The following is a 57671-nucleotide window of genomic DNA, read 5'->3' as shown; positions in this document are numbered from 1 at the left end:
CTCCAGGTGAGCCCGGCGTCCGTCTCCAAAGCGATCGCGTTCCTCGACGAGCAGGCCTTCGTCCGCCGGGAACGCGACGAACGCCGCCGCGAGCGCTATGTCGTCGACGACGACATCTGGTACCAGTCGACGGCGGCCAGCGCCCGTTCCATCGCCCAGGTCGTCGAGACCGCACGGCAGGGCGTAGGCGTCCTCGGCTCCGGCACTCCGGCCGGCACCCGCCTGGAGAACGTCGCCCGCTTCCTCGACTTCGTCAGCGAGAGCACCGCCCGCGCCGCCGAGCGGGCCCGCGAGGTCCTCCACACGAAAGCCAAGACGCCCGGGCCCGTGGCGCCGGACGCGGAGACGACGCGGTAGGGAGCCGGGACAGCGTGTTCAGGCGCCGCGTCGACTCCCCACCCCGCCCTCCGGCGCCCTACAGCCAGCTCGCGAACTCCAGCAGCAGTTCCGCGTCCTGCTCCCGGCCCACCCGGCGGGCCCGTACGCCCGACTCGACAGCGCGGAACAGCGTCCAGCCGCGCAGCCGTTCCTGGTCGACCTCCAGCGACTCCGCGAGCCGCTTGACCCGCCGCCGGGTCGTCGAGGCGCCCGAAGGCTGGGCGATGAGGTCCTCCACCCGGTCCCGCACCAACCGCGCGAGGTCGAAGGCGCTCTCGCCGACCACCGGGTCCGGGCCCACGGCGAGCCAAGGCATCCGGTCCCCGGCGAGCACCTTGCTCTGCCGGAACGTGCCGTGCAGAAGCCGCGCTCCGGGTGGCGCGGCCAGCAGTTCCTCGCGGGCCGCGAGCGCCGCGTCGACCAGCGGCGCCACCTCGGGGCCGGCCACCGCGCCCGCCCGCATGGCCTCGGCCTGCCGCCCGGTCCGCTCGGCCACGGTCTCGAAGGGGTGACCGGCGGGCGGCTCGACCCACAGCCGCCGCAGCGTCCCCGCGGCCTCCAGCAACGCCTTCGCCTCGGGCAGCGACCGTACCGACACGTCGGGATGCAGCCGCTCCAGCAGCAGTACGCCCTCCGCGGTCTCCGCTTCGAGCAGCTGTACGGCGCCCAGTCCGCCCCAGTGGGAGAGCGCGGCCCGCTCGCTCTCCGGGCGCGCCCGGCGCGGGGCCAGCTTCAGCACCGCGGGCGTTCCGCCGGCCGTCCGCACCAGGACCACCAGGCTGCTGCGCCCGCCGGGCACCTGCACCCGCTCCGCGGTCAACTCGCGCAGCGTCACGGCCCGCTCCGCCGCTTCGGGCAGCTTCTCCAACCAGTCGTCACCGTCCGGTGCCGTCTCACCGAGCGCCCTGACCAGACGCCGCGGCGGTTCGAAAGCCATGCGCGAGCCGTTCCCTTCCCGTACGGGCAGCCGTACGTGTTACGCGGTCGGTGTCCCCGAAGCCGAGGCAGGAGCCGGGTCCGGGGCCGGGCCCTGGTCCGACGCCGCGTCCGGGGTCGACGGGCCGCCGGCCCGCTCGGCGAGCCCAGGGAAGGCTACGCTCCCGCCCCGCCAGCGCACCGCCCGGACCGCCGCCTCCCGCAGCGCCCCGGCCGCCGCGGCCCGGCGTTCTCCCTCGGCCGCCCGCACCAGGTCCGAATAGACACCGGCCACGCGCTCCTCCAGCTCTGCCGCCAGCCGCGCCGCCGCCGCCGAGTCCGGCACCTCGAAGGGCAGCGCGTACCCGGCCGAGGCGGCGACCGGCTTGCCGCCGAGGTCGCGCACCTTGCGCGCCAGCGCGTCCCGCCGCGCCCGGTGCGCGTCGTAGGCCGTCCGCGCCTCGGTGCGCCGTTCCTCGCCGACCCGGCCGCCGACGACGCCGTAGCCGTACACGGCCGCGTGCTCCGCGGCCAGCGCCGCCTGGACGGCGTCCAGTTCCCGGTCCTCCGCCTCGCTCACCCGTCACCCTCCGTCAGCAGATACACGTGCGCGGATCCGGCCGCCGCCACCGAGGCCAGCAACCGGGCGAGCTCGCCCGGCACCTCCAGCAGCGCCCCGGCCCGCCGGTCGGCCAGCTCCCGCTCGGCGGCGGCGAGCAGGGCCAGGGCGTCCTTCCCGGCCGCCGGTACGGCAGCGGAGCCGTCCTGCGGCCCGGCGGCCCGCGCGGAGACCGAGGGCGACGCCTTCGGCGAGGCCGCACGCACGGCACCGAACGCCTCCGCGTGCCGCACCACCTCCGTGTGCAGGGGCCCCAGCCGCTCCGCCAGCCCCGGATGTGCGGTGATCACCGCCGCGTACCGCCCGGCCAGTTCTTCGCTGTCCCGGGCCGCACGCGCGCGTGCCCGGTCGGCGGCCGACGGAGTGCCCTCCGTGCCGCCGTCGCCCGGCCCGCCGGAACAGCCGACGAGCAGGGCGGCCCCGGCGGCCGAGGCGAGCAGGGTCCTTCTGCGCGGCCCCGAGGGCAGGCGCGGCGATGAGGAAAACGACACGGCAGACGTCCTCGACAGGCTCGTACGGAAGCGACGGCAAAGCGACGGGCGAGCGGCGGGAAACCCGCGATGCGGCCTGCCCGTGATCACGGTACCCGGGCCCCGGCCGGGCACCGGTCATCGGCGCCGCCGGTCCCGGGTGGACGGCAACACCCCCTGGGACCGGATACCCTTTGACCAGACACGCGCCCCATCCCACAACAGCACACGCGGCCGAGGAGTCACCCGGATGAGCACCACCCAGAGCGAGAGGCTGCGAGAGCTGCTGGAGCCGCTCGTAGCCTCCCAGGGCCTGGACCTCGAAGAGATCGCGGTGGACTCGGTCGGCCGCAAGCGTGTGCTGCGTGTCGTCGTCGACTCCGACACCGGTGCGGACCTGGACCGGATCGCCGATGTGAGCCGCGCGCTCTCGGCGAAGCTCGACGAGAGCGACGCGATGGGCGAGGCCGAGTACACCCTCGAGGTCGGCACCCCGGGCGCGGAGCGCTCCCTGACCGAGCACCGCCACTATGTGCGCGCCACGGACCGCCTGGTGCGGTTCCAGCTCCACGAGGGCGGCGAACTGGTCGCACGCATTCTCGGCGTGGACGACGACGGACTCGACCTCGAAGTGCCCGGAGTGAAGGGCCGCAAGGCCACCACCCGCAGACTCGCCTTCGCCGACATCGACAAGGCCCGCGTCCAGGTGGAGTTCAACCGCAAGGACGACAGCGGCGACAAGAACGACAAGAACACGACGGAAGAGGAGGAGGCGTAGCCGTGGACATCGACATGAGCGCCCTGCGGGGCTTGGTGCGGGAGAAGGAGATCTCCTTCGACCTGCTGGTCGAAGCGATCGAGTCGGCCCTCCTCATCGCCTACCACCGCACCGAGGGAAGCCGCCGACACGCGCGCGTGGAGCTCAGCCGGGACACCGGGCATGTGACCGTGTGGGCGAAGGAGGACCCCGACGACCTCGAAGAGGGCCAGGCGGCCCGGGAGTTCGACGACACCCCGTCCGACTTCGGCCGTATCGCCGCCAGCACCGCGAAGCAGGTCATCCTGCAGCGGCTGCGCGACGCCGAGGACGACGCGACGCTCGGTGAGTACGCCGGCCGTGAGGGCGACATCGTCACCGGCGTGGTCCAGCAGGGCCGCGACCCGAAGAACGTGCTCGTCGACATCGGCAAGCTGGAGGCCATCCTGCCGGTGCAGGAGCAGGTGCCGGGCGAGACCTACCCGCACGGCATGCGGCTGCGTTCGTACGTCGTCCGGGTGGCCAAGGGCGTGCGCGGCCCCTCCGTGACGCTGTCCCGCACGCACCCCAACCTGGTGAAGAAGCTCTTCGCCCTGGAGGTGCCGGAGATCGCCGACGGGTCCGTCGAGATCTCGGCGATCGCCCGCGAGGCCGGCCACCGCACCAAGATCGCCGTACGCTCCACCCGCTCCGGCCTGAACGCCAAGGGCGCCTGCATCGGCCCCATGGGCGGCCGGGTGCGCAACGTCATGGGCGAGCTGAACGGCGAGAAGATCGACATCGTCGACTGGTCGGACGACCCGGCCGAGATGGTGGCGAACGCGCTCTCCCCGGCCCGCGTCTCCAAGGTGGAGGTCGTGGACCTGGCGGCCCGCTCCGCACGCGTGATCGTGCCCGACTACCAGCTGTCGCTGGCGATCGGCAAGGAGGGCCAGAACGCCCGCCTCGCGGCCCGGCTGACCGGCTGGCGGATCGACATCCGGCCGGACACCGAGCAGCCGTCCGAGCAGTCGTCCGACCGCCCGTCGGCGGGGCGCGGGGAATAGATCCAAGCCGCACGGCGCTGAGATCACGACAGTTTTGCGTGCGGTATGTGTTCGATACTTGCCCCGAAGGGGTGAGGTCGGTCCGGGGAGGTAGACTTAGCTGTGTCTGGCCGGACACGTACCCGAGCATGCCCCGAGCGCACCTGCGTGGGGTGTCGGGAGCGAGCGGTCAAGAGCGAGCTGCTGCGCACTGTGGCGGTCGAGGGTGATTGCACCCCCGATCCACGCGGTACGCTGCCCGGCCGGGGTGCCTATGTGCACCCCGCACCGGTCTGTGTCGACCAGGCAGTGCGCCGCAAGGCGTTCCCGCGGGCGCTCCGCGTCCCGGGGCCGCTCGACGTAAAGGCGTTGCGCCGCTACGTCGAGCAGGCACAGGGTTGCCGACAGCAGCTGTAGGCAACGTGCCAATGAAGACGAGCCGTACGGAACCCCGTGCGGCCTGGTACCTCGCGAAGTGAAAGCAGGTCGAGATTGCGATGAGCACTCGATGAGTACGCGATGAGTACGCCCATGAACTAGCGACGGTCCGGACGCAACCCGGACCTCAGAGGAGCGAAGTGGCTAAGGTCCGGGTCTACGAACTCGCCAAGGAGTTCGGTGTCGAGAGCAAGGTCGTCATGGCCAAGCTCCAGGAACTCGGTGAGTTCGTCCGTTCGGCGTCTTCGACGATCGAGGCGCCCGTAGTACGCAAGCTGACAGACGCGTTCCAGCAGGGCAGTGGCAACGGCCGGTCCGCCGGTCGCCCCGCGGCCCCCAAGAAGGCGGCCCCCAGGCCCGCCGCGCCGTCCCCGGCGCAGGCTGGGAGCCCCTCCGCCAAGGCAGTGGGGGACCGTCCGGCCGCCCCGCGGCCGCCGGCCGCCCCCAAGCCCGCGGCTGCCCAGCAGCCCGAGGCTCCGTCGGCCCCCGCGCCGGCGCCGTCCCAGGGCCAGTCCCAGGGCCAGCGTCCGACGCCGGGCCCGAAGCCCGCGCCGCGTCCGGCTCCCGCTGCCCCGGAGTTCACCGCTCCGCCGGCCGCTCCGGCCGCGCCGGCCGCCTCGACTCCGGCTCCGGCCGGACCGAAGCCCGGTGGCGCCCGTCCCGGTGCTCCCAAGCCCGGCGGCAGCCGTCCGTCCGGTCCGGGTCAGGACCGCGGTCAGCAGGGCGGCCAGGGCCGTCCCGGTGGCCAGCGCCCCGGCGCTCCGGCGCAGCGTCCCGGAGGCCGCCCCGGCGGTCCGCGTCCGGGTAACAACCCCTTCACCTCCGGCGGCAACGCCGGCATGGCGCGCCCGCAGGCGCCCCGTCCGCAGGGCGGCCCGCGCCCGGGTGGTCCCGGTGCCCCCGGTGCCGGTCCCCGTCCGCAGGCTTCCGGCGGCCAGGGCGGCGGTCCTCGTCCCCAGGCTCCGGGCGGCAACCGTCCGAGCCCGGGCTCGATGCCGCGTCCGCAGGGCGGCGGCGCAGGTCCCCGTCCCGGCGGCGGCCCGCGTCCGAACCCCGGCATGATGCCGCAGCGTCCCGCTGCCGGCCCGCGTCCCGGCCCCGGTGGCGGCGGTCGCGGTCCCGGCGGTGCCGGTCGTCCCGGTGGCGGTGGCGGCGGCGGTCGTCCCGGTGGCGGCGGCGGCTTCGCCGGTCGTCCCGGTGGCGGTGGCGGCGGCGGTCGTCCCGGTGGCGGCGGCGGCTTCGCCGGTCGTCCCGGTGGCGGTGGCGGCTTCGGCGGCGGCGGTGGCCGTCCCGGCTTCGGCGGTCGTCCCGGTGGTCCGGGTGGCCGTGGTGGCACGCAGGGCGCCTTCGGTCGCCCCGGCGGTCCCGCGCGTCGCGGTCGCAAGTCGAAGCGGCAGAGGCGCCAGGAGTACGAGGCCATGCAGGCCCCGTCGGTCGGCGGCGTGATGCTGCCTCGCGGCAACGGCGAAGCCATTCGCCTGTCGCGCGGTGCCTCGCTCACCGACTTCGCGGAGAAGATCAACGCCAACCCGGCGTCGCTCGTCGCGGTCATGATGAACCTCGGCGAGATGGTCACCGCGACCCAGTCCGTCTCCGACGAGACGCTCCAACTCCTCGCCGGCGAGATGAACTACACGGTTCAGATCGTCAGCCCGGAGGAGGAGGACCGCGAGCTGCTCGAGTCCTTCGACCTGGAGTTCGGAGAGGACGAGGGCTCCGAGGAGGACCTGGTCGTCCGTCCGCCGGTCGTGACCGTCATGGGTCACGTCGACCACGGTAAGACCCGACTGCTCGACGCCATCCGCAAGACGAACGTCATCGCGGGCGAGGCCGGCGGCATCACCCAGCACATCGGTGCCTACCAGGTCGCGACCGAGGTCAACGAAGAAGAGCGCAAGATCACCTTCATCGACACCCCGGGTCACGAGGCGTTCACCGCCATGCGTGCCCGTGGTGCGCGGTCGACCGACATCGCGATCCTGGTCGTCGCGGCCAACGACGGCGTCATGCCGCAGACGGTCGAGGCGCTCAACCACGCCCAGGCGGCCGACGTCCCGATCGTCGTCGCGGTCAACAAGATCGACGTCGAGGGTGCCGACCCGACGAAGGTGCGCGGTCAGCTGACCGAGTACGGCCTGGTGGCCGAGGAGTTCGGCGGCGACACCATGTTCGTCGACATCTCCGCCAAGCAGGGTCTGAACATCGACTCGCTGCTGGAGGCCGTGGTCCTCACGGCCGACGCCTCGCTCGACCTGCGTGCCAACCCCACGCAGGACGCTCAGGGCATCTCGATCGAGTCCCGTCTCGACCGCGGCCGCGGTGCCGTGGCGACGGTCCTCGTGCAGCGAGGCACCCTGCGGGTCGGCGACACGATGGTGGTGGGCGACGCCTACGGCCGCGTGCGCGCCATGCTCGACGACAACGGCAACAACGTCGCCGAGGCCGGCCCGTCGACTCCGGTCCAGGTCCTGGGCCTGACCAACGTCCCGGGTGCGGGCGACAACTTCATCGTCGTCGACGAGGACCGTACGGCCCGTCAGATCGCCGAGAAGCGCGCCGCCCGTGAGCGCAACGCCGCGTTCGCCAAGCGCACGCGCCGCGTGTCGCTGGAGGACCTGGACAAGGTGCTCAAGGCCGGCGAGATCCAGCAGCTGAACCTGATCATCAAGGGCGACGCTTCCGGATCCGTCGAGGCCCTCGAGTCCTCGCTGCTCCAGCTGGACGTCGGCGAAGAGGTCGACATCCGCGTCCTGCACCGCGGCGTCGGTGCGGTCACGGAGTCCGACATCGACCTGGCGATGGGCTCCGACGCCATCGTGATCGGCTTCAACGTGCGCGCCGCAGGGCGTGCCGCGCAGATGGCCGAGCGCGAGGGTGTGGACGTCCGGTACTACTCGGTCATCTACCAGGCGATCGAGGAGATCGAGGCGGCCCTCAAGGGCATGCTCAAGCCGGAGTACGAAGAGGTCGAGCTCGGTACGGCGGAGATCCGCGAGGTCTTCCGCTCGTCCAAGCTGGGCAACATCGCGGGTGTGCTCATCCGCTCCGGCGAGGTCAAGCGCAACACCAAGGCGCGCCTGCTGCGCGATGGCAAGGTCATCGCGGAGAGCCTCAACATCGTGGGCCTGCGTCGCTTCAAGGACGACGTCACCGAGATCCGCGAAGGCTTCGAGGGCGGTATCAACCTCGGAAACTTCAACGACATCAAGGTCGACGACGTCATCGCGACGTACGAGATGCGCGAGAAGCCGCGGGTGTAACAGCCCCGACTTCCGAGACGGTGCGGTCCGGGGCCGGTCGGCGGAGCACAATATCCGTCGATCGGCCCCGGCCGTTCGTTGTACGGTTCTGATGTCCCCGCCACATGGATGGCGGGGCCATCGATCCCGAACCGGCGGGTGAACCGGTTGCACACATGTATGTGGGGACGCTGTCCTTCGACCTCCTCCTCGGCGACGTACATTCGCTGAAGGAGAAGCGCTCCGTCGTCCGCCCGATCGTCGCCGAACTCCAGCGGAAGTACGCGGTGAGCGCGGCCGAGGTGGAGCACATGGATCTGCACCGGCGGGCGGTCGTCGGCCTGGCCCTGGTGTCCGGTGACGCGGGGCACCTGTCCGACGTACTCGACCGGTGCGAGCGGCTGGTGGCCGGCCACCCCGAGGTGGAGCTGCTGTCCGTCAGACGGCGCTTCCACGGCGACGACGACTGACCAGAAAACGCTGAAGAAGCGCAGACGAGAAAGAGAACGGGAGACGGACCAGTGGCCGACAACGCGCGGGCGAAAAGGCTGGCGGACCTCATCCGAGAGGTGGTGGCCCAGAAGCTGCAGCGCGGGATCAAGGACCCGCGGCTCGGCTCGCACGTCACCATCACGGACACCCGGGTCACGGGTGACCTGCGGGAGGCGACCGTCTTCTACACGGTGTACGGGGACGACGAGGAGCGCGCGGCCGCGAGCGCCGGCCTGGAGAGCGCCAAGGGCATCCTGCGCTCCGAGGTCGGCAAGGCGGCGGGCGTGAAGTTCACGCCGACCCTGACCTTCGTCATGGACGCCCTCCCGGACACCGCCCGGAACATCGAGGACCTCCTCGACAAGGCGCGGCAGTCCGACGAGAAGGTGCGCGAGGCGTCCGCGGGCGCCGCGTACGCCGGTGAGGCGGACCCGTACCGCAAGCCGGACGAGGACGAGGACGAGGCCGGGGCCGCCGGGGCCGACGAGACGGACGACACCGCTAAATGACCGACAAGCTCCCCACGCCCGACGGCCTTGTCATCGTCGACAAGCCGTCGGGCTTCACTTCGCACGACGTCGTCGCCAAGATGCGGGGTATCGCCCGCACCCGGCGCGTCGGGCACGCCGGCACGCTCGACCCGATGGCGACGGGCGTCCTGGTCCTCGGTGTGGAGCGGGCGACGAAGCTCCTCGGGCACCTCGCCCTCACCGAGAAGGAGTACCTGGGCACGATCAGGCTCGGGCAGACGACACTGACCGACGACGCCGAGGGCGAGATCACGGGGTCGCAGGACGCCTCGAAGGTCACCCGCGACGCCGTCGACGCCGCCGTCGCCAAGCTGACCGGCCGCATCATGCAGGTGCCGTCCAAGGTCAGCGCCATCAAGATCAAGGGCGTGCGCTCCTACAAGCGGGCGCGCGAGGGCGAGGAGTTCGAGATCCCCGCCCGCCCCGTCACCGTCTCCTCCTTCGCGGTGTACGACGTCCGGGACGCCGTCGCCGAGGACGGCACCCCGGTACTGGACCTGGTGGTCTCGGTGGTCTGCTCCTCCGGCACCTACATCCGCGCCCTCGCCCGCGACCTGGGCGCCGATCTGGGCGTGGGCGGCCACCTCACGGCCCTGCGCCGCACCCGTGTCGGCCCGTACAAGCTGGACGCGGCCAAGACGCTGGACCAGCTCCAGCAGGATCTCACCGTCATGCCGATCGCGGACGCGGCCACCGCCGCCTTCCCGCGCTGGGACGTGGACGCCAAGCGGGCGCGGCTGCTCACCAACGGTGTACGGCTGGAGATGCCCGACTCCTACGCGGGGGCCGGTGCCGTAGCCGTCTTCGACCCCGAGGGCGGCTTCCTCGCGCTCGTGGAGGAGCACAAGGGCAAGGCGAAGAGCCTGGCCGTATTCGGCTGAGCCGGCCTGCCGTCGGGCTCCGCCCGTGGAGCGGCGATCACGGGGACTTCCACCGTCGCCGCTCCACGGTCCCCCCTCGGTTCCCCCACCACATAGGGTCTATCCAACTCCCCCTTCCTGTTCACCCGTCCGGGCAGGCGCTCGGAGTGAACCGGGGGTGTGGAGGGGGGCGCGTTCGCCACGGGATCTGTCCCATTGATCATCACGCGCCTACCGTCGAACACACAGCACGGGTGTACGGCGGGGAGGTTCGACGATGGCGTCGCGGAACCGGTCCCGGGAGGCGGCGGGCGGCAGGGCAGGACTGCGGTCCCGGGACGGCTTCCCGGAGGCGCGCGGCGGGCCGCCGGCCCCGCCGACCGAAGCGCCACGGATCGCGCCAGACGACGCGCTGATCCGTGTCCACGACCTCGCCGGCCGCCCCCGAGGCACCGGTTTCCTCGCCGACCACCACGGCACGCTGATCACCAGCCATGAAGCGGTCGACGGTCTGTCCCGACTGGTGCTGAGCGGCGCCGGGGACCGCCGCCGTGTCGTGGCCGCCGCCGACGTGACCCCGCTGCCCGGCCTCGGCCTGGCCCTCGTACGCACCGAGGGCCTCGGTGCCGAGCCGCTGCCCGTCGCGGCGCGCGGCAGGGTCGAGGCCGGGACGTACGTCCGGATCGCCGCCGGCGGCTGGCGCGAGGCCCGGGTCCTCGGCGCCACCGACGTCACCTACGCGGCCACCGACCGCTTCCATCGCCTCGGCGACGCCCTGGAGCTCGCGCTCGGCACGTCGGGGCGGGACGCGCTGCGGCTGGGCGGCGGCGCGGCCGGCGGACCGGTGCTCGACATCGCGACCGGCGCGGTCGTCGGCGTCCTGGGCACCGCCCTGAGTTCCGGACACAGCGACGTCGGCTTCGCCGTGCCGTTGCTTCCCGTCCCCGGCCCTCTCGCCGACCTGCTCGCCGAGAACGCGGCGACGGTCCCGGCCTACGGCGCCGACCTCAATCTGGCCGGTGTACTCGCACTCACGGCGACCTCGGTGGGGCAGGACGGCCCGCCGGGGGCGGCAGCAGGAGGTGGGCGCGGGGGTGTGGGCGAGGGTGTGGGTCACGGGTCAGGGTCCGGGTCCGGGTTCGGGTCCGGGTTCGGCCTCGGGTCCGGGGCAGGGTCCGGCTTCGGGGCAGGGTCCGGCTCCGGCCTCGGGTCAGGGTCCGGGTCAGGGTCCGGCTTCGGGTCAGGGTCCGGCTTCGGCGCCCGGAGCGGTCCGGGTGTCGGGGAGGGGGGCGGGCCGGGCACCGGCTGTCCCGCTGATCCGGTCGAACGCGCGGCTGTGGTACGGGAGTTGGCCGACTTCGCCGCGAGCCGCGCCAGTGTGCTCGGCCTGGTCGGCGCACCCGGCAGCGGCCGTACGACCGAGCTGGCGGCCCTCGCCTCCCGTCGCGCCCTGGGCGCGGAACCGGCGCCCACACTGTGGCTGCGCGGCGCCGATCTGCGGGACGACGACATGTCGCTGGCGGACGCGGCACGCAGGACGCTGGCCCGGGCGGCCCGCATCATCGCGGCCTCGGACCGGTCCCGCCCCGCCGGCCTCGGCGACATCACCCCGGACCGCCTCGCCCACCTCGCCCGCGCCGCCGGACGCCCCCTCCTGTTGCTGCTCGACGGCCCCGAGGAGATGCCGCCCGTCCTGGCCCACCGCCTCCCCGAGTGGACGGAGGGCACGGTGACGTGGCTGCGGGACACGGGAACGCGGCTCGTGGTGGCATGCCGGGCGGAGTACTGGGAGCGGGCGGGGGCGGAGTTCCCGCGGGAGCTGTTGTACGGGGCGGTGGCGGGGGCGCCGGCGTCCGGCTCGGTCGCCGGAGTGTCGGGGCCGCCCGGCTCGGCTGCGGGGGAGTGGCCGTCCGGGCAGGTCGCGGGCGTGCCGTCGCCTCGGCCGATCGCTGCCGGGGAGCCGTGGCCCGGGTCGGCGGGCGGTGGCGGGCGCCTCGGGGCGGGCGGTGGTGTGCCGCTGTCCGGAGCGGCCGGTGGAGAGCCGTGTTCCGCGCCGGCCAGTGGTACGTCGTGTTCCGCGCCGGCCAGTGGTGCGTCGTTGCCGGCGCCGGGCGGTGCAGTGCCCTCGCTCGGGACGCCCCTCGACGAGGCGCTGAGGGAGCCGACGGCAGGGCCGGCAGGCAGAGCGCCCACGTCGAAGTCCGCCGATCGCGAAGCGGAACCGCCGTTCGGAGCGGTCGGCGCAGCGCCGAGGCAGACGGCGCCGACCTCCGGGGGGACGAGCTCCGGCAGCGCCTCCGGCAGGACGTCCTCCGGCAGGACGACCTCCGGCAGGACGTCCTCCTGGACAGCGGCCGCTCCGGTTCGGTCGGAGTCCGCCGGGCCCCGGCCCGGAGCCCCCGGCGCTGGGCTCCCGCCCTGCGTCCGTCTCGGCGATCTGCGCGGCGACGAGGCCCGGGAGGCCCGCGCACGCTACCGCCTGCCGGAGGGCGTCCTCGCGGACCCGGACGGCCGGCACCCCCTCACCCTCCGCCTGCTCGCGGAGGTCCACGACGCCCTCCCCGGCTCCCCGCCCACCGTCGGCGTCGAGCGGCACGCGGTCTTCGCGGCGTACCTGGACCTGACGTGCCTGCGCGTCGCCAACCGCCTGGCCGCGGAGAACGGCCTGCACGGCACCGCCGTACGACGACTCGCGGCAAAGGTCTCCGGACAGGTCCACGAGGCGGCCCGGCGCAGTCTCGGCCCGGGCCAGGGCGAGCTGGACCGGGAGTCGTTCGAGGCGCTGTTCCCGTGGGGGCCGGCCCCCGCCCGGCTCGGCGGCGGCACCGGCTGGGCAACGGCCGTACTCGGCGAGGCCCTCCTCGTACCCGCGGGCAGCGGCTACCGCTTCGCCCACGAGGAACTCGCCGACTGGATCCAGGGCACGCACCTCGACCTGGACGAAGCCCTGCGTGCCCTCGTCCACCACCGCGGCACCCCGCCCCACGCCCACACCCTCCCCGTGCCGCACCACCGCATCGGCCCCGTCGTCGAGGCCCTGCTGCTCCTCGCCCGCCAGTACGGCGTCCCCCAACTCGCGCTGACTCTCGAAGAGCTGGTGAACGCGCTGGACACCGACCCGCACTCCTGGTGGGCCGCCCGGCTGCTCGCCGAGGTGCTGACGCGCGTGCCCGACGCCACGCCGTACACGGAGGTGCTGCGGCTGCTCGCCGACGGCATCGTGGAGCGGAGCGGCGAAGGGCGGGCCGCGCCGGGGGAGTTCGGGCCCGCCTTCTGGACGGCCGTGCGACTGCCGGAGGCCACGCGCCTGGACCTGCTGCGCCGCCTCGTCCTCGCCGACGGCCCCCCGCACGAGCCGGGCCCCCGCCACCTCGACACCGTCGCCGGACGGCTCGCCGCCGACCCTACGGCCGTGCGACCGCTCCTCGTCCGCTGGTTCGACGACGAACGGCCGCTGCCCGCAACCCCGCACGCCACCGTCGCGACGGCCGCACAGGCGCTGCTGCACACGCACCGCCACCGCGGCCCGGGCGGCCTGGACGGCCTCACCGAGGTACTCGTGGAGAGTGCCCACCGACGAGCCGACGAACTGCTCGCCGTCCTGGCCGAGGAGGAGCCGTCCGCCCTCTGCCGCGCCGTCGAGCGGTGGGCGCGCGACGAGCGGCCCGCCCGGCGGACGGCGGCGGTGACCCATGGCCTGCGCACCGCACCGCACGCACGCACCGGCGCCGACCGCACCCTGCTCCGCCACGCCGCCCTGGTCCTGCTCGCCGACCCCGCCGACAGCGCCCTGCGCGGCGGCGCGCTCGCCCTGCTCGTCCAGGACCCGGGCAGCCGGGACCGTCACCTCCCGCGGGCCCTGAGCCACTTCGCGGCGGGCGACCCGTACCTCCCGCCGAGCGCGGTGGCCGCCGCCCTGCCGACCCACCCGGAGCCCGTCCTCGACGCCTTCCGGGCCAGGCTGCGCGGGCCGGACGCCGGGGAGGCGCTGCGCAGGCTCGCCGACGCCACCACGCCCGCGCTCGCCCGCCGGGTGGCCGTACTCGTCGGGGAGGCGGTGGTGGAACGCCCGGAGACCGCCGGGCACGTGGCCGCGTACGTCGACCGGCGCCTCGACCGGGACCCCGCGGCCCGCGCCGTACTCCACCCCCTGGTCACCGGCCTGCTCGACGACGGTCCCGAGCCGGTGCGCGCCGCGCTCGCCGGTGTCCTCGCCGGCGACGGTGCCCCCGGCAGCGGCGCTCCCGGCGACGGCGCTCCCGGCAGTGGCATCCCCGGCAGCGGTCCGCTCCGCCGCGAGTTGCGCGAACACCTCCTGGCGCACGAGCAGGACCCCGCCGTCCTGGACGCGCTGCTGCACGCGGCCGCCCGGTGCGGCGGCGACGACCTGCCCGCCCTCGTCCAGCGCACCGGTCTCCTCCTGGTCCGCACCCCGGACGGCGCCACCCGCTTCGACCGCGGCCTGGTCGACCTGGCCCGTCACCTCCCGGGGTTCGCCGCCAGGGTCACCGGCTGGCTGGCCGACGAGCCCCAGGACTGGGCGGCGCTGGTGGGCCCCAGCGCACGCCGCACGATCGAGAACCTGGCGGGCGCCCGGGTCCCGGCGTGAGCCGGATCCGGCGCACCGGGCGTGCACCCGGTCACAGCGCGGATGCCGATGCGGGCGGGAGCCGGACGGCATGGCACCCTTAGACCTGCGTAAGAGGCACCACGGAAACCACCAAGGAGCAGACACAGTGCAGCGCTGGCGTGGCTTGGAGGACATCCCCGAGGACTGGGGACGCAGCGTCGTCACCATCGGCTCCTACGACGGCGTTCACCGCGGACACCAGCTGATCATCAAGCACGCGGTGGGCCGCGCCCGCGAGCTGGGCGTCCCCGCCGTCGTCGTCACCTTCGACCCGCACCCCAGCGAGGTCGTCCGCCCCGGCAGCCACCCGCCGCTGCTCGCCCCGCACCACCGCCGCGCCGAACTGATGGCGGAACTGGGCGTGGACGCGGTGCTGATCCTCCCCTTCACCAAGGAGTTCTCGAAGCTGTCCGCGGCCGACTTCGTGGTCAAGGTCCTGGTCGACCGGCTGCGCGCCAAGGCGGTCGTCGAGGGCCCCAACTTCCGCTTCGGCCACAAAGCCGCGGGCAACGTCGAGTTCCTCATCGAGCAGGGCAAGGTCTACGACTTCGAGGTCGAGGTCGTCGACCTGTACGTGACCGGTGACGCGGGTGGCGGCGAACCCTTCTCCTCGACCCTGACCCGCCGCCTGGTCGCCGAGGGCGACGTCGCCGGCGCCGCGGAGATCCTGGGCCGCCCGCACCGCGTCGAGGGAATCGTCGTCCGGGGCGCCCAGCGCGGCCGTGAGATGGGCTTCCCCACGGCCAACGTCGAGACCCTCCCGCACACCGCCTTCCCGGCCGACGGCGTCTACGCCGGCCGGCTGCACGCCCAGGGCGAGGCGATGCCGGCCGCGATCTCCGTCGGCACCAACCCGCAGTTCGAGGGTACCGAGCGCACGGTGGAGGCGTACGCCATCGACCGCGTCGGCCTCGACCTGTACGGCCTGCACGTCGCCGTGGACTTCCTGGCCTTCGTACGGGGCCAGGCGAAGTTCGAGACGCTGGAGGCGCTGCTCGTCCAGATGGGCGACGACGTCGACAAGTGCCGGGAGATCATCGCGGCGGACGACGCCCGGCAGCCCTGACGACCACGCCGACACCGTCGGCGGCCGTACCGTCGCAGCCATCCCGGGCGGCGGGCGCGTCCTTGCTCCGCCGGTGCCCGGGTGGGTCGTTTCGGCTGTACGGCGGCCGGGGCCCGGCCATGTCCCAAGGCCGCGGTGTCTCCCAGCGGTCCGGAGGCGGTAGGCGCACTCCCGCCCGGGCCGGATGGGTCGCTTGCTGCCGCATGGCAGCTGCGCCCCGCCGTCGCCGTCCGCCCGGCCGTCCAGCGGGGTGGTAGCGCGTCCCCCGGCGGACGGACCCGCCCGGGTCAGCCCGGCCGTACCGCGGCCGTGTCCCCCGCCCCCGCCGCCGACCGCTCCGTCAGGGCCCAGTGGCAGGCGACCCGGGCCGTGTCGCCGCCGGCCAAGATCTCCAAGTCCTGATGGCGGCACGCGTCGGCGACCCCGGCGCGTGCCGCCTCGCCACCGGCCAGGATCTGGCAGCGGACGTGGAAGCGGCAGCCGGCGGGGACATGCGACGGGTCGGGAGGTTCACCGGAGAGCACGACCGGGGCGCCGGGCGCCTCCGGCAGGACGGACAGCAGGGCCTGGGTGTACGGATGGCGGGGCGCCGTCAACACCTGCTCCACCGCACCCGTCTCGACGATCCGGCCCAGGTACATCACCGCGACCCGGTCCGCGATGTTCCAGGCCAGCCCCAGATCGTGGGTCACCACCAGCGCGGCCAGGCCCAGCTCGGTGCGCAGCCGCAGCAGCAGCGCGAGGATCTCGCCGCGCACCGACGCGTCGAGGGACGCCACCGGTTCGTCGGCGACGAGGAGTTCCGGTTCCAGGACCAGGGCGCCCGCGATGACGACCCGCTGGCGCTGGCCGCCGGACAGCTCGTGCGGGTAACGCAGGAAGAAGCGTTCCGGTGGCCGCAGCCCGGCACGGGACAGCGCCTCGTCGACCGCCGTCCGCTCGTTCCCCGCGTGAGCGTGGATGCGCAGGCCCTCGGCGACGATGTCGTACACCGTGTGCCGCGGGTTCAGTGAGCCGCTCGGATCCTGGAGGATCAGTTGGGCCCGCCTGCGGTACGCCTTCAGCGCGCGGCCGGAGCGGGCGAGCGGGGCGCCGTCGAAGGTGACGCGGCCGGCGGTCGGCGGGACCAGGCCGAGCAGGCAGCGGGCGAGTGTGGTCTTCCCGCAGCCCGACTCGCCGACCAGCGCGACGGTCTCGCCCCGCCCGATGTCGAGATCGACCCCGTCCACGGCCCGGGCGGCGGGCGCGCCGCGCCGACCGGGGAAGACGACCTCCAACCCCTGAACGCTCAACAGCGAAGGTGCGGTGCCCGTCGTCGGAGTGCCCGTCGCCGGAGTGCTCGTCATGGGTTGCTGCTCCTCACTCCCTCGTCCCGCGCCGGCGGTGTGCCGCCGGCCGCCGCGCCGTCGGCGGGCGGTGTGCGGGTGCTCTCGGACCCCGCGTGCACGCACGCCGCCCGCCGGTCCTCTCCCGCCGCCCGCAGTGCCTGGTCCTGTGTGGCGCACGCCTCCAACGCGACCGGGCACCTCGGATGGAACGCGCACCCGGACGGCACCGCCGCCGGGTCCGGCGGGTCACCCGGCAGCCCGCGCGGCGCGAACCGCGACGCCGGGTCGCCGATCCTCGGGAACGCCCCCGACAGCGCCCGGCCGTACGGATGCCGGGCGTCCTCGTAGACCTGCCGTGCCGGTCCTTCCTCGACCACCCGCCCCGCGTACATCACCGCCAGCCGGTCGCAGGTGCCGGCCAGTACGGCGAGGTCGTGGCTGATCATGATCAGGCCCACGTCCTGCTCACCCACCAGGGTCTCGATCAGCCGCAGGATCTGCGCCTGAATCATCACGTCGAGTGCCGTGGTGGGCTCGTCGGCGACGATCAGACGGGGATCGCAGGCCAGCGCCATCGCGATCATCACCCGCTGCCGCTGGCCACCGGACAGCTCGTGCGGGTAGGCGCTCGCGCGGGTCGCCGGCAGCCCCACCTGCTCCAGCAGCTCACCGGTCCTCTTCCGGGCGTGTGCCGGCGTGGCCCTGCGGTGCAGCAGGATGGGCTCGGCGATCTGGTCGCCGACGCGGTGCACGGCGTTCAGGGAGTGCATCGCGCCCTGGAAGACGATCGACGCCCTCGCCCAGCGGACCGCCCGCACCCGGCCCCACTTCATCGTCAGCACGTCCTCGCCGTCCAGCAGGACCTCCCCGTCGGTCCGGGCGCCGGGCGGCAGCAGCCGCAGCAGCGCCAGTGCCAGGGTGGACTTGCCGCAGCCGGACTCGCCCGCGATGCCGAGCTTCTCGCCCGCGGCGAGGCTCAGACCGGCCCCGCGCAGCGCGGCCGCACCGCCGGGATACGTCACGTGCAGGTCGCGGACCTCGAGCAGACTCAACGCGACACCCCCAGCCTGGGATTGAGAACGGCCTCCACCGCGCGCCCGCACAGGGTGAACGCCAGCGCCACCAGTGCGATCCCGACGCCCGGCGGCACCAGGTACCACCAGTCGCCCGAGCTCACGGACCCCGCCTCCCGCGCGTCCTGCAGCAGCCCGCCCCAGGAGACGACCGCCGGGTCCCCGAGCCCGAGGAAGGCCAGGGTGGCCTCGGCCAGGATCGCGGAGGAGATGATCAGGGTCGTCTGGGCGAGGACCAGCGGCATGACGTTGGGCAGCACGTGCCGGGACATGATGTGCCAGTGCCCGCCCCCGAGCGCCTTCGCGCGTTCGATGTACGGCCGCGACTCCACCGCCAGCGTCTGGGCCCGGACCAGCCGTGCCGTGGTGGGCCAGGTGGTCACGCCGATGGCCAGCACGATCGTGCCGAGCGAACGGGACAGGACCGTCGCCAGCACGATGGCGAGCACCAGCGTCGGCATCACCAGGAACCAGTCCGTGATCCGCATCATCACCGTGGCGTACCAGCCGCGGAAGTGTCCGGCCGTGATCCCGATGAGCGCCCCGATCGTCACCGACAGCGCGGCCGCGAGCAGCCCGACGAGCAGCGAGACGCGCGAGCCCCAGACCAGCAGACCCAGCAGATCACGCCCGAACTGGTCGGTGCCCAGGAGGAACCGGCCGCTCGGGCTCTCCAGCGGCTGCCCGGGCGCGTTGGTCACGCTCTCCACGTCCGACCCGACGGTGAGCGGTGCGGAGAGCGCGACGAGCACGAACAGCGACAACGCCGCCAGCCCGAACACGCCCGCGCGGTGCCTGCGGTACTCCCTCCAGAAGCGCGCGACGGTGGCCCGGCGCCGCCGCCGGGCGAGAGCGCGCGGCCCGGGTGCCGCGCCTTCCGCCGGGGACTCGGGGCTCTCGGTGCCTTCGGCACCTGTGGTGCTCTCGCTGCCTTCGGTGGTCTCGGTGGTCTCGGTGGTCTCGGCGGTCATCGGCCCACCCTCGGATCGAACAGTGGATACAGCAGGTCGGCCAGTGTGTTCATGAGGATCACCGCGGCGGCGAAGACGAAGAACAGCCCCTGCACCAATGGAAGATCGGGCACACTGAGCGCCTGGTAGAACAGCCCGCCGAGCCCCGGCCACGAGAAGACCGTCTCGACGAGGATGACGCCCGCCACCGTCCGCCCCAGGTTGACGAAGACCAGCGTGACGGTCGGCAGCAGCGCGTTGGGCACCGCGTGCCGGCGCCGTACGAGATCGTCCCTGAGCCCCTTGGCGCGCGCCGTCGTCAGGTAGTCGCCGCCCATCTCGTCCAGCAGCGCCGACCGGGTGACCAGCAGCGTCTGCCCGTACTCCACGGCGACCAAGGTCACCACCGGGAGTACGAGGTGGTGGGCGACGTCGACGACGTGGGCGAAGCCCTCCTCCCTGCCCGACTCCATGCCCCCGGTCGGGAACAGACCCGGGATCGGGTCCACGCCGACCGACAGGACGATGATGAGCAGCAGCCCCAGCCAGAAGGACGGGATGGAGTAGAGCGTCAGTGCCAGACCGGTGTGGAGACGGTCGCCGAGCCCGCCGTGCCGCCATGCCGAGCGGGTGCCGAGGAACACGCCCAGCGCGGTGTAGAGCACGAACGCCGTGCCGGTGAGCAGCAGGGTGTTCGGCAGTGCCTCGGTGATCTTGTCGACGACCGGCGCGCGGAACTGGTACGACGTGCCCAGGTCCCCGGTGAGTGCCTTGCCGCAGTAGTCCGTGAACTGTCGCCACAGCGGCAGGTCGAGACCGAACTCCCGCCGATAGACGGCGATCTGCTCCGCCGAGACCGGCCGGCGGCCGGTCATGAACTTCACCGGATCGCCGGGGATCATCCTGAAGAGGAAGAAGCTGGTGACGAGGACGGCGAGCAGGGAGACGGCCGCCCCGGCCAGCTTGCCCGCCACGTACCGCGGATACGCGCCGACGGAGAGCCCGCGGGCGCGGGGCGACGGCCGCCCCGCGCCCGCGGCCCCCGGCCCGGGCGCCGCACCAGCCTCCGCGGTCGTCGGCCTGCTCACGCTACTCACGGTCGTCCGTCGTCGCCCGGCGGCGGACCAGGAAGAGCACCCCTAGCCCGACGAGGATGACGGCGCCCGCAGCGACCCCGATCACGGCACCGGTCGACGACGAACCGCCGGAGGAGTCACCGGAGTCCGCGGGGACCGCCGACCACCAGCTCCAGTAGCCGTCCTGGCCGTAGATGTTGCCCGCCGCGGAGGGCATGGTCGTGATTGACTCGATCTGGTCCGTGCGGTAGGCCTCGACCGCGTTCGGGTAGGCCATGACGTTCATGTACCCCAGGTCGTACAGCCGCGACTGCATCTGCTTGACGATGTCCGCCCGCTTGGCCGGGTCGTACTCGGCCAACTGCCGGGCATACAGCTCGTCGTACGTCTTGTCGCAGATGAAGTTGTCCGTGGCGCCCGTGTCCTTCGGCGTGGCCGGGAGCGCGTCGCAGGTGTGGATGGAGAGCACGAAGTCCGGGTCGGGGTTGACGGACCAGCCGTCGAAGGCCAGGTCGTACTCGCCGGCCAGCCACGGGTCGGTCACGTTGTCCAGGCAATTGAGGGTGATCGAGATGCCCAGCTCGCCCCACCACTCCTCCAGGTACTTGCCGACCGCCTTGTCGTTCGGGTCGGTGGCGTGGCACAGGACGCGGTAGTTCAGCGGCTTGCCGTCCTTGCCCAGACGCTCGCCGTCGGCGTTCGTCCGGTAGCCAGCCTCGTCGAGCAGCCGGGCCGCCTCGGTGGGAGCGTATGCCAGCTTCTGGTCGGCCGGCGGCTCGAAGAAGTACTGCGGGAAGCGCGGCGGGATGTAGCCCTCGCCCTCGACCGCGTGCCCCTGGAACACCTTGTCGACGATCGCCTTGCGGTCCACCGCCATGAACAGCGCGTGCCGCACCCGCTGGTCCAGCAGGGAGGGGTGGCCGTCACCGAACTTCGTGCCGTCCTTCGCCCGTGCGCCCGGGTTGGTGGCGAGGGCGTGGAAGCGGCGGCCCGGCGCGTCGTTGACGTGGATGTTCTCCTCGTCCTCCAGCGAGGCGGACTGGGCGGGCGTCAGCGACGGCGAGCCGGACACGAACGACACCTCGCCCTTGCGCAGGGCGGCCACGGCGGCGTCCTGGTCCTTGTAGTAGCGGAAGACCAGCTCGTCGAACTTGGGCGCGCCCCGCCAGAAGTCCTTGTTGGCCTTCAGCCGTACATAGCTGTCCGGTTCGTAGTCCGTGAGGACGAACGGGCCGTTCCCGACGACCGGAAAGTCCTTGTCGTTGTTGTACTTCGAGAGGTCGTCGACCTTCTCCCAGACGTGTCTGGGCACGATCGGGACGTCGAGCGCGGTCATGGTGGCCTGCGGCTGCTTCAGCCGGATCACCAGCTGGGTCGGGCTGGGCGCGGTGACCTCCGCGAAGTTGGTGACGAAGCTGCCGTTGGCAGTGGCGGCTCCGTCGTCGGTCATCATCTTGTCGAACGTCCACGCCGCGTCCTCGGCGGTGGCCTGCTGCCCGTCCGACCACTCGGAGTCGGAGCGGATCGTGTACGTCCAGGTCAGCTTGTCCGGCGACGACTTCCACTTGGTGGCCAGCCCCGGGACGACGCGGTTGTCCTCGGGGTCGTAGTTGGTCAGGTACTCGTACGTCAGCCGGTGGATGCTCGTGCTGAGCAGCCGTACCGCCAGGAAGGGACTGAGCGAGTCGACGCTCTGCGCCACGGCGACGGTGAGCACCTTGTCGTCCTCGGCGGCCGCAGCCGACGGGGCGGCGGTCCCCGATGCGAGGAGGAGCGCGGTGGCGCCCGCGGAGGCGAGCAGCCGGATCCTCCGCGGGTGGGTGCCGGTACGTCCACTGCCGTGCTGATCGTGTGTGCTCATGACTACCTGACCTCGCGTCATCGCATGCGCGGGATGCCGTGGGCCCCCGCGTGAGGCGGGCTTGAACAGATGGGAACGGGCTGGAGCGATCCGTGAATGGCTTCGAGCGGACTCGAGCGGGCTTGTCCGGGTGGCGCAAGCGGAATGAAGTGTGTGTCTACCAGCGGCAGTCTGCGCGCGTCAACGGTGCGTCAAACCCCATATGGCCTGCGGAAACAATGAGTTGGTGAAGTATTCACTCCCATTGGCGGAGACCTCTGGCGCCTCCCTGGTGAGAGCCTGACGGCCGAGCCCCACCCGTTCTGCCTGCGAACGTGCGAAGGCCCGCGCCGTCCGGGGACGACGCGGGCCTTCACGCGGTGGTGGACCTACTGCTGCGGCGGGGGAGGCGTCTGCCCCGGCTGCGGATATCCGTAACCGGGCTGCGGGTACGGCTGCTGCCCCGGCTGTGGCGGGTACGGCTGCCCGGGCTGCTGCGGGTAGGGCTGTCCCGGCTGGTGCTGTGCGGGCTGTGCGGGCTGTGCGGGCTGTGCGGGCTGTTCCGGCTGGGCGTACTGGCCCGGCTGTGCGGGCGTACCGGGCTGACCCGGTACGGGCTGTTGTCCGGGCATGGGCTGCTGTCCGGGCATGGGCTGGCCCGGCAGCGGCGGTGCGGCCACCGGCGGCGGGTTGCCGTTGGACGTCCACAAGCCGTGCGACTGCTGGTGGCGGACGAAGTCTTCGGCGACCATCGCCGAGAGGTTGAAGTACGCCTCCCGCACCTTCGGCCGCATCATGTCGAGGTCGACCTCGGCACCGGCGGCCAGGTGCTCGTCGAACGGCACCACGACCACGCCCCGGCACCGGGTCTGGAAGTGGCCGACGATGTCGTCGACCTTGATCATTTTGCCGGTCTCGCGGACCCCCGAGATGACGGTGATGGACCGGGAGACGAGGTCCGCGTACCCGTGCGCGGACAGCCAGTCCAGCGTCGTACTGGCACTGCTCGCACCGTCCACGGACGGCGTCGAGATGATGATCAGCTGGTCGGCGAGGTCGAGCACACCGCGCATGGCGCTGTAGAGGAGACCCGTGCCCGAGTCGGTCAGGATGATCGGGTACTGCTTGCCCAGCACGTAGATCGCGCGCCGGTAGTCCTCGTCGTTGAAGGTCGTGGACACGGCCGGGTCGACGTCGTTGGCGATGATCTCCAGCCCGGACGAGGCCTGGGAGGTGAACCGCCGGATGTCCATGTACGAGTTGAGGTACGGGATCGCCTGGACGAGGTCGCGGATGGTGGCCCCGGTCTCCCGGCGCACCCGGCGGCCGAGCGTACCGGCGTCCGGGTTGGCGTCGATCGCGAGGATCTTGTCCTGCCGCTCGGTGGCGAGCGTGGAGCCGAGGGCGGTGGTGGTGGTCGTCTTGCCGACGCCGCCCTTGAGGCTGATGACGGCGATGCGGTAGCAGGAGAGCACGGGCGTGCGGATCAGCTCCAGCTTCCGCTGCCGCTCGGCCTCCTCCTTCTTCCCGCCCAGCTTGAACCGCGAACCGCCGGCCGCCGGGCGGCTGCTCTTCGCCTTCTGCCTCTTGTTGTTGAGTAGCCGGTCGGACGACAGCTCCACGGCGGCCGTGTAACCGAGCGGTGCGGCACCCGGGTTGGTGGGCTGACGCTGGTCGTGCTGCATGGGCTGCGGCCAGGCGGCGCCGAGGCGGGGATCGACGGGGTGCTGCTGAGGCTGGTGAGGCGCCTGTGCCTGGGGCTGGGCCTGCTGAGGTTGCTGGGGCTGGTCAGGCTGACCGGGCTGCATCGGCTGGGGCGCAGGGGGCGCGGCCTGGTACGGCCGCTGGGCAGACGGGACCGGCGGGGTCTGGGGAGCCTGCCCCGGCTGAGGGGCCATCGGCTGGGCGGCCATCGGCTGGGCCTGCGGATCCTGCGGTGCGAAGCCCTGCTGAGCGGCCGGCGGCGCGGTCGGCGGGGTCTGTGCGTCACCCTGCGGCTGCCTCTGCTGAGGTACACCGGGGTGCGGCTGCGGCTGCGGCTGCGGCTGCGGCTGCTGCTCCGGCGACCGACCGTGCGGCGCGGGCGCCTGCGGGAAGCCGTAACCACCGGGCTGCGCCGGGGGGTAGGGCTGCGGAGCCGGTGCACCGGGCTGAGGGAACCCATAACCGGCGGCGCCGGGCGCGGGAGCACCGCCAGGCTGCTGGACCGGAGGCTGCTGGGCCGCCGGAGGCGTGGCGCCCGGCTGCGGGAAGCCGTAGCCGGCCTGCGGAGCGGGCTGCGCGGGCACCTGGTTCGGCGGCATCGGCGCGGCGGCCGGCTGCGGGTTCCACGCGGCGGGCGCGGGCTGCGGAGCCTGCGGCTGGAACGGAGGCTGCTGGTCCGGTACGCCCTGCTGCGCCGGAGCGGCGGGGGCCGACTGCGGCTCTGCGGGCCACTGGTGCGCCGGGGCGGGTGCGACGGGAGGGTACGACGGAGGCAGGGGCGGTACTCCGCCCTGCGCCACGGGCGGTGTGTCGGCCGGCACGGAGTCCGCCGCCGCGCTGTCCGCGGGAGCGTCGGCCGGAACGGCGTCCACGGGCTCCGCGGCAGACGGCACGGCATCCGCCGGGGGCTGGGCGTCCCGAGGACGGGGCACCGCGTCCTCGGGCTCGTCCTCGGCCGGAGTGCTGTCCTCGGGGGCGGGCTCGGCCACCGGAGCGGCGGGAGCGAGCGGGGCGACCGAAGCGGGTTCATCGTCCTGAGCCGGACCGGCGAGGCGGGCCCCGTCCACGTCGTCCGTCGGGTCGGACACGTCGACGGGGGGCGTACCAACCTCGTCCGTCTCCTCGTCCCGCTCACCGTCGTCGGCGCGTTCGGGACCGCCGCCTGCGACTGCGAAACCGTCGGCGCTCTCGGGTTCCACGGCGTCGTCCGCCACGGCGGAAGGCTCGTCCGGCGCGTCCTCACCGGTCCCGTGGCTTTCGTCGGTCTCGTCGGAAACGGTCACCGCGTCGTCCACGGCGGTGACTTCGGGCTCGTCGACCGCAAGCTCCGGACGCTCGTCCGGCCCGGTGCCGTCCGCCGCGGCACGCCCGGCGATCTCCCGCTGCAGGGCGACGGCGGAGAAGCGCATGGTGGCGCCGCTCTCCAGATCACCGTTGTCCGGCTCCGCTTCCGGCTCCGGCCCCGGCTCGGGCTCGGGCTCGGACTGTGCCTTCGGCTCCTCGGCCGGCGGGGGAGCGGGGGCCTGAAGCTGGAACCCGCCGGCCGGAAACGCCGGTACGGCCGTGGGAGAAGCAGGGTCCGCGGCAGGCGCCGGGGCGGGCACGGCCTCCGGCTCGGCTCGCACCTGCGGTGCAACCTCGGGCTCGCGCGCGGGTTCCGGCCGTGCCTGCGGCTGCTGCGGCTCGAACCCGCTCCCGACCGGCAGCCTGGGCACCCCGGCCGGCCCACCGGTCGGCGGCGCGGGCGGAGTGAAGGGCGCCCCCGGACCCGGCGGCGGAGGCGGCGTGAACGCGGCCCCCGGAGCAGGCGGCGGAGGCGGCGTGAAAGGCGCCCCCGGGGCCGGGGCCGGAATGGAGGAGGAGCCGTTGGACGGAGCCGCGTGCGGCGGCGGAGTCAGCCCCGGCAGCGGCGGAACCGGACCACGGGGAGCAGGCGGAGTGGACGGAGCGGAAGAACCAGAGGCCCCGGCGCCAGAGCCCGCCCCATGCCCCTGGCCCTGCCCCTGCCCCTGCCCCTGATTCTGAGTCTGGCCCTGCCCCTGCCCCTGCCCCGAATCGCTCGACGCGTTCTGCGTGTACCAGGCGGGCGGAGCGTAGTCGATGGTGAACTCGCCCGTCGTCTCGATGGAGGACTCCGCGTCGGGTTGGTCATCGCCGGGTGTAGCCCAGCCCCCGCGGATCCCGTCCCGATCGCTGCTCACAGTTCCTCCTGGTGTGGTCGAGCACCCTCATGCCGTGCTGGGGCGACCGTTTTTGTCGTCCGACGTTGTCCGAATGAAACGAGGTCGTCCGATCGTCGGCCCTCCCCGTACGACGCCGACGCCCGGTCCACGGGTTCTGGCGTCGCGCCAGACACCAGCCTAATCACGAGTGGCCCGACATCGTCAGGCCCCTTCCCCGAGCGCACTCCAGCGCCCAACGTCACAACTCCCAGCAAAAGGCATCGCCTTTCACGCCATACATGGTGAAATCAGGCAGAAAGACCAGGGTGCCGATGTCAGTCCATCCGCCGAGGCGTGCCGAGGAGGCCGATCTCCGTATCGGTCGGCTGCGTCATCACGTACTGCCGGTCCCTGTCCGTGCACCACATGGTGACTCCGTCGGCGAGTGTCGGCAGCGCTTCGTACTCGGAACGGGACAGGCCGGTCAGACGTCCGACCTCGACCGCCTCGTCCGGCGAGATGCGCTGGACGCCCACCAGGCGTGCCTGGCGTATCAACCGCGGCGCAACCGGACTCAGATAGGGAAGCAGCGTCAGGACCGACTGCCAGGGCGTCGAGACCACTCGTCCACGTGGCGGCCGCATACCGCAGTCCCGTACGACCAGGACCGGACCCGTCGGGGTGGCGCCCTGTGGAGGCACCCGGCCGACATCGTGCACGGTAATGCCCGCCTGGCCGCCTCCGACTGTCTGCAGCACTTGGGCCCAGTGCCCCGGGCGACCGGTCTCTACCACCACTCTCGCTCCGGTCGCCGCCACCCGCAGCGCCAGGACCTGCGCTGTCCAGAGGCCCCCGATGAACAGGACATCGAACGGCGTGGGACGGTTCACCCCGAGCACGGCCGGCTGGCCCTCGCTGTTGACGCCCACCACGACACCGTCGTCCCCGGTGGGCAAGGCGAGCCTGTCGATCTGGTCCTTGGGCAGTGTGTGCCGTGAGTGACGAGGGCCCAACAGACCGAATCCGGTGCGCAGCCGCTCCCGCAGGTGCCGGGCCGACTGCCCGGAGGCAGCCGGAGCGGTAGGCGGTGACGGGGTCATCAGCGGGCACCCCCGAGCGGCAAGGTGGCGAGCATGCCGGGCAGTTGCTCGCGATCCAGACGCACGATCCCGGTCCGCGCCTGGCGCGCGACGTTCTCCAGGCCCCGCCGGGCGTCCGCCAGTTCGGTGCTGCTGCGGCCGGTGACCCGTACGTGGCCCGTAATCGTCACATCCTGGCGGCCGTGCGGGGCCAGGGTCAGGCTGAACGTGGTCGCCAGCGCAGGCACCGCCGTCAGCTGGGCCACCAGCTGCGGCAGTCCTGCTCCCGGGCCGCCCAGCTGAGGCCAGCCGCGCACCCAGTACGTGGTGTGCCGTCGGTTGTCGCATCGCCAACTGCGGCCTGACTCCTCCGTACGTCGCCGGGGAGCCGCACCCTGCCCGGTCTGGACCGTGACCATCGGGTTCGCGCACATCGAGGTGGCGAGGGCGGACGACAGCTCCTCCTCGGTCAGAAGGCTCACCCGGAACCCGGCCCCCGTCAGCCGGCTGGACAGGTGTTCCGCCGACCGCACCAGGCACCTCTGGGTCCCCGCCAGCCCGCCGCCGCGCGCGGCCACCGCGTCCGGGCACAGCTCGGGGTCGAGCTTCAGAGCGATCCACGTGATGCGGACCGCGGGAGACGCTATCTCGGACTGCAACTGGGTGTAGTTGGTCACCACCACCGACTGCCGCGGCAGATGGGGCGCGGGTGCAGTCTGCGTGTGCAGCACGATCTGTGCAGACTCCAGGTGGATGCCGTCCACGTCGAGCACATCCCGGACCAGAGCGAGGGGGAGCGGCATGCGTGCCCGGTCGGCTCGCAACGCCCCGGCGTCGGCCTCCACCTGCAGCACGGCGGTGAGAAAGCTTCCGTCGCCCACCATGCCCACCGGCCGCCGGTCACGCTCGTCGCGGTGGACGAAGCTGTACGTGCGCAGGTTCGGTTCGCATTCCACGGCCGGGGCCAGGCCAGCGTCGACGCCCTCCGGCACCGCGGTGTGCGGGGCAGTGCGGAGGCGGGCACGCAGTGCTAGGTGGCTGGCCAGCCACTCCGGTAGGGAGCGCCGCCGGCGACGTACCACCGCGAGAAGTACGAGTACCACGGCTGCAGCCATCGTCGGCACCAGCGCGACCGATCCGGCCAGCCAGCCGCACACCAACAGCGCGGCGGCCAGCTCCAGCAGCACCAACCGCTGCAGCGCGGAAGAACCGCCCAGCGCCGGACGTGCCTGCAGATGTGGTGTGATCGGGGCCTGGGCGGGGAGACCGGGCCCCTGGGCGCCAGGCGTCGCGCCGGGCCGACGAGGCTCCGATTGCGATCGTGACCGGGTCCGCGTTGCGGAAGCCATTACTCAAAATCCCCCGAACTCTCACCAAAAACACTGTGCTCAGCGCACGGCAGGCTTCGGCAGCCTACCCGTGCCCTATGCACCATCCGGCAACAGGCATAGTAGGGGCCGGGTATGACAGCCGAGGTTCCGGAGGCAACCGGAGCGGGAGAGGGATCAGCGGTCGGCCGCTGTGCTTCCCTCGACCGCCGCGCCCTCGTACGGGGAGAGAACGAAGACACATGGCATCACGGCGCGATGAACTGAACGCCTACACCTTCGCGAAGCGCCGCACTCTGGCGTCCTTCCTGCAGCCTTCTCCCGCGGGCTCGGAGGAAGGCGCCCCCAGACCACTGCGGGCGATCGTGCCCGGTGTCGTCGTCGGCATCGTCGTCCTCGCCGTTTTCGCAGCGATCGGACTGTTCAGCCCGAAAGCGCCCAAGGGCTGGGACAAGGTCGGAGAGCACGTGATCGTCGCGAGTGACTCCACGACCCGGTACGTGGTGCTGGAGACCGACGGGACGGAGCAACTCCACCCGGTCCTCAACATGGCCTCCGCCAAACTTCTCCTGGATCCCGGCAAGGACAGCGTCATCACGGTCGACGAGGGCGTCCTCGACACCGGCAAGCCACCGCATGGCGCCACCATCGGCATACCCTACGCCCCCGACCGGCTGCCCGAACCCGACGAGGCAGGGACCGCGAAGCGCTGGGCGGTCTGCGAACGCCCGGGGCCCGGCGGCCGGGCCATCCAGAAGGCGGCATTCGTACTCGCCGAGAAGGAGTGGCCGAGGACGGAGGGCAAGAACAAACTCTCCGGGGGCGACCTGATGTACGTCGTCGGACCGGACGGCACGTCCGAGTACGTAGTCGACTCGCGCGGCTACGCCTACCCCTTGGCGAACCCGGCCGACAAGGAACTCCTCAAGGCCCTGGACACCCAGGCCCGCGCTCCGCAGCGCGTATCCCAGGAATGGCTGGACACCCTCCACAAGGGGGACCCGGTCGGCATCCCGGAGATCGACGGCACGCCCGGCGCGGACGCCGGAGCATCCGACATGCTCGGGCAGTACGACAAGGTGGGCATGGTCATCAAGGCTTACGACGGCCGACACATGCAGTACTACGTCGTCCTCAGCGGCGCGGTTGCCCGTGTCTCGGAGTTCACCGCGACCCTGCTCCTCAACAGCGGTGACCTCGTGGAGGTCGGGCAGGCCGGCGAGGCACAACAGGTCAGCCCTGGCGCGGTCGTCGACAGCTCAGAGTTCGAGGGGCAGCGCAACTGGCCGTCGTACCGCCCGAAGACGGTCAACGACGGCTCCTCCGCCTCCGCCGGCCGCAACACGCTTTGCAACGTGCTGCGCTCGGTGAACGCCAAAACCGGCGAGACGACCCTGTCCACCTGGGCGAGCACCCATTTCCCCGCCCAACTGCCCACCGGATCCTCCAGCGCGTACGTCACGCCCGGCTCCGGACAGCTCTTCCGCCAGTTCCAGGGCACCGAGACCAATGCGGGCGGCATTTTCCTGGTCACCGACACCGGGCTGCGCTACGCCCTGCAGTCCAACAGCGACAGCGCTGGCGACGACAAGGGCATCGGCACCTCCGACAAGAAGCGCGAACAGGAACTGAGGGAGTCCCGGATCGCCCAGACCCGGCTCGGCTACAAGGACGTGGACCCCTCACCCGTCCCGGTGCAGTGGTCGTCGTTCCTGCCCACCGGCCCACGCCTGTCCGAGGCGGCCGCGCGCCAGCCTCAGGGCTCGTGACGACCGTGACCCCCCGGGAGGGCGAGACCATGCGACAGCGGACCGGAAGCCACTCCTGGCGGCGCGGAGGCCGCGCCCGGGTCTTGACGAGGACCGTGCTGGCCGCTTCCGTACTCGCCGCACCGACACTGAGCGCGCTCTCCGCCGCCCCCGAGGCGCGCGCGGCCGACGGCGGCCAGTGCACCTTCCCCTCCGAGAAGTACGAAGGCAGACCCTGGGCCCTGCAACGCGTCAACCTCGACGCGCTGTGGGCACGGTCGAAGGGCGAGGGCGTCCAGGTCGCGGTCATCGACACGGGCGTCGACGTGAAGCACCCGCAGCTCGCCGCCGCCGTCGACGCCTCCAGAGGCAAGAACCTGCTGCCTCCCAAGAACGACAAGGGGGAGAAGGTCGAGCGCGGCAACGCCAGCGGTACCACGGACACGGTCGGCCACGGCACGCGCGTGGCCGGCATCATCGCGGCCCGCCCCGCTGAGGGCACCGGTTTCGTCGGCCTGGCTCCGGAGGCCACGATCATCCCCATCAAGCAGAACGACGCGGAGGGCAACGGCACCGCAGACAGCCTCGCCGACGCGATCCGGTACGCAGTGGGCGCGGGCGCCGACGTCATCAACGTCTCCCAGGACACGGCGAATGCCGTCAAACCCGACGCGACCCTGAAGTCGGCCGTCGACTATGCCCTGGGGGAGCAGGTCGTGGTCGTTGCCTCGACAGGCAACGACGGCCTCGGCGGCGAGGGCAAGACGACCTACCCGGCCTCCTACAAGGGAGTCCTCGCCGTGGCGTCCTCCGACCGCAACAACGAACGCGCCCCCTTCTCCCAGGCAGGCGAGTTCGTGGGCGTGGCGGCACCCGGCGTCGACATGATCTCCACCGTCCCCGGCGGCGGCCACTGCTCCGACAACGGCACCAGCTTCTCCGCCCCGTACGTGGCAGCGGTCGCGGCGCTCCTGAAGGCCGAGTACCCCAAGTGGACGGCCGCCCAGATCGTCGCCCAGATCGAGCAGACGGCCGAGCGTTCGATCCCCGGCCACGACCGCCTCGTCGGCTGGGGCGTGATCGACCCGGTCAAAGCTCTGAGCGACGTGGAGCCGGCCCACCCGGTGGAATCCCCCACGGTCGAGAAGGCCGACGCGCGAGCGCAAGCCCCCGACGTGGCGCCCCTGAACCTCGGAGAGACGGCCGAGGAACGCAACACGCGTCTGGGAACCTACGTGGTCATCGGCGGCCTGGTGCTCGCCGCGGGCCTCGGCGGCACGGCAGTGGCCGTACGGGACTCGCGGCGGCGCGGGGGACGGGGAGAACACGTATGACCGAGTCGTCAGTCATCACCTTCGCCCCCGCGGGAGATCCCGGGACGGCCACGATCCTGAGCTGGTCGTACGGCACGGCCAGCCGGACGGGGTCCTGCTGATTCATCGCTCGTCGTCGTACCGGGGAGTCCTCTGCGGGGAGCTACCGCGCACCTGCCGTATATCCAGGAGCGTCCTCGACCCTCTCCGTGTAGTCGGCGATGAGGCGCTTATAGCCAATCGCGGCCATGCACGTTCTGGACCAGTGCGGGAGCCCGACCACCGAGCCCGGCGGGCGAACTGCTAGGTGCGGACGGACTGCTCGCGGCGATGAAGGAGGACGTGGCCAAGGCCCGCTACCCGAAGAAGGCGCGGGAGCCGGCCCGGCTGAAGGCCACGGCGGTGGAGATCGGGCTGTACGTGTGCAATGGCATCCCCGGTCTGCTGCGGACGCTTGAGCGAGCCCGGGCCCTGCTGGAGTGCGTCGGAGGCACAAGGATGCGGCGGTGGCAGTTCGAACGTCTGCTAGGAACGAGGTGGGCGGAATCGAGGCGCTGAAGTTCGCGGACGGGACGACGGCCGTCCGGTCCATAAACCGAAGCAGCTGCGGATCCTCGAACCGCGGTATGGCACCATCCGGGCCCTCGCGCTCCCACGGGGGAGTCGCTGGCCTTCATCGAGCAACTGCTGGGAGAGACATGATCCGCAAAACCAACGCCGGGGACGCCCCGAGCTGGCGTGGTTCAAGAGCAGTTACAGCGACGGTCCTGACGGCGAAACCTGCGTCGAGATCGCGCACGCTCCCGGCGTCGTCCACGTCCGTGATTCGGAGGACGCCGACGTGCCCAGTTCCGTAGTGGGCAGCCAGGCCTGGGGCGCCTTCGTGACGTACGGCGCGGACGTATGAGGCTCCGGGGGCACCTCGGCCGTGTCCGTGTCGGTAACGTCACGGGTTGATACGGCGCCCCGGTCGGCTCGCCAAGCCCCGGTCGCGCCCCAGTGCGCTGGATCCCCGCTGACCGGCCTCAGCGGGGACGTCCTGTACACGAGGCTCACGGAACTCATGAAGGACTCGACGACCAGGACCTCACTCGCTCCGACCGGCGGACGCGCATGCACCGGCGGCTACGCGGGGTCCAACACGGGCTTGGCGGGAAGCCCGCCGTTCTTCTCACAGCCCAGTTCCTTGGCCATGGCCAGCGAGAAGGAGTGCGCCACGGTCGCGTAGGCGTCCTTCAACGCCTCCACGTTGCCTTCGGGCTCCGTCGGCATGCCCCAACGCTCCACGCCGATGGCGACGTGAGCCGCTTCCGTCGAATCGGGGAAGGTGTCGCTGCGGCACGCGAACCGGACCGACGCCCTGTTCGCCGCCGCCAAGGTCCGCTCCCCCATCTGCAGCACGGTGAAATCCGGGGCCGGGGCCCCCGTAGGGGGGCCGCCCTCCAGCCCCCAGGTGACTCGGAGCGCGAAATCCGGCGTGCCATCGGCCGTGTAGATACGGCAGACGTCGTCGCGCCCCCCGGTGGAGTTCGGCCACGCCTCGACGAGGTCCGTCGCGGCATGCGAGACGGTGGACTGCTCCGCCGTCGTCCCGAACCGAGACGCCCCCGTGATCACCTTCAGCGCCTTGGACGCGTCGGCGGACACAGCATCGCCACCACAGAGTCGCGTCCCCGCCACATCCTTGTCGGCCACCTTCTCGTCCCCGTCCCCACCACAACCGGCGGCCCCGAGGCACATCAAACCGACCACGGCCGTGGCAAGGAGTCCCGCGCGCACCGGCCTACGACTGATCACTATCCGCATCCTTACGTGTCCACGGCCGTCCACCGGCATCAGCCGGTTTCCGGGCGGTTGCCCTGCTGGGTCGTCCTGTCGTTTCCGACCCCGTAGCCGATCAACATCGATTCGCGTAGGTCCTGCACGAACGTGCTGTTGTCGGGTTCCGTGATGTGCGACCGCAGAAAATCCTCCATCGGGGCCTCGGCCAGGGCCTCACCGGCAGAGAAGATCGCTATTCTCTCCTCGTCGGTGAGTTCCTCCATCTTCTGCTTGTGCTCGTCCACCGATTTGTCGGAGATGTCGCCGACCATCTGGCCGATGAGCTGTTCGGCAGCGCCACTGGCGGTGTCGGTCGCCAGCGGGATGAGTACCGCGGCTGTGCCCACGGCCGCGGTCGCGGGCAGGAAGGCGACGCCCGCCGCGATGCCCGCCGCGGCGCCGAACTCGATCCAGCCCGCCCGCTCGGCGACCGCCTTCTCGTAGTCCTCGTGGGTTTTGAGGTTCGTCGCCTCCACCTGGTCGGCCCGGGACTGGTCGAGCATGCCCTGTACCTCGGCGCCCACACGCACCGCCGCCCTTGCGGGGCCCTCATTGATCCCGTCCGGGCCCACGGTCCCTTCCAGCACACTGCGGGTGTAGACCTGCTCCGCGGCCGAGACCGTCGCGTAGGCGTCCGGATGCTGGCCCAGGGTGCTGAGGAAGCCCCGGACGACGCTCCGCCCATTCCCGTCCACGGTGTCCGAGAAGTTGACGTGCCCCTCCGGGTTTTTGCCCGGCGCGAACACGCTCTCGTAATCGTTCTTGTCCAACGCCCAGTTGATGTCGTCGATGTAGCCGGCGCCCATGACGCCCAGGCTGTCGGCCATCGCCTCGTGGCGCTCCTTGAGGAGGCCGGGGTCATCAGCGTACTTCTCCATGATTTTCTGCATGACCGCGGCGTTGTTCTCGTCCCGAACCACGTCGGCGTCCGGGTGCCCGGCCGGGTAGCCGAGGGTCGCTGCCTCCAGCGCGTGCCCAAGTGCGTCGGGCATCTGGTCGAGCGACGCCTCTAGCTCCTTCGGATCGAGCGAGTTGACGTCGGCGAAGGACTCCCACTTCTCGTTGGTGAAGAAGTCGAGGTAGTTGCCGATCGCCGCGCCGTCCTTGTCCTGGCCGAGGTTGGCCGTGGCACCGTGGTTGACCGTGCCGTCCTCGTTGTACGCGGTCGGGGGGTCGGTGAAGAACTTCTTCGCCGCTTCCGGACTGTTGCCGAGCGCCTCCAGCATGGCGGTGGCCGGGTCGTAGCCGGCACCGTTCACGCCGGAGGGGTTGTATGGGTTTTTGAGCCAGCTGTTCACCATCTTGGTCTCGGCAAACAGGCCCGGGTCCTTCTGATGCAGTTGCGCCACGTGTTCGGCGATCGGGTTGAGGAACTTCGCGTCGTAGTTCCCGTACCGCATGATCCCGCCCAGCAGCTGGTAACCGAACGGCCCACCGGAATCGTACTTGGACAGCTGAATGTGCTCCGTACCCAACTTGCGCAGCTCAGGACCCCACTTGTCGGTGAACGCCTTATCATGGGAGGCCGTCGCCAGGTTGAGGCCGAGGTTCTTCTGGAGCTCCTGGACGTCCTTGAGGCGCTCAGAGTCAACTTTGCCGTACTCCTGCGTGTCCATGGAGAGCTGGCCGAAAAAGGCCAGCGACTTCTCGGGGCCCAGCCTCTCGTAGAAGCTCGTGGCAAACACCGCCGATGAACTGTTGTCCTTCAGCAGCTCGTTGAGCTTTTCAATGTCCTTGTGCGTGAGGTCCCGGCCCTTGGCCGCCAAGGCGGCGGCACGGGCAGCCTCCTCCTGGTCCAGCTTCGTGTACGTCGGAGCGCCGAAGTCCTTGCGGTTTGTGACGTTGGCCTCGAGGGTGTTCTTGAGTGCGACATCGGTGTCGTTGCAGTTGTCGACGATGAGGTCGATCTTCTTCTGCCACGACTCGATGTTCTTCCTCTCCTCCTGAAGGAGCTTGCTGTAGTCGGGGTCGTGGCGCGCCGCGGGAATTTCGCACAACGGTTTCTTCGCCGTGACCTTGCCTTTGCCGTCCACGCGGATGCCGGCCTCGGGCCCCTCGTGGTCCCGGATGTTGACCAGGTCGTCCTTGGCCTTCTTGATGGCCGAGTAGCCCTCTTCCAGGATCCGGTGTACACCCTTGGCCTCGGCCACGGCGTCCGCGAACTCCTTGGCGGTCTTACCGATGAACGTTTTGGTGACTCCTGCGTTGACGCCCTTCCAAGCCGCTTTGTCAGCCTTGGCCTTCATCCCGTCGGCGGCGTCGGTGGCGAGCTTGTCCAGCTTCCCCGCCATCTCCGACCAGTCGTCGACGGCGGTCTTCAGCTTCCCCATCGGGGCGTCGACGATGTCCTCGTACTTCAGCATGCTGCGATGCTCCCCCGAGCCCTACTTCATGTATTCCGTGAGCACGGAGATCCCGGTCAGATCTCCCTCGACCTTCGCCTCGTCCTTGGCGTGCCGAGCCTTGCTGTAATCGAGGTGATTGGAGATCTGCCCGCAGGCGTCGAGCAACGTCCTCAGATGGGTCTGCCAGTTGTCGTGCACCTTCAGTACGGCCGATCCGCTCACGAAGTTCCCGTTGGTCAGCGCCGTCGCCGCGTCGAACGTGGAGGCACGGGCGATGTCGCCCTCCTTCGTCAACCGTCCCAGCAAGTCAAACGCGTCATTGCCGATGGCGCCGAGGTCGTCCCGATGCACCACCAAGTCCTTCCCGCCACCACCGCCGCCCTCGGCCGGAAGGCTGTCGATCTGCATGGCAGTTCGTTCGGCCGCCGCCGCGCGCAGTTGGGCCCATTCTTGCTCGAACGTCATGAATTCCCCCAAGTCCATCCGGGCAGGTCACAGCACCTCACTCGTGCGACCACCGACCTGATCACCCATCGCTTATATCATCACTCGCTCACGGGGCGGCCGGCATCCGCAGGCTGCGGTGGGCCGGAACCGGACGAGGGCAGCGCCTCCCGGCCTGCGGACACCGCGCCGCCGAAGAGCGGCAAGGAACTTCACGTTGCGATCGACTCGGCCGAGCCGCTGCGAAAAGGTGCCGGACGTTGCACTCGTCGCCCGATGAGGCGGCGGCCAGCCCCATCCTGAGTGGCAGCGGTGTTGCCTGGTGGTGTCGCACACGGGAGCCCGACGCCGCCCTGCCGGTTGAACGTTGTAACCACTGTGTCGCAGCAATGAGGCTGGCGTGAATGGCCGTTGGGCATGGCCAACCCGGTGACTACAGTGACGATCTCTTGCGGTTACGATCAGTTGTGCGTGCGAGCGGTTCAGTCCGGCTCGGGCGATGGGTGTACGCGGAAGCGGGGGAGGTAGCAGCATGCTTCCGGTGGAAATGGTGGGAGGGGCGTCCGCCGCAAGGGCGGCCAACCTGGAGGTCACGGGCGAGGCGCTGTCGACGTTCGTGAAGCGGGTGGACAGCGCACTCCGCAATCTCGAAGGTTCGGCGGGTGACCCGACGCGTATCGGCGTACAGAAGATCAAGCCCACTTCGCTGAACAGTGGCAGCATGGCAGCCTTCCCCGAGGCCCACGCGCTGTACCTGCAGTACAACAGGGTTCACGAGGAGCTCACCAGCCTCTCCAGAACGCTGCATCTTCAGGTCGAGGCGATCGGTATCGCCGTCAAAGGAGCACATGTGGGCTTCGACAACCTCGAAGAGGAGCAGCGGCGCCGCTTCGCACAGATCCAGACGCAGCTCAAGCAGATTGAGGATGCCAGGGGCAGCGAGAAGCGCGCCGATCCGACAGTCAGCGGGGGCCTTTAGGCATGTCTGACAAGCAGCACGAGGCGGACCACGACCGAGTGTCTCAGCAGAACGCCGTTGCGGATCTGACACGAGGTCTGGAAGAGCGCCCTTCGTTCGGGATCTTTGGCAGGATGCTGCAGTCGGCTGTCGAGTCGACGCCACTGGGTTCGGCCTTGCGGGGCCGAACGAACTTCGAGAGCCACGACCTCAACGAGATGGTCGACCTCGTCGAACAGGCGAATCCGGAGGACCTGGAGAGCTCCGGCAAAGCGCTGTGGGATGCGCGGGACGCCATCAAGGAGGCCGCCGAGGAGCTGGACGGCCATATCGGGAATGTTCGCTGGGTGGGCGAGGCGGGCGAAGCTTTCCGCAAGTGGGGGCGGTCTCTGGTCACCAGTACGCACGGCCTGAGTGCCTTTGCCGGCGGGGTGGGGGACCAGATCACTGCTGCCGCCGTGGGCCTGGCGGATGTACGCAAGGCCATGCCGAAACGCGATACGAGGCCGACGAGCAAGGCGCTACGCCCCGAGCAGCTCCCGGCGCCGATGCAGGTCGAGGGCAACAGCGATTACGAAGCAGCGGTCATCGTCGAGAAGAACCGCCAAGAGGCGATCAACCAGATGAACCGGCTGTCGTCCTACTACGCCGTGTCGGAGGAGCTGCTGGCGGGGCTGGAGCCGCCGACTTTCACGGCTATGCCCGATGTGGGGGTTCCGAAGCCCAGCAGAGGTTCCTTCAAGACGCCGTCCGCTGCCCGTCACGTCAGTGGAGTGCAAGGAGGCGGGGGCGGGAGCCCAGACGGTACCTCCAGCACAGTCTTGGAGAATCGGGCCGCGCCACAGTACGCGGATGGCAGGGGGAATTCTCCTGACGGCGTCACGAGGCAGACCGTCTATCCTGATGTGCCCGTTTCGACGACCATCGACAGTGTTGGCACGCCGACACTCCCCACAGCTCCCTTCTCTGGTCACTCGTTGCCGACCACGCTGCCTCCGGCCGACGGCGCTGGGCCGACCGGACCGTTCGGTTCGGGTTACGGCACTCCACTGGCCCCCGGACGCCCCGGTCGGGCCGCCGGTGGGTCTGACCGTGTCAGGACGCCGTTCTCCGCACAGGGGCCAGTGACTCCCGGCTCGGGAGGCGGCGGAGGCTCGGGCCCGGGTCGTCCGGGCAATCAAGGTTCCTTCAATCAGGTGGGACGTCCGACGCCCACTGGCCAGCATGAGGCCAAGGGGGGCACGTCAGGAGCCAAGTCGCCCCCCTTGGGGCACGGAGTGAGCGGCGGCACGCCGCGTGCCAATCCCACGATGGCGCCGGGGCCGACGAGTGGCCCGGTTACCGGTGCCGGCCGGGCCGGTGGTGTGGTCGGTGGTCGGCCGGCGAGCACTCCAGGCAGGGCGGGGCAAAGTGGTCCGAGGCTTCCACATGGCACGGTCGTCGGGGCTCAAGCCGGATCCCAGTCGGGCAAGGGCCGATCCGCGACGACGCCTGGCATCACAGGTGTACCTGCAGGGCTGAGGACCGCTGCCGGCGCCGAGCGGAATGGTATGACCCGTGGCGGTGCGGGGCTTGTACGGGGGCCCGGCGGACCTAGGCACCGTGGTGACGAACGCAGGGAGGAAGGGACGCGGCGTCCCGACTACCTGGTCGAGGAGGAAGAGACACACCTGCCTACGAACCCGCGGCGCGATGTGCCGCCGGTTGTCAACTGAGCGCGAGCGAGGACTCACCCCATCATGAAGTCAGCAACACGCCGCGGGCTGCGAGTACGCGTCGGGGGCGCTGTCGCGAGCGCCCTGGTCGTCGTCGGCGTGAGCTTCGCCCCGGGTGCCACTGCCGCCGACGTGCAGTCGGAGCAGTGGTACCTGGGGCCGATGCAGGCCGAGAAGATGTGGAAGGTAAGTACGGGGGAGGGCGTCAAGGTCGCTGTAATCGACACGGGAGTGAACCCCGAAACGCCCTCCCTCAAGGGGCAGGTCCTGGCTGATGAGGTACCCAAGCAAGTCGCGTACGGTGCGATGGACGACTACGAGGGTCACGGCACGACCATGGCGGAGTTGATCGCGGGCACCGGAGCAGAGGGAGGAATCCAAGGGCTGGCACCCGGTGCGGAGATCGTGCCGTACCGAGTCGCACTGGGAGACTTGATCGATGCCAAGGAAGGGAAACTTGCGCCCACCCCGTGGGCGGCGATCAAGGCAGCTGCGGACAGCGATGTGCGCATCATCAACATCTCCATGGGGAGCCCGGCTTACGAGCCAGAGTTTGAAGCTGCGGTGAGGTACGCGGCGTCCAAGGGGAAGTTGTTGATCGCGGCCGTGGGGAACGAGGGCCGGGACAGCGGATACATCGCCTATCCCGCCGCTTATCCGTACGTCATTGGTGTGTCGTCTATTGACGAAAAGAGCAACATCTCGGGCTTTGCCCAGTCAGGCAACTATGTCGATTTGGTGGCGCCGGGCGAGGACATTCCCGGCTATTGCAAGCCGAGCTTTGACAAGTACTGTCCCGACATGCCGGGCACCAGCTCCGCCACCGCCATCACCTCTGCCGCAGCCGCCCTCATCTGGTCCGCACACCCGGACTGGACGGCGAACCAGGTCACCCGCTCTCTGATCGACACAGCCGGCCGCAAGTGGCCCAAGGACAAGCCGACCGCGACCGCCGGTTACGGAACCATCCGTCCCCGGTCGGTGCTGGCGAACCCGGCCTACGAGGCCGGTGAGCCGTACTCCGACCCGCTCCGGAAGGAGAACACGCAGGAGGGCGAGAAGCTGGTGACGGAGATTCCCCCGGCAGCCGCCTCCTCGAAGCCTTCCGAGCCGTCCGAGGCCTCCGAGTCGTCCGCAGGTGCGACAGCCGCGTCACAAGGCGCGGAAGGAGCGTTCGGGGACAATCAGGCGGCCGCAGGATCGGACGGTGCGAAGGCCGTGGCGGCCGCCGCGTCGAGTGACAGCAGCAGCACATTGTGGATCGCGCTCGGCGCCGCCGCAGCCGTGGTCGTGATCGGTGGCGGTGCCTTCGCCGTGCTGCGGGCGCGGCGCGCGAACTGACACCGGCGTCGTCGGTGTCGTATGGAGAGAAGTATCAGGGAGGGCAGGGGCGGATCATGGCCGTCGACCAGAAGCTCGAAGACGCAGCGGTGGTCAAGCTGCAGAAGGACATGTACGAGAAGTTCGAGAACATCCGCAAGCGGGTGCACAACCTGCAGGGTGTGATCGACAGTCTCGAGGGCCAGTGGCAGGGCATCGGCCGTGCCGCGTTCGACAAGAAGCAGTACGAGATCAACACGTCGCTGCAGAACATGGGCCGCATCCTCGCCGATGTTGTGGACGCGATGACCGCGACGCGCAACATCAAGGACAGCAAGGAAGACGAAGTCCTTGCCGCCGTGAACAAGATCAACGTCAACGACGGTGCTCCCACGGTGCAGTCGTCGCCCCTCAACTCGTTCTGAGTCGAGCGGTCAACAGGCGCCGGAGAGCCGTTTGGCCAAGGCTCGCGGGTGCAGACATCAGCCACAGCCGGAGCACATCCGGGAGAAGAAGGGGTAGGCACAGATGAGTCGTAACGCCGATGGTCTGCAGGTGGGGTACGACGGGCTCGACTTTGCGGCGACCAACCTCGCCAACGAGGCGAAGTTGCTCGACGAGGACATTCAGCAGCTCACCAAGATGGTGGAAGGCAGCAGGCAGTACTGGGCGGGCAAGGCCCAGGACGCCTATGCGGTCAAGCTGGAACTCTGGCGTAAGGAAACCAGCGACATCCACCAGGCCCTCATGAGCATCGGACATGTCGTCGGCTCGTCCGGTGGTACGTACATGGAGGGCGACCTGGCGGCGTCCAGGTACCTGCAGTAGTCGTAGATGCCGTAGGTGTTGTGGCTGTAGCAGCCGCAGGCGGTTCGAGCCGCCGCGGCGACGAGGGTGGGCGTGCGCGGGAGACGCCCACCCTCCTTCGTGCCCGAGACACCTTCACCACCCGCTGCCGTTCTCCACCAATCCCACCTGAACCAGGGGCCGCCCCCGCCGTCGCGACACGAACACGCCCCGGCCCGGCGGCATCGGGCGCGGGCGCACCCCGCCCAGCAAGTCGCCCTCGGCCGGGTCGCCGCTGAGGACGACGCCCTGGGCGCCGAGTTCCTTGAGGCGCTGCATGAAGGCCTCGTAGCCGGCACGGCCCGCGCCCGCGGTCGAGCGGGCGATGATGAAGCGCACGCCGACGTCCCGGGCAAAGGGCAGGAGTTCGGTCAGGCCCGCCAGCGGGTTGCCGCTCGACGTGGCGACCAGGTCGAAGTCGTCGATGATGATGTACACCGTCGGGCCCTGCCACCAACTGCGGTCGCGCAGCTGCTCGGGTGTGACGTCGGCGGTCGGTGTACGGCGCTGCATCAGCTCGGCCAGCGCGTCCATGTGGTGCTGCATCTGGTTCGACATGGGAACGTACTCGGCCAGGTGCGACGCCGGGGTGACTCCCAGCAGGGAGCGGCGGTTGTCGATGACGAACAGCTTGCAGGAGTCACCGTCGTAGCGCTCGGAGAGCCGCTGGATGAGGAGTCTCAGCAGGTTCGATTTGCCGGACTCACTCTCGCCGAAGATCAGGAAGAACGGGTCCTGCTCGAAGTCCACGAACACCGGTTCCAGGTTGTCCTCGTCGAGTGCGAAGGACACCCCGCGCGGTGGGAACCGGTCCCCCGGAGGAAGCTGGTGTGCCGGGAACTCGCGCGGCAGCAACCGCACCGCGGGCGCACCCGGCTGCTGCCAGTGCCGGGCGACCTCGGTTCCCAGTGCCTGTGTGGCCTCGGCGAGGTCCGTGTCGGAGGACAGCCCGTCGATGCGCGGGACCGCCGCCATGAAGTGCTGCTTCTGCGGGGTCTGGCCCCGCCCGGGCACGCCCGTCGGCACGTTCGCCGCGACCTTCCGGTCGAACTCCGAGTCCATGGTGTCCCCGAGCCGCAGTTCGAGGCGGTTCATCAGGTGGTCCTTGAGGTTGCTGCGGACCTCCATGGAGCGGGACGCGGTGAGGAGCACGTGGACGCCGTAGCCGAGGCCGCGTGCCGCGATGTCCAGCACGAGAGACTCCAGTCCCTCGTAGTCCGCACGAAAGTTGCCCCAGCCGTCGATGACCAGGAAGACGTCGCCCCACGGCTGGTCGGTCACCGAGATGTCCCCTCGCGTGCGGCGCGCGCGGAACTCCGCGATCGACGAGATGCCGGCCGTGCGGAAGTACTCCTCGCGGCGGGTCAGCACGCCGAAGACCTCGGCCGTCGTACGCCGGACCTTCTCGGGGTCGAGTCGTGAGGCCACACCTCCGACATGGGGCAGACCGGCCACCGCCGACAGGCCGCCGCCCCCGAAGTCCAGTCCGTAGAACTGCACTTCGTGCGGCGTGTGCGTGAGTGCGAAGGATGCGACGATCGACCGCAGCAGCGTCGACTTGCCGGACTGCGGTCCGCCCAGGATCTGCATGTGGCCGGCGGCGCCGCCGAAGTTCACCCAGAGCGGGTCCCGGCGCTGCTCGTACGGTTTGTCGACGACGCCGACGGGCACGACGAGTTGACCCGCGCCCTCGTAGCCGGGCTGGGTCAGACCGCGCCCCGCCACCTGGACGAGGCCGGGCAGTAGCGTGTCGAGCGACGGCGGGCTGTCCAGCGGAGGCAGCCATACCTGGTGGGCTGCCGGGCCCTGCGCCTCCAGCCGCCGGACGACGACATCGAGCACGGTGTCGGCGAGGGCGTCGTCGCCCGTCTCGCCCCGACTCTCCTCACGCTGCGGCGGCACCGCCAGGTATCGCACCGGGACCTCGGCGGCGGTGAACAGTACGGGCCGCCGGTCGACCGGTCTGGGGCCGCCGGAGGTCGCCGCCTGCTGAGCACTCGTGCGGTACACGCCCGAAACATACGCGGCCTTGAAGCGCACCATCTCGTCCGTACCGAACTTCAGAAAACCGGAGCCGGGGACGTTCGGCAGTTCGTAGGCGTCGGGGACGCCGAGCGCGGACCGGGACTCGGCTGCGGAGAAGGTGCGCAGACCGATGCGGTACGACAGGTAGGTCTCCAGGCCGCGCAGGCGGCCCTCCTCCAACCGCTGTGAGGCGAGCAGCAGATGGACGCCCAGGGAACGGCCGATCCGGCCGATCTGGACGAACATCTCGATGAAGTCCGGCTTCGCCGTGAGCAGCTCGCTGAACTCGTCGATCACCAGGACGAGGGAGGGAATCGGCTGCAGCGCGGCGCCGGCCGCGCGGGCCTTCTCGTAGTCGTGGATGTTGGCGTAGTTGCCCGCGTCCCGAAGCATCTCCTGACGGCGGTTGAGCTCGCCGCGGATCGAGTCGCCCATCCGGTCGACCAGGGTCAGGTCGTCGGCGAGGTTGGTGATCACGGCTGCGACGTGCGGCAGCTGCGCCATACCGGCGAACGTCGCTCCGCCCTTGAAGTCGGCGAGTACGAAGTTGAGGGTTTCGGAGGTGTGGGTCACGGCAAGGCCGAGGACCAGGGTGCGCAGCAGTTCCGACTTGCCGGAACCGGTCGCGCCCACGCACAGACCGTGCGGCCCCATGCCCTCCTGCGCCGCCTCCTTGAGGTCGAGCATCACGGGCCGGCCGTCCTCCCCGACACCGATGGGCACCCGGAGCCGTTCGGACTGGGAGCGGGGCCGCCAGGTCCGACGCGGATCGACGGAGGCGGCGTCGCCGAGGTTGAGGAGATCGGTGAACTCCAGATTGGCCAGAAGCGGCTCGTCGTCGTCCCCGCCCGTTCCCACGCGCAGCGGCGCCAACTGCCTCGCCAACGCTTCCGCGCTCTCCTGGGAGAGGATGTCGGGGGTGCCCTCGTAGACCGCACCGTGCGCCGCCTCCAGGCGCAGCTCCTTCGGCTGCACGACGAGTGAGAGGTCCCCCCGTCCGATGGTGAGGGTGCCGGGGACCACCTCGACGACGGTCACCCCTTGCAGACCCTCCGCACTCGCCAGAAGCGACGTCGGAGGAAGGGATACCCCGTCGAGCACGATGACCAGGTGCGGTTGTTCGGGTACCGGACGCCCCTGCGGATGAAACCGGGGGCGGCCTTCGAGACGGGCGCCGAGCAGTTCTTCGAGCGTGGTCGGGTCGGCTGTCATCAGACGCCGGGAGCCGGCGCCGTCCGTGACGCCTCCCGCCTGTGCGTGCGGCAGCCACTTCACCCACTCCCATTCCGCCGCCGACTCCCGACCGGTGGCGACGGCGATCACCAGGTCCTCGGGGGAGTGCAGCGCGGCGAGCGATGCGGTGACGGCCCGGGCGGTGCCGCGTACGGTGACCGGCTCGCCGCTGATCGTCAGGTGGTAGAACGCCCGCAGGGAGACCGCCATCGGGAGTTCATCGAGGGTGCTGTGTGTGGCGAGGAAGCGGTGCATGGCACCCGCGGTCAGCGGTTCCAGCTCGTCCACCGGAGCGGTATGAGGCGGCACCAGGGGGGTGGCCAGGGACTGCGGGCCGAGACCCACCCGAACCTGGGCGAAGTCCTCGTCGCCCGTACGCCGCTCCCACAGGCGGCTGCCCTCGGCGACCAGCGCCCACATCTGGTCCGGCGAAGGATGCAGGTAGTACTGCGCGTCACGCTGCGCCTTCGCCGTCTCATGAGCGGTGCGCCTGGTCTGCGACAGGTAGCGGAGGTAGTCCCTGCGAATGTCGGCCATCTGCCCCTGGTTGCCGCGGCGGTAGCGCACCAGCATCGCGACGCCCATGGCGATCGTGGACGCGATCATCACCATGCCCATGATCTTCATGATGGGCTGGGCCGAGGGGTTGAAGAAGAACACCACGGACCCACCCATGCCGAGCATGGGCAGGAGTTGCATCCACGCGCCCTCCTGCTGCCCGCGCGGGAGCTCCGGCGGGGACTGCAGGTGGACCTCCTCCGTGGGCACGTTCTTCGGCAGCGCCCGAGGTGGGCGCTTGACGACGATGTGGCTCACTCCGCACCAATTCCCTTGCAGGCCGGACCTGTTCCGTCCACCGTCCGTCTCCCGGTGCACGTCGATCGCGAAGAGCGATCCTACTGACACATACGGACAGCAGTGAGCGGTAGGGTGCCGACGAGACGCGTGAGCAGTTGCGAACCCACCTGGGACCAAGTGAACTCCGCGGACAGCGCAACGCTGGACATGAGCAGCCCTACGAGGGGGACAACGGGTGAGCATGACGGCCTCCGCGCCGACCGGCGCGACAGGCGGAGCACGCACGGGGGCCGGAAGCCCGGCCGCAGCGGGTTCGGGGCTCGGTTTCTGCCGGGTCACGATCGTGGCGCCCGACAGCCGCATCGACGTAGCCCTGCCCGATGACGTGCCGGTCGCCGATCTGTACCCGGAGATCCTGCGGTTCTCCCGGCAGAGTCCCGCCGAGGGCGCGCCGGTTGGTTATCACCTCGTTCGCCGTGACGGGGCCGTCCTCGACAGCGCCCGGTCTTTCGCAGCGCAGCGCATCCTGGACGGCGAGCTGCTCACGCTGCGTCCGTTCGCCGATTCGCTGCCCCCGGCCGTCTACGACGACGTCTCGGAGGCGGTTGCCTCCGCCGTCGCCCATGACCGCATGTTGTGGGACGACGCGCTCACGCGCGTGGCCGGCCTGGTCGGGGCGGGGGTGCTCCCCGTGCTGCTGGCCTTTGTGGCCTGGAGCTCCCATGTCCGCCATGACATGCACAGCGTGCAGGGCGTACTCGCCGCGGTCGCCAGCGTCCTGCTCGTCACCTTCGCGTGCCTCCGAGCGCGTGTGTACAAGGACCGGGGCTCCGCGGTCGCCCTCGGACTGGGCGCGCTCCCGAACGTCGCCGTGGCGGGTTCCGGACTGGTCCCGCTCGCCCAGGGGCAGGGCATCGGACGGCTCCAGTTCCTCCTCGCGTGCGCGGCGGTTCTCGTCGTTTCCGTCCTGCTCACACTGGTGTCACCGAGCGGCGACAGTGCTTTCGTGGCGTTCGTCTTCGCCGCCGCTGTCGGCCTGCTCGTGACGTTCGTAGCGATACTGACGCACCTGGAGCCCATGGAGACGGCCGCGGTCGGCGCGGTCCTGGCAGTGTGCGCCCTCGCCTTCCTGCCCGGACTGTCCCTGCGCTTCGCACGGCTGCCCATCGGCTGGGAACCACCCAACCGACCGCGTGCCTCCTACGCGGCGGACGAGACCGACGCCCCGGAACCAGTGGACGTCGATCGCATCGCCGCCCAGGCCCGCCGCGGCCACGAACTCCTCGCGGGGCTGGTCGGAGGCTGCGCGCTGGTCTCCGTGGGCGCGTCGATCGTCCTCGCCTTCACCGGAAATGTCTGGGCGCAGCTGTTGACGCTCGCTACCGGCATCGCGATGGTGATGCGGGCGCAGCTGTTTCGCTACACCACACAGGTCGCAGCCACGCTGGCCGCCGGGCTCGCCTGTCTGGTCGCCCTCGGCCTGGGACTGGCGATGACCCCGCCGGCGGAGGTCTGGCACGACGCGCTCAAGGGCGACACCGGCGCCCTCGACATTCGCAGCGTGTGGCTGGTGGCGGCAGTCGCCGCAGCGGTGGCTCTGGTCACCACGGTTGGCCTGATCACTTCCCGCCGCGGTGTAACGCCTTTCTGGGGGCGTTTCATGGAGATCGCCGAAGTCTTCGTGCTCCTGACACTGATTCCCCTGGCCCTCGCCGTCTTCGACGTCTATGCCGCAGTACGGTCGATGACAGGCTGAGGATGCTTCGCGCGGCGCGGTGAGAGCAGCGGGCGACCCGGCACCGTGCCGTACCGATGGTAGGACGGGCGGCGCGTGGCGGGCCGCCCGTCCGCGCTCTACTCGGCGCCGTTCCCGGCGCCTCGCGGCGCCGGCTCCAGGTCGAACTCCCCGTCCCGCGCACCGAGCACGAACGCCCGCCACTCCGCCTCCGTGTACCGCAGCACGGTGTCCGGGTCGAGCGACGACCGCATCGCGACGGCGCCCTCGGGGAGGTAGGCGATCTCGACCCGTTCCTCGTGCTCCTCGGTGCCGGGCGCGCTGTGCCACTCGACGCCGGAGATGTCGAGGGAGTAGAGCTCGTCCCGCTCCCGTTCCTTGCGCGCCTTGAGTTCCCGGTCCTCGGCATCGACCATGGTTGCTCGGTCCTTCCTGCACTGCGGCGGTCTGTGCGGTCACCCTACTGGCCGTCGTTCTCCCTGCTCAGCGGTTTGTGGATGTCCGTCACCGCACGGGCGACGGCCCGGTCACCGAGCCCACGGGAAGGGGCCCTGGTCCCGCGGTGAAGGCCCGCCGGGCCTGCGGGAAGGGACGTCCGCCCAGGCTGGTACGCTGTGTGACGGCCGTATGTGTACGCGCCCCCGGAGCCAGGAGCCCTGGAGGACGCGCCCAGCGGATCCCCGCCTTCCGAGTCACGGAAGATCCCCCGAGACGTAGACCGGGGGCACTCGGTTGGCATTCTCAGACCAAGAGGAGTACGCGTGTCGCTCGACGCCGCAGTGAAGAAGCAGATCATCACCGAGTTCGGTACCAAGGAGGGCGACACCGGCTCCCCCGAGGTCCAGGTCGCTCTGCTGTCCCGTCGGATCTCCGACCTGACCGAGCACCTCAAGACCCACAAGCACGACCACCACTCCCGTCGTGGTCTGCTGATCCTGGTCGGCCAGCGCCGCCGGCTGCTGCAGTACCTCGCCAAGAAGGACATCCAGCGCTTCCGTGCGCTGGTCGAGCGCCTCGGCATCCGCCGCGGTGCGGCGGGCGCCAAGTAAGACGCCGTGAAGGGAGCGGTTCCCATCGTTCGGGGGCCGCTCCCTTTGCTGTACGTGCGCTCTGTCGCCGCCGCTTTGTAGTGTGGTAGCAGAAGACAAGACGCACGATGTAAGACGCACGACGTACACGACGTACGACACAACGAACGAGAACGAGGAGAAGCGCGCCCAGCCGCCGCCGGTCCTCGGTAGTGGCCCCCGGGGGCAGAACCCCGGGTGCTTCGATCGAAGACCGGCCCGCACTGCACGGAGCGCTTCTCCGCCACCGTCCCCCCGCCACACGGGCGAGGAGGGACGAAAGACGACAAGTAACGGAGAAAATGCTAGTGGAGAACGAGACCCACTACGCCGAGGCCGTCATCGACAACGGCGTATTCGGCACCCGCACCATCCGCTTCGAGACGGGCCGGCTGGCCAGGCAGGCCGCCGGTTCCGCCGTGGCGTACCTGGACGACGACACCATGGTGCTGTCGGCCACCAGTGCCTCCAAGAACCCCAAGGACCAGCTCGACTTCTTCCCCCTCACGGTGGACGTCGAGGAGCGGATGTACGCCGCCGGCAAGATCCCCGGCAGCTTCTTCCGCCGTGAGGGCCGGCCGTCCGAGGACGCCGTCCTCACCTGCCGCCTGATCGACCGGCCGCTGCGCCCGTCCTTCAAGAAGGGCCTGCGCAACGAGATCCAGGTCGTCGCCACGATCATGGCCCTCAACCCCGACCACCTGTACGACGTCGTGGCGATCAACGCCGCCTCCGCGTCCACGCAGCTGGCCGGCCTGCCCTTCTCCGGCCCGATCGGCGGCGTCCGCGTCGCGCTGATCCGCGGCCAGTGGGTGGCCTTCCCGACGCACACCGAGCTCGAGGACGCCGTCTTCGACATGGTCGTCGCGGGCCGCGCCCTGGAAGACGGCGACGTCGCGATCATGATGGTCGAGGCCGAGGCCACCGAGAAGACCATCAAGCTGGTCGAGGGCGGCGCCGAGGCGCCCACCGAGGAGGTCGTCGCCGCCGGTCTGGACGCCGCGAAGCCCTTCATCAAGGTGCTGTGCCGCGCCCAGGCCGACCTCGCCGCGAAGGCCGCCAAGCCGACCGGTGAGTTCCCGGTCTTCCTGGACTACCAGGACGACATCCTCGAGGCGCTCAGCGGCGCCGTCCGCCCCGAGCTCAGCCAGGCGCTCACCATCGCCGGCAAGCAGGAGCGCGAGGCCGAGCTGGACCGCGTCAAGGCGCTCGCCGCCGAAAAGCTCCTGCCGGAGTTCGAGGGCCGCGAGAAGGAGATCTCCGCCGCGTACCGCTCGCTGACCAAGTCCCTGGTCCGTGAGCGCGTCATCAAGGAGAAGAAGCGCATCGACGGCCGCGGTGTCACCGACATCCGCACCCTGGCCGCCGAGGTCGAGGCCATCCCGCGCGTGCACGGTTCCGCGCTGTTCGAGCGTGGCGAGACCCAGATCCTGGGCGTCACCACCCTCAACATGCTCCGCATGGAGCAGCAGCTGGACACCCTCTCCCCGGTGACCCGCAAGCGCTACATGCACAACTACAACTTCCCGCCGTACTCCGTCGGCGAGACCGGCCGCGTCGGCTCCCCGAAGCGCCGCGAGATCGGCCACGGCGCCCTCGCCGAGCGCGCCATCGTGCCGGTGCTGCCGACGCGCGAGGAGTTCCCGTACGCGATCCGTCAGGTGTCCGAGGCCCTCGGCTCCAACGGCTCGACGTCCATGGGCTCGGTCTGCGCCTCCACCATGTCGCTGCTGAACGCCGGTGTGCCGCTGAAGGCCCCCGTCGCCGGTATCGCCATGGGCCTGATCTCCCAGGAGATCAACGGCGAGACGCACTACGTCGCCCTCACCGACATCCTCGGTGCGGAGGACGCCTTCGGCGACATGGACTTCAAGGTCGCCGGCACCAAGGAGTTCGTCACCGCCCTCCAGCTGGACACCAAGCTGGACGGCATCCCCGCCTCCGTCCTGGCCGCCGCCCTCAAGCAGGCCCGTGACGCCCGCCTCCACATCCTCGACGTGATGATGGAAGCGATCGACACGCCGGACGAGATGTCCCCGAACGCGCCGCGGATCATCACCGTGAAGATCCCCGTCGACAAGATCGGTGAGGTCATCGGCCCCAAGGGCAAGATGATCAACCAGATCCAGGAGGACACGGGCGCCGACATCACGATCGAGGACGACGGCACCATCTACATCGGTGCCGCCCAGGGCTCGCAGGCCGAGGCCGCCCGCGCCACGATCAACGGCATCGCCAACCCGACCATGCCCGAGGTCGGCGAGCGCTACCTGGGCACCGTCGTGAAGACGACGACCTTCGGCGCGTTCGTCTCCCTGCTGCCCGGCAAGGACGGTCTGCTGCACATCTCGCAGATCCGCAAGCTGGCCGGCGGCAAGCGCGTGGAGAACGTCGAGGACGTCCTCGGTGTGGGCCAGAAGGTCCAGGTCGAGATCGCCGAGATCGACTCCCGCGGCAAGCTCTCCCTGATCCCCGTGATCGAGGGCGAAGAGGGCGACGACGAGAAGAAGGACGACGCCGACCAGTGACGTCCCGTGGCTCCGAGGCGACGGCCCGCACCTCTTCGGAGGCGCGGGCCGTCGCCCGTACCCAAACCCTGATCAAGGGCGAGCACGGCATCGGTACGGTCCGCAAGACCACCCTCCCGGGCGGCCTGCGCATCGTCACCGAGACCCTCCCCTCGGTCCGCTCGGCGACCTTCGGCATCTGGGCGCACGTCGGCTCCCGCGACGAGACCCCGGCCCTGAACGGCGCCACCCACTACCTGGAGCACCTGCTCTTCAAGGGCACCGGCAAGCGAAGCGCCCTGGACATCTCCTCCGCCATCGACGCCGTCGGCGGCGAGATGAACGCGTTCACGGCGAAGGAGTACACGTGCTACTACGCACGCGTGCTCGACAACGACCTGCCGCTCGCCATCGACGTGGTCTGCGACATGCTGACCGGCTCGCTCATCCGCGAGGACGATGTGGACGTCGAGCGCGGCGCGATCCTCGAAGAGATCGCGATGACCGAGGACGACGCAGGCGACTGCGTGCACGACCTGTTCGCGCACACCATGTTCGGCGACAACGCCCTCGGCCGCCCCGTCCTCGGCACCGTCGACACGGTCAACGCCCTCACCGCCGACCGTATCCGCCGCTTCTACAAGAAGCACTACGACCCCACGCACCTGGTGGTCGCCGCCGCCGGCAACGTCGACCACAACAAGGTCGTACGCCAGGTCCGCGCCGCCTTCGAGAAGGCCGGCGCCTTCCGGGAGCCGGTGGCCGCCCCCATCGCCCCGCGCGACGGGCGGCGCACGATCCGTGCCGCGGGCCGGGTGGAGCTGATCGGCCGCAAGACCGAGCAGGCGCACGTCATCCTCGGCATGCCGGGCCTGGCCCGCACCGACGAGCGTCGCTGGGCGATGGGCGTCCTCAACACCGCCCTCGGCGGCGGCATGTCCTCCCGCCTCTTCCAGGAGGTCCGCGAGAAACGCGGTCTGGCCTACAGCGTGTACTCGTACACCTCCGGCTTCGCCGACTGCGGCCTCTTCGGCGTCTACGCGGGCTGCCGGCCCTCCCAGGTGCACGACGTGCTGAAGATCTGCCGCGACGAACTCGACCACGTCGCCGAGCACGGCCTCACCGACGACGAGATCGGCCGCGCCGTCGGCCAGCTCCAGGGCTCCACGGTCCTCGGCCTGGAGGACACCGGCGCGCTGATGAACCGTATCGGCAAGAGCGAACTGTGCTGGGGCGAGCAGATGTCCGTCGACGACATGCTGGCCCGGATAGCCTCGGTCACGCCGGACGACGTCCGCGCCGTCGCCCGCGAAGTCCTGGGACGCAGGCCCTCGCTGTCGGTCATCGGCCCGCTGAAGGACAAGCAGGCGTCCCGGCTGCACGACGCCGTCGCCTGACACCCCCGGTCTCTCGGTAAGGAAGCGAACACAACATGAGCAAGCTGCGCGTGGCCGTCCTCGGTGCCAAGGGCCGGATCGGCTCCGAGGCGGTACGGGCGGTCGAGGCCGCCGAGGACATGGAGCTGGTCGCCGCCCTCGGGCGGAACGACAGCCTGGACACGCTGGCGGAGACCGGCGCCCAGGTCGCCGTCGAGCTGACCACCCCCGCCTCGGTGATGGACAACCTCGACTACTGCGTACGCCACGGCATCCACGCCGTCGTCGGCACCACCGGCTGGACCGACGAGCGCCTCGCACAGCTGAACGCCTGGCTCGACGGCTCCCCGGAGACGGGCGTGCTCATCGCGCCCAACTTCTCCATCGGCGCCGTGCTCACCATGAAGTTCGCGCAGCTCGCCGCCCCGTACTTCGAGTCCGTCGAGGTCGTCGAGCTGCACCACCCGAACAAGGTCGACGCCCCCAGCGGCACCGCCACCCGCACCGCACAGCTGATCGCCGAGGTCCGGCAGAAGGCAGGCTCCGCTCCGGCGCCCGACGCCACTGCCACCGCCCTGGACGGCGCCCGCGGCGCGAACGTCGACGGCGTCCCGGTCCACGCCATCCGCCTGCGCGGCCTACTGGCTCACCAGGAGGTCCTGCTGGGCGGCGAGGGCGAAACCCTCACCGTCCGGCACGACTCCCTGCACCACAGCAGCTTCATGCCCGGCATCCTGCTGGGCGTCCGCCGCGTGGTGACCACCCCGGGCCTCACCTTCGGCCTGGAACACTTCCTGGACCTGAACTGAGCCCGGGACCGAGACCCGAACCGAGCCCTTGACCCTCATGCGCGCGAAACTCACCTACGTCATCACGGCCGCCGTCCTGGTCTTCTACTTCGCCCTGGCCGGCAGCCGCGGTGTGCTGCTCATCGGCACCGGCACCGTCCTCACCGTGACCTTCGGCGTCGCGGTGCTGATCCTGCCGGTGATCGGCCTGTGGTTCCTCTGGAAGAACACCCAGTTCGTCCGCAAGGCCAACCAGCTCGCCGCGGAGCTCGACGCCGAGGGCGGACTGCCCGTCGACGAGCTGAAGCGCACCCCGAGCGGCCGCGTCGACCGGGACTCGGCCGACGAGGTCTTCGCCCTGCGCAAGGCCGAGACGGAGGACGCCCCCGGCGACTGGCGCAGCTGGTTCCGCCTCGCCGTCGCCTACCACGACGCCCGCGACACCCCGCGCGCCCGCAAGGCGATGCAGCGGGCGATCGCCCTGCACGACGGCAAGCACGTCGAGGCGGCCTGACCAGACCGAAAAAGCCGGGGGCCGGACCGCAGCTGCGGTCCGGCCCCCGGCTTTTTCGGTCGCCTGTCGCCTGTCGCCTTCGCCTGTCGCCTGTCGTCGGAGCTCAGCCTCGCCGGTACTCTGCGGCCCACGCCTCCACGGCGTCGGCCGCCCGGTCGAAGGCGTCCTCCCGCCCGAGGAAGTCGGCGTTGTGCGTGGTCAGCAGCGGAGGCGAGGTCTCAGCGGCCCGGCCCTGCCGGACGAGGAGCAGCGCCTGGCCCTGCACCGTGCGCGGCAGCCCCAGCCAGCGCACCGGCTGCTGCACCGTGCGCACGCTGGAGACCTGCTGCCAGGCCACGGTGCGCGTGCGGAAGAAGCTCACGTGCCGCACCCCGTGCGCGCTCACCCACGCGCCCATGCGCAGCAGCCGCAGAGCGCAGGCGATCGCGACCATCGCGACGCCGAAGACCACACCGGTGGAGGACAGTGAGTCCGTCGCCGCGATGATGATCGCCGCGAACAGTACGAACGAGGCGAGCAGCAGCATCAGCGCCGCCACCCCCACGCGCCACGGCCCCGGCCGGTAGGGCCGGCGCCAGAGGTCGCGGTCGTCGTACGGCAGCGCGACGTCGTCGTCGGCGTCGAAGGCGCGGTCGGCCGTCAGGAAGGGCAGGGGCACGGCTGGTCCTCACTCGTTCCATGGCATGTGCTGTGCCCGGTGAGGCTACCGACCTGTGTCTCCGGTCACCACCCTCGGGGTCCGGATGGAGTCAGGACCGGCCCGTCGACGCCGCTCAGCGCCGGTCGGACGCCTGTGACGGCTGTTTGTGCGACGAGGGCTGGTCGGCGGAGAGAGCGGGCATCCCGATCACCAGGGAGCCCACGATTCCGGCGACGACGGTGAGTCCGAGCAACCAGCGCCCGGCCAGCTGACCGAAGGACGCCCGCTCGCGCGGCGGGGGTGTGACATTGCTGCGGAACCTGTCGGCTTCGGCGACGAAGGCGAACGGCACGGGTTCACGCCGGCGGATCATGGAGGCTGCGTCTCCCTTCAGGGATGAATGTTTCGCTGTTACTCATACAGACGAACGAACGGCCCCTCGGGTGCCCTCTTTCACCGATTTCATCGCGGCACTGCATCGAACGCCCCATTCGGCGGGCCGATGGCCGACGAGCCGTAGAGTGGCCTCGCCGAACGACAAGATGGGAAGGCCCTGCACCCGTGACCGACACCCCCGCCGACGACTTCAAGATCGACCTCCGCAGCGACGTGACCGTCGAACTGGTCAAGAGCAGCGCGACCGACTCCGACGTCCTGTTCGCCGCCCGTGTCTCGACCGTCGGGGAGCAGTCCCTGGACGAGCTGAAGAAGGACCCGGAGCGCTCGAAGGGCCTGATCAACTACCTCATGCGGGACCGGCACGGCAGCCCGTTCGAGCACAACTCGATGACCTTCTTCATCAGTGCCCCGATCTTCGTCTTCCGCGAGTTCATGCGGCACCGCGTCGGCTGGTCGTACAACGAGGAATCGGGCCGCTACCGGGAGCTCCAGCCGGTCTTCTACGTGCCTGGGCAGGACCGCAAGCTGGTCCAGCAGGGCCGCCCGGGCAAGTACGTCTTCGTCGAGGGCACCACCGAGCAGCACGAGCTGGTCAGCCGGTCGATGGAGGACTCCTACCGCCAGGCTTACCGCACGTACCAGGAGATGCTCGCCGCCGGCGTCGCCCGCGAGGTGGCCCGCGCGGTACTCCCCGTCGGCCTGTACTCGTCGATGTACGCCACCTGCAACGCGCGCTCGATGATGCACTTCCTCGGCCTGCGCACCCAGCACGAGCTGGCCAAGGTCCCCTCCTTCCCACAGCGGGAGATCGAGATGGTCGGTGAGAAGATGGAAGAGGAGTGGGCACGGCTCATGCCGCTCACCCACGCCGCCTTCAACGCGAACGGTCGCGTGGCGCCGTAACGCGCCCTCGGCGCCCGATCGGGCACAGATGTACGCATCAGCCGTGCGAAGTGTCCGTATTGCGGCGTTTGGAGAAGTTCATCTAGCCTGATCAATGGGACCCGGCACTGCCTGAACCCCCGAGCAGGCAGTGCCGGGCTCCACTTCCGTTCCGACCTGCTGCCTCCCCCGAGGGCAGACCCCGCCCTGAGCAACGAGTAGCGTGTAACCCATGGCTCCGACCTCCACTCCGCAGACCCCCTTCGGGCGGGTCCTCACCGCCATGGTCACGCCCTTCGCGGCGGACGGCGCACTCGACCTCGACGGCGCTCAGCGGCTCGCCGCCCACCTGGTGGACGCAGGCAACGACGGCCTGATCATCAACGGCACCACCGGTGAGTCCCCCACCACCAGCGACGCGGAGAAAACGGACCTCGTACGAGCCGTCCTGGAGGCCGTCGGCGACCGGGCACACGTCGTCGCCGGAGTCGGCACGAACAACACCCAGCACAGCATCGAGCTGGCCCGCGCCGCCGAGCGCGTCGGTGCCCACGGCCTCCTGCTCGTCACGCCGTACTACAACAAGCCCCCGCAGGAGGGCCTGTACCAGCACTTCACGGCCATCGCCGACGCCGCCGGGCTGCCGGTCATGCTCTACGACATCCCCGGCCGCAGCGGCGTCCCGATCAACACCGAGACGCTGGTCCGCCTCGCGGAGCACCCGCGGATCGTCGCGAACAAGGACGCCAAGGGCGACCTCGGCCGCGCCAGCTGGGCCATCGCGCGCTCCGGCCTCGCCTGGTACTCCGGCGACGACATGCTCAACCTGCCGCTGCTCTCCGTGGGCGCGGTCGGCTTCGTCTCGGTCGTCGGCCACGTCGTCACGCCCGAACTGCGCGCCATGGTGGACGCGCACGTCGCCGGTGACGTACAGAAGGCACTGGAGATCCACCAGAAGCTGCTCCCGGTCTTCACCGGCATGTTCCGCACCCAGGGCGTCATGACCACCAAGGCCGCGCTCGCCCTCCTGGGACTGCCCGCCGGACCGCTGCGCGCACCCATGGTCGGCCTCACGCCCGAGGAGACCGAGCAGCTCAAGATCGATCTTGCCGCCGGCGGGGTACAGCTCTGACAACAGACTTCGCACGACCGCACCACCGCGCGACCGGACTTCACAACTGAATACGCGGGCCACCGGTGCCCGCACCCCACCACGACAACTGCTTCTGCACGAACGTCACGCGCGCCACGTGCCCACCGGTACGTGGCGCGCGTGGTTGAGGAGAGTCTTTTGAGTCATCCGCATCCTGAACTGGGCCGTCCCCCTGCGCTCCCCAAGGGCGGCCTCCGGGTCACGCCCCTCGGCGGCCTCGGCGAGATCGGCCGCAACATGACGGTCTTCGAGTACGGCGGCCGTCTGCTGATCGTTGACTGCGGGGTGCTCTTCCCGGAGGAGGAGCAGCCCGGAATCGACCTGATCCTGCCGGACTTCTCGTCCATCCGGGACCGCCTCGACGACATCGAGGGCATCGTCCTCACTCATGGCCACGAGGACCACATCGGCGGTGTCCCCTTCCTCCTCCGGGAGAAGCCGGACATCCCGCTGATCGGTTCCAAGCTGACCCTCGCGCTCATCGAGGCCAAGCTCCAGGAACACCGGATCCGCCCGTACACCCTCGAGGTGGCGGAGGGGCACCGCGAGCGCATCGGCCCCTTCGACTGCGAGTTCGTTGCGGTCAACCACTCCATCCCGGACGCGCTGGCCGTCGCCATCCGCACCCCCGCGGGCATGGCGGTCCACACCGGCGACTTCAAAATGGACCAGCTCCCGCTGGACGGCCGCCTCACGGACCTGCACGCCTTCGCGCGCTTGAGCGAGGAGGGCATCGACCTCCTCCTCTCCGACTCGACGAACGCCGAGGTCCCCGGGTTCGTCCCGCCCGAGAAGGACATCTCCAACGTCCTGCGCCAGGTCTTCGCCGGTGCCCGCAAGCGGATCATCGTGGCGAGCTTCGCCAGCCACGTCCACCGCATCCAGCAGATCCTGGACGCGGCACACGAGTACGGCCGCCGGGTCGCCTTCGTCGGCCGTTCCATGGTCCGCAACATGGGCATCGCCCGGGACCTCGGCTACCTCAAGGTCCCGCCGGGTCTCGTCGTCGATGTCAAGACGCTCGACGACCTGCCGGACAGCGAAGTGGTCCTGGTCTGCACGGGCTCCCAGGGCGAACCGATGGCCGCCCTGTCCCGCATGGCCAACCGCGACCACCAGATCCGCATCGTCAACGGCGACACCGTGATCCTGGCCTCGTCCCTCATCCCGGGCAACGAGAACGCGGTCTACCGCGTGATCAACGGCCTGACCCGCTGGGGCGCGAACGTCGTCCACAAGGGCAACGCCAAGGTCCACGTCTCGGGCCACGCCTCGGCCGGTGAGCTGCTGTACTTCTACAACATCTGCCGGCCCAGAAACCTGATGCCGGTCCACGGCGAATGGCGCCACCTGCGTGCCAACGCCGAACTGGGCGCCCTGACCGGCGTTCCGCACGACCGCATCGTCATCGCCGAGGACGGCGTCGTCGTCGACCTCGTCGAGGGCAAGGCCAAGATCTCCGGCAAGGTCCAGGCGGGATACGTCTACGTCGACGGCCTCTCGGTCGGTGACGTGGGCGAGCCGGCCCTCAAGGACCGCAAGATCCTCGGCGACGAGGGCATCATCTCGGTCTTCGTGGTCATCGACTCGTCCACCGGAAAGATCACCGGCGGCCCGCATGTCCAGGCCCGGGGCTCGGGCATCGAGGACTCGGCGTTCGCCGCGGTGCTCCCCAAGGTCACCGAGGTACTGGAACGCTCGGCCCAGGACGGGGTCGTCGAACCCCACCAGCTTCAGCAGCTGGTGCGCAGGACCCTCGGCAAGTGGGTCTCGGACACGTACCGACGCCGGCCGATGATCCTCCCTGTGGTCGTGGAGGTCTGACGGGCCGTCGGGCCTCCGACAGCGTCAACCTGGAGCGGGGCGCCTCGATTTGCATCGGGGCGCCCCGCTCCAGTACGTTTACACCTCCGCTCGGACGGGCACCCGATCTCTTCGTGGATCGGAGCCGGCCAGGAGGGCGGGAAATCCGACTCAGAATCTCTGATAAAGTCGGAACCGCCGGAAAGGGAAACGCGAAAGCGGGAACCTGGAAAGCACCGAGGAAATCGGATCGGAAAGATCTGATAGAGTCGGAAACGCAAG

The 57671-nt window shown here is 70.7% G+C and carries 46 protein-coding genes (1 of these 46 running past the window's edge); 28 read left to right on the top strand and 18 right to left on the bottom strand.

Going from position 1 to position 57671, the window contains the following annotated elements:
- On the top strand, nt 1–357 hold the final stretch of the coding sequence (locus ACIQ1J_RS34370) for a helix-turn-helix domain-containing protein (protein WP_403563148.1). It extends 396 nt beyond the left edge of the window; 357 of the gene's 753 nt are visible here — the last part of the coding sequence; its start codon lies off the left edge, out of view; the stop codon is at nt 355–357.
- A 58-nt stretch (nt 358–415) separates the two neighbouring features.
- On the opposite strand, the gene ACIQ1J_RS34365 is transcribed toward ACIQ1J_RS34370, so the two are convergent.
- The 3 genes from ACIQ1J_RS34365 to ACIQ1J_RS34355 are packed head-to-tail and all read right to left on the bottom strand — an operon-like array spanning nt 416 to nt 2403.
- On the bottom strand, nt 416–1315 hold the full coding sequence (locus ACIQ1J_RS34365) for an aminoglycoside phosphotransferase family protein (RefSeq protein WP_403563146.1): 900 nt from the start codon (nt 1313–1315) through the stop codon (nt 416–418).
- 39 nt (nt 1316–1354) lie between these two features.
- Nucleotides 1355–1873 (bottom strand): DUF4439 domain-containing protein, encoded by a 519-nt coding sequence (locus ACIQ1J_RS34360; protein WP_403563144.1) that lies wholly within the window; start codon nt 1871–1873, stop codon nt 1355–1357.
- Nucleotides 1870–2403 carry a hypothetical protein gene (locus tag ACIQ1J_RS34355; protein ID WP_403563142.1) on the bottom strand — a complete coding sequence of 178 codons (534 nt, stop codon included), beginning with the start codon at nt 2401–2403 and terminating at the stop codon, nt 1870–1872. The genes ACIQ1J_RS34360 and ACIQ1J_RS34355 overlap by 4 nt, the downstream gene beginning before the upstream one ends.
- Nucleotides 2404–2632: 229 nt before the next feature.
- Between ACIQ1J_RS34355 and rimP the strand changes: the two genes are divergently transcribed.
- The 9 genes from rimP to ACIQ1J_RS34310 all read left to right on the top strand — a co-directional run bounded on the left by rimP (nt 2633) and on the right by ACIQ1J_RS34310 (nt 15419).
- The gene (rimP, locus tag ACIQ1J_RS34350; protein ID WP_345638780.1) at nt 2633–3160 is read left to right on the top strand and encodes a ribosome maturation factor RimP; all 528 of its coding nucleotides are present in this window, start codon (nt 2633–2635) and stop codon (nt 3158–3160) included.
- 2 nt (nt 3161–3162) lie between these two features.
- On the top strand, nt 3163–4185 hold the full coding sequence (gene nusA, locus ACIQ1J_RS34345) for a transcription termination factor NusA (protein ID WP_121749462.1): 1023 nt from the start codon (nt 3163–3165) through the stop codon (nt 4183–4185).
- Between the two features lie 102 nt (nt 4186–4287).
- Nucleotides 4288–4581: a YlxR family RNase P modulator gene (locus ACIQ1J_RS34340; RefSeq protein ID WP_310870925.1), complete on the top strand. Its 294-nt coding sequence runs from the start codon at nt 4288–4290 to the stop codon at nt 4579–4581.
- Nucleotides 4582–4742: 161 nt separating this feature from the next.
- Nucleotides 4743–7862 (top strand): translation initiation factor IF-2, encoded by a 3120-nt coding sequence (infB, locus tag ACIQ1J_RS34335; RefSeq protein ID WP_403563139.1) that lies wholly within the window; start codon nt 4743–4745, stop codon nt 7860–7862.
- A 155-nt stretch (nt 7863–8017) separates the two neighbouring features.
- Complete coding sequence (locus ACIQ1J_RS34330) at nt 8018–8311, top strand: DUF503 domain-containing protein (protein ID WP_210963919.1); 294 nt, start codon at nt 8018–8020, stop codon at nt 8309–8311.
- Between the two features lie 51 nt (nt 8312–8362).
- Nucleotides 8363–8842, top strand: a complete 480-nt coding sequence (rbfA, locus tag ACIQ1J_RS34325) for a 30S ribosome-binding factor RbfA (protein WP_403563137.1) — start codon at nt 8363–8365, stop codon at nt 8840–8842.
- Nucleotides 8839–9744, top strand: coding sequence for a tRNA pseudouridine(55) synthase TruB (gene truB, locus ACIQ1J_RS34320; protein ID WP_210963917.1), 906 nt, complete (start codon nt 8839–8841; stop codon nt 9742–9744). The genes rbfA and truB overlap by 4 nt, the downstream gene beginning before the upstream one ends.
- A 256-nt stretch (nt 9745–10000) precedes the next feature.
- The gene (locus ACIQ1J_RS34315; RefSeq protein ID WP_403563135.1) at nt 10001–14332 is read left to right on the top strand and encodes a hypothetical protein; all 4332 of its coding nucleotides are present in this window, start codon (nt 10001–10003) and stop codon (nt 14330–14332) included.
- Between the two features lie 127 nt (nt 14333–14459).
- Nucleotides 14460–15419, top strand: coding sequence for a bifunctional riboflavin kinase/FAD synthetase (locus tag ACIQ1J_RS34310; RefSeq protein WP_403563133.1), 960 nt, complete (start codon nt 14460–14462; stop codon nt 15417–15419).
- Between the two features lie 287 nt (nt 15420–15706).
- On the opposite strand, the gene ACIQ1J_RS34305 is transcribed toward ACIQ1J_RS34310, so the two are convergent.
- From ACIQ1J_RS34305 to eccE, 8 genes are all read right to left on the bottom strand, one after another.
- Entirely contained in the window at nt 15707–16765 is a 1059-nt protein-coding gene (locus ACIQ1J_RS34305) for an oligopeptide/dipeptide ABC transporter ATP-binding protein (protein ID WP_403563131.1), read from the bottom strand.
- Nucleotides 16762–17799: an ABC transporter ATP-binding protein gene (locus ACIQ1J_RS34300; RefSeq protein ID WP_403563129.1), complete on the bottom strand. Its 1038-nt coding sequence runs from the start codon at nt 17797–17799 to the stop codon at nt 16762–16764. Before ACIQ1J_RS34300 ends, ACIQ1J_RS34305 begins: the two co-directional genes overlap by 4 nt.
- Complete coding sequence (locus ACIQ1J_RS34295; protein ID WP_403563127.1) at nt 17796–18791, bottom strand: ABC transporter permease; 996 nt, start codon at nt 18789–18791, stop codon at nt 17796–17798. Before ACIQ1J_RS34295 ends, ACIQ1J_RS34300 begins: the two co-directional genes overlap by 4 nt.
- Nucleotides 18788–19858, bottom strand: coding sequence for an ABC transporter permease (locus tag ACIQ1J_RS34290; RefSeq protein ID WP_403563125.1), 1071 nt, complete (start codon nt 19856–19858; stop codon nt 18788–18790). The genes ACIQ1J_RS34295 and ACIQ1J_RS34290 overlap by 4 nt, the downstream gene beginning before the upstream one ends.
- A gap of 1 nt (nt 19859) precedes the next feature.
- A complete protein-coding gene (locus ACIQ1J_RS34285; protein ID WP_403563123.1) occupies nt 19860–21707 on the bottom strand; it encodes an ABC transporter substrate-binding protein in 1848 nt (615 codons plus the stop codon).
- 368 nt (nt 21708–22075) lie between these two features.
- Complete coding sequence (locus ACIQ1J_RS34280) at nt 22076–25591, bottom strand: SCO5717 family growth-regulating ATPase (RefSeq protein ID WP_403563121.1); 3516 nt, start codon at nt 25589–25591, stop codon at nt 22076–22078.
- Nucleotides 25592–25887: 296 nt separating this feature from the next.
- The gene (locus ACIQ1J_RS34275; protein WP_403563119.1) at nt 25888–26652 is read right to left on the bottom strand and encodes a hypothetical protein; all 765 of its coding nucleotides are present in this window, start codon (nt 26650–26652) and stop codon (nt 25888–25890) included.
- Nucleotides 26652–27980: a type VII secretion protein EccE gene (gene eccE, locus ACIQ1J_RS34270; protein WP_403563117.1), complete on the bottom strand. Its 1329-nt coding sequence runs from the start codon at nt 27978–27980 to the stop codon at nt 26652–26654. Before eccE ends, ACIQ1J_RS34275 begins: the two co-directional genes overlap by 1 nt.
- A 221-nt stretch (nt 27981–28201) precedes the next feature.
- Here eccE and eccB point away from each other — a divergent pair, with 221 nt between their 5' ends.
- From eccB to ACIQ1J_RS34250, 4 genes are all read left to right on the top strand, one after another.
- On the top strand, nt 28202–29728 hold the full coding sequence (gene eccB, locus ACIQ1J_RS34265; protein WP_403563115.1) for a type VII secretion protein EccB: 1527 nt from the start codon (nt 28202–28204) through the stop codon (nt 29726–29728).
- A 29-nt stretch (nt 29729–29757) separates the two neighbouring features.
- Nucleotides 29758–31041, top strand: coding sequence for a type VII secretion-associated serine protease mycosin (gene mycP / locus ACIQ1J_RS34260; protein ID WP_403563160.1), 1284 nt, complete (start codon nt 29758–29760; stop codon nt 31039–31041).
- Between the two features lie 309 nt (nt 31042–31350).
- Nucleotides 31351–31578 carry a hypothetical protein gene (locus ACIQ1J_RS34255; protein ID WP_403563113.1) on the top strand — a complete coding sequence of 76 codons (228 nt, stop codon included), beginning with the start codon at nt 31351–31353 and terminating at the stop codon, nt 31576–31578.
- 46 nt (nt 31579–31624) lie between these two features.
- Nucleotides 31625–31927 (top strand): DUF397 domain-containing protein, encoded by a 303-nt coding sequence (locus tag ACIQ1J_RS34250; protein ID WP_403563158.1) that lies wholly within the window; start codon nt 31625–31627, stop codon nt 31925–31927.
- Between the two features lie 218 nt (nt 31928–32145).
- On the opposite strand, the gene ACIQ1J_RS34245 is transcribed toward ACIQ1J_RS34250, so the two are convergent.
- Genes ACIQ1J_RS34245 through ACIQ1J_RS34235 form a run of 3 tightly spaced genes read right to left on the bottom strand, consistent with a single transcriptional unit; the run spans nt 32146 to nt 35651 of the window.
- Nucleotides 32146–32826 carry a hypothetical protein gene (locus tag ACIQ1J_RS34245; protein ID WP_403563111.1) on the bottom strand — a complete coding sequence of 227 codons (681 nt, stop codon included), beginning with the start codon at nt 32824–32826 and terminating at the stop codon, nt 32146–32148.
- 29 nt (nt 32827–32855) lie between these two features.
- Nucleotides 32856–35204 carry a hypothetical protein gene (locus ACIQ1J_RS34240; RefSeq protein WP_403563109.1) on the bottom strand — a complete coding sequence of 783 codons (2349 nt, stop codon included), beginning with the start codon at nt 35202–35204 and terminating at the stop codon, nt 32856–32858.
- A gap of 21 nt (nt 35205–35225) precedes the next feature.
- A complete protein-coding gene (locus ACIQ1J_RS34235; RefSeq protein WP_403563107.1) occupies nt 35226–35651 on the bottom strand; it encodes a hypothetical protein in 426 nt (141 codons plus the stop codon).
- 511 nt (nt 35652–36162) lie between these two features.
- On the opposite strand from ACIQ1J_RS34235, the gene ACIQ1J_RS34230 reads away from it, so the two are divergent.
- The 5 genes from ACIQ1J_RS34230 to ACIQ1J_RS34210 all read left to right on the top strand — a co-directional run bounded on the left by ACIQ1J_RS34230 (nt 36163) and on the right by ACIQ1J_RS34210 (nt 40451).
- Nucleotides 36163–36609, top strand: a complete 447-nt coding sequence (locus ACIQ1J_RS34230) for a hypothetical protein (RefSeq protein ID WP_403563105.1) — start codon at nt 36163–36165, stop codon at nt 36607–36609.
- Nucleotides 36610–36611: 2 nt separating this feature from the next.
- Complete coding sequence (locus ACIQ1J_RS34225; RefSeq protein ID WP_403563104.1) at nt 36612–38303, top strand: hypothetical protein; 1692 nt, start codon at nt 36612–36614, stop codon at nt 38301–38303.
- A 24-nt stretch (nt 38304–38327) separates the two neighbouring features.
- Nucleotides 38328–39644, top strand: coding sequence for a S8 family serine peptidase (locus ACIQ1J_RS34220; protein ID WP_403563102.1), 1317 nt, complete (start codon nt 38328–38330; stop codon nt 39642–39644).
- A 56-nt stretch (nt 39645–39700) separates the two neighbouring features.
- Nucleotides 39701–40048 carry a WXG100 family type VII secretion target gene (locus ACIQ1J_RS34215; protein WP_403563101.1) on the top strand — a complete coding sequence of 116 codons (348 nt, stop codon included), beginning with the start codon at nt 39701–39703 and terminating at the stop codon, nt 40046–40048.
- A gap of 103 nt (nt 40049–40151) precedes the next feature.
- Nucleotides 40152–40451 carry a WXG100 family type VII secretion target gene (locus ACIQ1J_RS34210; RefSeq protein ID WP_403563100.1) on the top strand — a complete coding sequence of 100 codons (300 nt, stop codon included), beginning with the start codon at nt 40152–40154 and terminating at the stop codon, nt 40449–40451.
- Nucleotides 40452–40565: 114 nt separating this feature from the next.
- On the opposite strand, the gene eccCa is transcribed toward ACIQ1J_RS34210, so the two are convergent.
- Nucleotides 40566–44543, bottom strand: coding sequence for a type VII secretion protein EccCa (eccCa, locus tag ACIQ1J_RS34205; RefSeq protein ID WP_403563098.1), 3978 nt, complete (start codon nt 44541–44543; stop codon nt 40566–40568).
- Nucleotides 44544–44766: 223 nt separating this feature from the next.
- Between eccCa and eccD the strand changes: the two genes are divergently transcribed.
- Entirely contained in the window at nt 44767–46281 is a 1515-nt protein-coding gene (gene eccD / locus ACIQ1J_RS34200; RefSeq protein ID WP_403563156.1) for a type VII secretion integral membrane protein EccD, read from the top strand.
- 98 nt (nt 46282–46379) lie between these two features.
- Here eccD and ACIQ1J_RS34195 read toward each other — a convergent pair whose 3' ends face one another.
- Complete coding sequence (locus ACIQ1J_RS34195; protein ID WP_403563096.1) at nt 46380–46676, bottom strand: DUF397 domain-containing protein; 297 nt, start codon at nt 46674–46676, stop codon at nt 46380–46382.
- Between the two features lie 345 nt (nt 46677–47021).
- Between ACIQ1J_RS34195 and rpsO the strand changes: the two genes are divergently transcribed.
- The 5 genes from rpsO to ACIQ1J_RS34170 all read left to right on the top strand — a co-directional run bounded on the left by rpsO (nt 47022) and on the right by ACIQ1J_RS34170 (nt 52512).
- A complete protein-coding gene (rpsO, locus tag ACIQ1J_RS34190) occupies nt 47022–47309 on the top strand; it encodes a 30S ribosomal protein S15 (protein WP_019330982.1) in 288 nt (95 codons plus the stop codon).
- Between the two features lie 326 nt (nt 47310–47635).
- Nucleotides 47636–49855, top strand: a complete 2220-nt coding sequence (locus ACIQ1J_RS34185) for a polyribonucleotide nucleotidyltransferase (RefSeq protein ID WP_121749477.1) — start codon at nt 47636–47638, stop codon at nt 49853–49855.
- On the top strand, nt 49852–51231 hold the full coding sequence (locus ACIQ1J_RS34180; protein WP_403563093.1) for a M16 family metallopeptidase: 1380 nt from the start codon (nt 49852–49854) through the stop codon (nt 51229–51231). The genes ACIQ1J_RS34185 and ACIQ1J_RS34180 overlap by 4 nt, the downstream gene beginning before the upstream one ends.
- 35 nt (nt 51232–51266) lie before the next feature.
- The gene (gene dapB, locus ACIQ1J_RS34175; protein WP_403563091.1) at nt 51267–52019 is read left to right on the top strand and encodes a 4-hydroxy-tetrahydrodipicolinate reductase; all 753 of its coding nucleotides are present in this window, start codon (nt 51267–51269) and stop codon (nt 52017–52019) included.
- Nucleotides 52020–52056: 37 nt separating this feature from the next.
- The gene (locus tag ACIQ1J_RS34170) at nt 52057–52512 is read left to right on the top strand and encodes a hypothetical protein (protein ID WP_403563089.1); all 456 of its coding nucleotides are present in this window, start codon (nt 52057–52059) and stop codon (nt 52510–52512) included.
- A gap of 103 nt (nt 52513–52615) precedes the next feature.
- Here ACIQ1J_RS34170 and ACIQ1J_RS34165 read toward each other — a convergent pair whose 3' ends face one another.
- Both ACIQ1J_RS34165 and ACIQ1J_RS34160 read right to left on the bottom strand, forming a co-directional pair.
- A complete protein-coding gene (locus tag ACIQ1J_RS34165) occupies nt 52616–53170 on the bottom strand; it encodes a hypothetical protein (protein ID WP_403563087.1) in 555 nt (184 codons plus the stop codon).
- Nucleotides 53171–53285: 115 nt separating this feature from the next.
- Nucleotides 53286–53525, bottom strand: coding sequence for a hypothetical protein (locus ACIQ1J_RS34160; RefSeq protein WP_403563085.1), 240 nt, complete (start codon nt 53523–53525; stop codon nt 53286–53288).
- A 188-nt stretch (nt 53526–53713) separates the two neighbouring features.
- Here ACIQ1J_RS34160 and thyX point away from each other — a divergent pair, with 188 nt between their 5' ends.
- From thyX to ACIQ1J_RS34145, 3 genes are all read left to right on the top strand, one after another.
- On the top strand, nt 53714–54454 hold the full coding sequence (gene thyX / locus ACIQ1J_RS34155) for an FAD-dependent thymidylate synthase (RefSeq protein WP_210963903.1): 741 nt from the start codon (nt 53714–53716) through the stop codon (nt 54452–54454).
- Nucleotides 54455–54665: 211 nt separating this feature from the next.
- Nucleotides 54666–55565: a 4-hydroxy-tetrahydrodipicolinate synthase gene (dapA, locus tag ACIQ1J_RS34150; protein WP_403563083.1), complete on the top strand. Its 900-nt coding sequence runs from the start codon at nt 54666–54668 to the stop codon at nt 55563–55565.
- Between the two features lie 159 nt (nt 55566–55724).
- The gene (locus tag ACIQ1J_RS34145; RefSeq protein ID WP_121749484.1) at nt 55725–57410 is read left to right on the top strand and encodes a ribonuclease J; all 1686 of its coding nucleotides are present in this window, start codon (nt 55725–55727) and stop codon (nt 57408–57410) included.
- Nucleotides 57411–57671 lie beyond the last annotated feature (261 nt).

The organism is Streptomyces sp. NPDC097107, assembly GCF_044762405.1.
In the GTDB taxonomy this organism is placed as follows: Bacteria; Actinomycetota; Actinomycetes; order Streptomycetales; family Streptomycetaceae; genus Streptomyces; species Streptomyces thinghirensis.
Note: the sequence above shows the minus strand (reverse complement) of the source record. Positions and strands in the feature narration are given on the sequence as shown.

Bases quoted from the DNA above. Each gene is read 5' to 3' on its own strand.
- ACIQ1J_RS34245 (WP_403563111.1), bottom strand. From the start codon at position 32,826: ATGCGGATAGTGATCAGTCGTAGGCCGGTGCGCGCGGGACTCCTTGCC.
- dapB (WP_403563091.1), top strand. From the start codon at position 51,267: ATGAGCAAGCTGCGCGTGGCCGTCCTCGGTGCCAAGGGCCGGATCGGC.
- ACIQ1J_RS34235 (WP_403563107.1), bottom strand. From the start codon at position 35,651: ATGACGTTCGAGCAAGAATGGGCCCAACTGCGCGCGGCGGCGGCCGAA.
- ACIQ1J_RS34195 (WP_403563096.1), bottom strand. From the start codon at position 46,676: ATGGTCGATGCCGAGGACCGGGAACTCAAGGCGCGCAAGGAACGGGAG.
- eccB (WP_403563115.1), top strand. From the start codon at position 28,202: ATGGCATCACGGCGCGATGAACTGAACGCCTACACCTTCGCGAAGCGC.
- truB (WP_210963917.1), top strand. From the start codon at position 8,839: ATGACCGACAAGCTCCCCACGCCCGACGGCCTTGTCATCGTCGACAAG.
- eccD (WP_403563156.1), top strand. From the start codon at position 44,767: ATGACGGCCTCCGCGCCGACCGGCGCGACAGGCGGAGCACGCACGGGG.
- ACIQ1J_RS34295 (WP_403563127.1), bottom strand. From the start codon at position 18,791: ATGACCGCCGAGACCACCGAGACCACCGAGACCACCGAAGGCAGCGAG.
- ACIQ1J_RS34230 (WP_403563105.1), top strand. From the start codon at position 36,163: ATGCTTCCGGTGGAAATGGTGGGAGGGGCGTCCGCCGCAAGGGCGGCC.
- dapA (WP_403563083.1), top strand. From the start codon at position 54,666: ATGGCTCCGACCTCCACTCCGCAGACCCCCTTCGGGCGGGTCCTCACC.
- ACIQ1J_RS34220 (WP_403563102.1), top strand. From the start codon at position 38,328: ATGAAGTCAGCAACACGCCGCGGGCTGCGAGTACGCGTCGGGGGCGCT.
- ACIQ1J_RS34225 (WP_403563104.1), top strand. From the start codon at position 36,612: ATGTCTGACAAGCAGCACGAGGCGGACCACGACCGAGTGTCTCAGCAG.
- ACIQ1J_RS34170 (WP_403563089.1), top strand. From the start codon at position 52,057: ATGCGCGCGAAACTCACCTACGTCATCACGGCCGCCGTCCTGGTCTTC.
- ACIQ1J_RS34285 (WP_403563123.1), bottom strand. From the start codon at position 21,707: ATGAGCACACACGATCAGCACGGCAGTGGACGTACCGGCACCCACCCG.
- ACIQ1J_RS34365 (WP_403563146.1), bottom strand. From the start codon at position 1,315: ATGGCTTTCGAACCGCCGCGGCGTCTGGTCAGGGCGCTCGGTGAGACG.
- ACIQ1J_RS34240 (WP_403563109.1), bottom strand. From the start codon at position 35,204: ATGCTGAAGTACGAGGACATCGTCGACGCCCCGATGGGGAAGCTGAAG.
- ACIQ1J_RS34210 (WP_403563100.1), top strand. From the start codon at position 40,152: ATGAGTCGTAACGCCGATGGTCTGCAGGTGGGGTACGACGGGCTCGAC.
- ACIQ1J_RS34315 (WP_403563135.1), top strand. From the start codon at position 10,001: ATGGCGTCGCGGAACCGGTCCCGGGAGGCGGCGGGCGGCAGGGCAGGA.
- mycP (WP_403563160.1), top strand. From the start codon at position 29,758: ATGCGACAGCGGACCGGAAGCCACTCCTGGCGGCGCGGAGGCCGCGCC.
- ACIQ1J_RS34275 (WP_403563119.1), bottom strand. From the start codon at position 26,652: ATGACCCCGTCACCGCCTACCGCTCCGGCTGCCTCCGGGCAGTCGGCC.
- ACIQ1J_RS34255 (WP_403563113.1), top strand. From the start codon at position 31,351: ATGAAGGAGGACGTGGCCAAGGCCCGCTACCCGAAGAAGGCGCGGGAG.
- ACIQ1J_RS34330 (WP_210963919.1), top strand. From the start codon at position 8,018: ATGTATGTGGGGACGCTGTCCTTCGACCTCCTCCTCGGCGACGTACAT.
- ACIQ1J_RS34160 (WP_403563085.1), bottom strand. From the start codon at position 53,525: ATGATCCGCCGGCGTGAACCCGTGCCGTTCGCCTTCGTCGCCGAAGCC.
- eccE (WP_403563117.1), bottom strand. From the start codon at position 27,980: ATGGCTTCCGCAACGCGGACCCGGTCACGATCGCAATCGGAGCCTCGT.
- ACIQ1J_RS34305 (WP_403563131.1), bottom strand. From the start codon at position 16,765: ATGACGAGCACTCCGGCGACGGGCACTCCGACGACGGGCACCGCACCT.
- ACIQ1J_RS34215 (WP_403563101.1), top strand. From the start codon at position 39,701: ATGGCCGTCGACCAGAAGCTCGAAGACGCAGCGGTGGTCAAGCTGCAG.
- rimP (WP_345638780.1), top strand. From the start codon at position 2,633: ATGAGCACCACCCAGAGCGAGAGGCTGCGAGAGCTGCTGGAGCCGCTC.